Raw genomic sequence first — 54,526 nt, 5'->3', positions numbered from 1 at the left:
AACAGCGGGTCGTAGCCGAAACCGCCCGCGCCGCGCTCGGCGGTGAGGATCTGGCCGTGCCATTCGCCGTCGGCGATCAGCGGGCGCGGGTCCTCCGCGTGACGCACCAGGACCACGGTGGAGTAGAAGTAGGCTGCGCGCTGGGCGGGCTCGGTGAGGTGCGCGAGCTTTTCCAGCAGCAGGGCGTTGTTGCGTGCATCCGACTTGGGCTCGCCGGCAAAGCGCGCGGAGATCACGCCCGGTGCGCCGCCTAGCGCTTCCACGCACAGGCCGGAGTCGTCGGCGACCGCCGGCAGGCCGGTGGCCGCTGCCGCGTGACGGGCCTTGGCGAGTGCATTCTCGACGAAGGTGGGGTGGGGCTCCTCGGCTTCGCTGACGCCGAACACCGACTGCGGCACCACCTCGATCCCCAGCGGGGCGAGCAGGGCCTGCATTTCGGCGGCCTTCTTGACGTTGTTGCTGGCGAGGACGAGTCGCTTGCTCATGCTTCAGGCTCCATGAATGGCATTGCGTTGCAGTTCGAACAGGCGGCGGCCGCCGAGTTCGGCGAGGTCGAGCAGGGCGTTGAGTTCGGCGCGCGAGAAGGCTGCGCCTTCGGCGGTGCCCTGCACCTCGATCAGGCCACCGCCTTCGGTCATCACCACGTTCATGTCGGTGTCGCAGTCGGAGTCCTCGGCGTAATCGAGGTCGAGCACCGGGACGCCCAGGTGGATGCCCACCGAGACGGCGGCGACGAGCTCGCGCATCGGGTTGCGGGCGAGCTTGCCGGCGGCAACCAGGCCGACGAGCGCGTCATGCACGGCGACGCAGGCGCCGGTGATGGCGGCGGTGCGGGTGCCGCCGTCGGCCTGCAGCACGTCGCAGTCGATCACGACCTGGCGTTCGCCCAGGGCGGTGAGGTCGACCACGGCGCGCAGGCTGCGCCCGATCAGGCGCTGGATTTCCTGGGTGCGGCCACTTTGCTTGCCCTTGGCGGCTTCGCGCGCGCTGCGGGTATGGGTGGCGCGCGGCAACATGCCGTACTCGGCGGTGAGCCAGCCCTGGCCCTTGCCGCGCAGGAAGCCGGGAACGCTGTCGTCCACGCTGGCCGTGCACAGCACGCGGGTGTCGCCGAACTCGACCAGCACCGAACCTTCGGCGTGGCGGGTGAAGCCGCGGGTGAGGCGCACGGGGCGCAGTTCGGCAGGTTGGCGGTTGCTGGGTCGCATGGAGGTTCCTATCGCTTGTCGAGTTTCTTGATGGTGTCGTTGATCTCGCGGATCGCGCGTTCGATCTCGTCGTCGTTGTCCAGCTCGCCGGAGGCGTCCGCACCCATGCTCGAGGTGTCGAGACGGGTGGTGTTGTCGTCGAGCGCCATCGTCCGGGTGGAGATCGCGTCGGCCATCGTTGCCTGACTGGCGTTGTCGGCATGCCAGCACATGGCGACGATGGACAGGTTGTCGGCACTGCTGCCGGCAGCGAGTTCTGCCTGCTTGAGGAGCTGGGGCACGCAGCGGCTGAGTGGGCCGCCGGTGAGTCCGCTGACGAGCGCATCGTCGCCCGCCGGGCCCCACACGCCGTCGCTGCACAGGGCGATGATGTCGCCGTCGCGCAGCGGTGTCCGGGCGGAATGCTCGATCTGCGGCGCGTGGCTGCCTCCCAGGCAGGAGTAGAGTCGATTGCGAGCGGGGTGGCTGTCGGCCTCGGCGGGCGTGAGGATACCCTGATCGACCAGCAGTTGCGTGCGCGAATGGTCGCGCGTGCGCGTCACCACATGGCCGCGACGCAGCAGGTACAGGCGCGAGTCGCCGGCATGCGCCCAGTGCGCGGCGCCGTCCTGGATGACGCAGGCGACGATGGTCGTGCGCGGCGCCTCGGGCAGCGCGCGGTCGAGCGCATCGTCGAGGATGGCGTGATGGGCACCGGCGAGTGCGCGCGACAGGAACAGGCCAGGGTCGGGCAGGGCGGGGCGCGCCTCGCGCTGGAACGCCTGGACCACGTGGCGGGCGGCGATGTGCGCGGCCAGTTCGCCATGCAGGTGGCCGCCCATGCCGTCGGCGACGAGCATGAGCAGGGCATCGCGCGAATAGCAGTGCGCAATGCGGTCCTGGTTGTCGTTGCGCTTGCCGGTGCGGCTTTCCTGGTAGATCGTGAAACGCATGGGCAGTCTCTTCAGTTGCGTCCGATGAAGGACTTCAGCCTGCCGCCGAGGTCGGAGAACCAGCGTGCGGACGGTTGTGCCCCGGTGTCGCGATGGATCAGCGCCTTCTGCAGGCTGTACACGCTCTGCGGCCGGGCCAGCGGGTCGAGCTTGAGGCACCAGTCCACGAGTTCGAGCAATTGTGGCGCGTAGTGTTCGGCATGGGTCTTCGCGACCGGCTGCAGGGTGTCCTTGGTGCTGCGTTCATCGGCACGCGGCGGCGCCTTGCCGGTGACGCTGGCATACAGGCTGGCGCCGACGCTGTAGATGTCTGTCCATGGGCCGAGCTGATCGCGCTTGTCATACTGTTCCGGTGCGGCATAGCCTGGCGTGTACATCGGCTTGAGCACCGGTTGGCCCACCATCAAGGTCTGGCGTGCCGCGCCGAAATCGAGCAGCACGGGCGTGCCGTCGGCACGCAAGTAGATGTTGGCCGGCTTGATGTCGAGGTGGAGCAGCTTGTGGGCGTGCACTTCGCGCAGGCCGTTGAGCATGCGGGCGAACACCGCGCGGATGAACAGCTCCTTGAGCTCGCCGCGGTGGCGCTGGATGTAGTCGTGCAACGTGCGGCCGCGCTCGAATTGCATCACCATGTACACCGTGCCGTTGGCGCGGAAGAAGTTGAGCACGCGCACCACGTTGGGGTGCATCAGCTTGGCGAGCGCGCGGCCTTCCTCGAAGAAGCACTTCATGCCGTAGCGGAAAGCGGCGCGGTGCTCGTCCGGGACCTGCGGTTCGATCTCGCCCTCCTTGCGCAGCGCGAGCGAATTGGGCAGGTACTCCTTGATCGCCACCGGGATGCCGGCCTCGTCATGAGCGAGGTACACGATGGAGAAGCCGCCCAGCGACAATTGCCGCTCGATACGGTACTGGTCGAGCTGAAAGCCCTGTGGCAGCGCGAAGTTGGCTTGAGAGGGCATCTTCGTGGGCGCTAGAATCAGCTCTTTGCAGCTTCATTCCTGAGTGGGACCCGCAGTGTAATCGATCGCGCCGGGTTCCCGGAGACTCCACATGATCCACAGCATGACGGGTTTCGCGGTACAGACGCGAGACCTGGGCAGCGTTTGTCTGCACCTCGAACTGCGCAGCGTCAATTCGCGCTATCTCGACCTCGGCTTTCGTATCGTCGATGACCTGCGTGCGGCCGAACCCGCCATTCGCGAACGCCTGAGCGCCCGCCTGGGCCGTGGCAAGGTCGAATGCCGGCTCAACCTGCAGGCCGGCCATGGCGGTGCGCGCAGCCTGGCGCTCAACACCGCACTGCTCGATCAGCTCGCCGACGCCCAGGCCGGGCTGCGTGCGCGCTTTGCCGATGCCGCGCCGCTGTCGGTCAATGAGCTGCTGCGCTGGCCCGGCATGCTGGCTGACGACGGCCTCGGCTTCGACGAGATGCTGCCGGCGATCGTCGAGCTCACCAACGCCGCGCTCGACGAACTCGTCGCCACCCGCCGTCGTGAAGGCGACAAGCTTGCCGACATGATCCGCGAGCGCGTCGTGCGCATGCGCGAGCTGGTCACCATCGCCACCCCGCGCATGCCGGCCGTTGTTGCCGAATACCAGGAGCGCCTCACGACCAAGCTGCGCGACGCAGTGGCCAGCCTTGACGAGGACCGCATCCGCCAGGAGGTGGCGCTCTACGCGCAGCGCATCGACGTGGCCGAGGAGCTCACCCGGCTCGTCACCCACCTCGACGAGGTCGAGCGCATCCTCAAGGCCGGCGGGGCTGCGGGCAAGCGCCTGGATTTCCTGATGCAGGAGCTCAACCGAGAGGCCAACACCCTGGCCTCCAAGTCGCCCGCCACCGACATCACCGCCATCGCCATGGAGATGAAGGTGCTGATCGAGCAGATGCGCGAGCAAGTGCAGAACATCGAATAAGGAGCGCCTCGCATGCCCGGAACCCTCTTCATCGTCACCGCGCCATCGGGCGCGGGCAAGACCACCCTGGTGCGCGGCCTGCTGCAACGCGATGCACGCGTGCAGCTGTCGATCTCCTACACCACGCGCGACCCGCGCCCGGGCGAGCAGGATGGGCGCGAGTACCATTTCGTCGATGTGGCAACCTTCCGTGCCCTGCGCGATCGCGGCGAGTTTCTCGAGTGGGCCGAGGTGCATGGCAACTATTACGCTACTTCCAAGGTCTGGTTGAAGGAGCAGATCGAGGCTGGGCGCGACACCTTGCTCGAGATCGACTGGCAGGGGGCGCAGCAGGTGCGCAAGCACTTCCCGGATGCGGTCGGGGTCTTCATCCTGCCGCCGTCGATGGAGGCGCTCGAGGCGCGTCTCGTCGGTCGCGGCACCGACAGTCCCGACGTGATCAGCCGGCGCTTGCTGGGTGCGCGCGGGGAAATGCGCCATGTCGCCGAATTCGACTACGTTATAATCAACGACGAAATCGGTGCCGCGCTGGATGATCTCGTCGCCGTCGTGCGTGCAGCGCGCCTGCGCTGCGGCAATCAGCACCTGCGGCATCCCGAATATTTCGCCTTTCTCGAACAGGATTGAACATGGCCCGCATCACCGTCGAAGATTGCCTGAAACGCATCCCCAATCGCTTCCAGCTCACCCTGGCTGCGACCTATCGTGCCCGCCAGCTCACCATCGGCAGCACGCCCCAGATCGAACTCGAGCCGGGTGACAACGACAAGCCCACCGTGATCGCCCTGCGCGAAGTGGCGGCGGGCAAGGTCGGGCTCGAGATGCTCAACCGCGGCCAGGCCTGAGCCCGGGGCCAGGGGGTGAAGCATGCAAGCCAATCATGTAGGCGCGCCCCCTCAGCCCGCGCAATCCCCCGGCCCGATCTTTCGTCCGCCGGTGTCGAGCGTGCTGTCGCTCGACTTCCAGCAACTCAAGGCCAAGATCGAGACCTACCTCAAGCCCGAGGACGTCGGCCGGGTTGAGGCGGCTTACCATTTCTCGGCCGATGCCCATGCCGGGCAGTTCCGCGTCAGTGGCGAGCCCTATGTCAGCCACCCGGTTGCCGTCTGTTCGCTCGTCGCCGACTGGCATCTTGACGCCCAGGCGCTGATCGCCGCGCTCCTCCATGATGTGATGGAGGACACCCACATCACGAAGGCGGAGCTGACCGAGCGCTTCGGCAAGGTGTCCGCCGAGCTGGTCGATGGCCTGTCCAAGCTCGACAAGATCGAGTTCCGCTCGCAGGAAGAGGCGCAGGCCGAGAACTTCCGCAAGATGCTGCTGGCGATGGCGAGCGACTTGCGCGTCATCCTCATCAAGCTCGCCGACCGCCTGCACAACATGCGCACGCTGGACCACATGCGTCCGGCCAAGCGCCGCCGCATCGCCAACGAAACGCTCGAGATCTACGCGCCGATCGCCAACCGGCTCGGCCTCAACGACCTCTATCGCGAGCTGCAGGAACTGTCCTTCCGCAACAAGCATCCGCTGCGCTACGAGGTGCTTGCCAAGGCGATCCGCTCGGCGCGTGGCAACCGCCGCGAGGTCGTGGGCAAGATCCTCGCCAGTATCGAGGAGCGCTTGCCGCAGTGGGGCATCGGCGCAGAGGTGCAGGGGCGCGAGAAGCATCTCTACGGCATCTACCGCAAGATGGTGGAAAAGCACCTGTCCTTCTCGCAGGTGCTCGACATCTATGGCTTTCGCGTCATCGTGCGCGACGTACCGAGTTGTTACCTCGCGCTGGGCGCACTGCACTCGATGTACAAGCCGGTGCCGGGCAAGTTCAAGGACTATCTGGCGATTCCCAAGGCCAATGGCTACCAGAGCCTGCACACGACGCTGATCGGCCCTTTCGGCATGCCGGTCGAGGTGCAGATCCGCACCCGCGAGATGCACCACATCGCCGAGACCGGCGTGGCCTCCCACTGGCTGTACAAGGAGGACGAGCGCACGCTCTCCGAACTCCAGCAGAAGACGCACTCATGGCTGCAGTCCCTGCTCGAGCTCCAGTCCACCTCGGGCGAGGCCACCGAGTTCCTCGAGCACGTCAAGATCGACCTTTTCCCTGGTGAGGTCTACGTGTTCTCGCCCAAGGGCAAGATCTTCTCCATGCCCAAGGGCTCGACGCCGGTCGATTTCGCCTATGCGGTGCATACGGACGTTGGCAACCGCTGCGTGGCCTGCCGCATCAATGGCGACCTGATGCCCCTGCGCAGCGAGCTCAAGAACGGCGACCAGGTCGAGATCATCACCGCCGCGCATGCCAACCCCAACCCCGCCTGGTTGTCCTACGCCCGCACCGGCAAGGCGCGCTCGCAGATCCGCCACTTCCTCAAGAACGCCCAGCTCGACGAGTCGGTCGCACTCGGCGAGCGCCTGCTCAACCAGGCTTTGCGACCGCACGGGCTCACCCTGGGGCAGATCTCCACGTTTGCCTGGGACCGCTTCCTGCGTGACCGCGGTGTGCGCAGCAAGAAGGACATCTTCTCCGATCTCGGTCTGGGCAAGCGCTTGCCGATCATCGTGGCGCGGCGTCTGGCAGAGGCCCAGGACCTCGAATCCGGTCGCCCGGACGTGGTCAAGCCCAAGCCGGCAGGCGCCATCACCATCCGCGGCTCCGAGGGCGTTGCGGTCCAGTTGGCGCGGTGCTGCCACCCGATTCCGGGTGATCCGATCATCGGTACCTTGCGCAAGGGCCAGGGACTCGAAGTGCATACGCACGACTGCGCAGTGATGGGCAAGCTGCGTGGTGACCGCGGGCGCTGGGTCGATGTGGAGTGGGAGCACGTTGTCGATGATCGCCTGTTCGATGTCGGCATCCGCGTGCTCACGCGCAATGCTCGCGGCGTGCTTGCCCGTGTCGCCAATGCGATCGCCGAGGAAGACTGCAATATCCAGAGCGTCAGCATGGAAAGCGGGCAGGGCGACTACACCGCGCTCAATTTCACCGTCCAGGTGCGCGACCGCATGCACCTGGCGCGCGTCATGCGCGGGGTACGCAGGGTGCAGGAAGTGGTGCGCATTGGCCGGGCCAAGGGCGACGGGCGGGCGAGCTGAACGGCCGCCGCGCTGCTAGAATACCGGCCTTGTGTCTTTGCTTGCGCTGCGGCCATGGCCGCTGCAGGCGCGACTGACAACCCTCATTGCATCCAGCCGGGACCCGACATGGCAATGTACGAATCCGATCACACCAAGTTCATGCGCGAATGGCTTGCGCAGCATCCCGAGCAGGCGGCAGAACAGCAGAAGGGCCGCGCGCTGTGGTGGGACAAGCCGCAGGACGTCCGTGCGCAGGGCGCGCTCGAGCAGGCCAAGGTGCCGGTCAAGCCCTACTACTACGACAGCAACCACTGAGCCGTAACGCCCTGAACACCTTGCCGCAAGGGCGGCGCGAAGGCGGCGCGCGCGCATGAGCCTGCCGCGTCGCCTCGCCTTCATTGATGTCGAGAGCACCGGCGCCCATCCGGTGCGCGACCGCATCACCGAGATCGCCATCCTGCGGATCGAGGACGGGCAGGTCGTCGCAAGCTGGGAAAGCCTGGTCTGTCCCGGTCAGCCGATTCCGCCGCTGATCCGCGAGGTGACCGGCATCTCCGATGAGATGGTTGCCGACGCGCCGAGCTTCGAAGCGCTCGCGGACACGGTCGAAGCCCTGCTTGCCGACTGCGTCTTCGTCGCCCACAACGCCCGCTTCGACTTCGGTTTCATCAAGAGTGCCTTCGACCGCATCGGACGCCGTTTCGATGCGCCGGTGCTGTGTACGGTCAAGCTGTCGCGCGCGCTCTACCCCGAGCATCATCGGCACGGCCTCGATGCACTGATAGAGCGCCATCAACTTGTCTGTGACGCCCGTCACCGCGCCATGGGCGACGTGCAGGCGCTCTGGCAGTTCGTGTGCCAGGCCCGGGCCGCATTTGCTCCCGAGGTGCTCGAGCGCGCCGTCGAGCGTGCGATGAAGGCGGCGGCCCAGGCCCCCGGCCTGCCCGAGGGCCTGCTCGAGGCGGTGCCGGACGTGCCCGGGCTATACCTTTTTCACGATACCCCCGAGCCGCCCGCTGGTGCGCGCGACACTCGACCGCTATACGTCGGTCGCGCGCAAAGCCTGCGTGCGCGGGTACGTGAGCACTTTGCCGCGCAGGCCCGCAAGGGGCGCGACGCCGAGCTGGCAGCACGGGTGCGCCGGGTGGAGTGGGTCGAGACCGCGGGCGAGCTCGACACCTCACTGCAGGAGCTGGCGCTACTGCGCCGCTTTGGCCCACCCTACAACCGACCTCAGGAGCCGGCGGACACGGTCTTTGCCTTGCGCCTGCTGACGGGGCGCCGGCGGGCACCGATCTATGAACGCGTGCCCGTGGCTGGCACTGATCCGGCGCAATGGACGGGCCTGCATGGCGTGTTTCGCAACGCGCGCGAGGTGGACAACCTGCTGCGCGAACTGGCGATGCTGTATCGCCTGTGTCCGCGCCGGCTGGGGCTGGAGGGTGGGAGCGGTCCGTGCACGGCTTACCAAGGGCGCCGTTGTGCAGGCGTCTGCGCGCGACGTGAGTCGATTGACGAGCATGATGGGCGCCTCGCCGCTGCTCTGTCGGCTCTGGGCCCGAAGCCGTGGCCGTGGTCAGGCGCAGTGTTCGTGCGGGAAAGCAATGCGCACAGCGGGCGCGAGATGTTCCATCTTTTCGACCGCTGGTGCCACCTGGGCAGCGTGCCGGACGCGGCCTCGTTGGCGGCCATGGCGGCGAGCATCGCACGTGCGTTCGATGCCGATGTCGCGCGCATCCTCACACGCTGGCTCGCTGTGCCGGTTCATCTTGCCGGTGTGCAGCCGGTGGGCGGCCTGGGCGCAACAGGCGCCGAGTAAGGCCTGGTCGAGGGCCTGTGTGTGCAGTGCGCTCAGTGTGCTGCGCAGCTGCGCAGTTCCGAGACCCGGTTCAACACCATGCCACGCCGGCCGCGCGGCTGGATCATGCCGTCGCGGGTCAGTTGCGAAAGGATGCGCGACAGGGTTTCGGGCGTCAGGTTGAGCTGTGCCGCAATGGTCTGCTTGTCGATGTCGAGGCGGATCTCACAGTGCTCGGCATCGTCGGGCGCGAGGCGGGTGAGGTAGTGCGCGACGCGCTGCGTGCCGCTCATCTGCAACTGTACCTGCATGGTCGACATCAGGTCGTAGTTCGCCATCGCCAGGCGCATCGCCATCGACACCGAGAATGCGGTCGAACTCACCATGGCTTCGCGCAGGAGGGTGGTCGGAACCAGCAGCAGCTCGGTTGCCGTCATGGCCTGGGCGTTGACGATGTGCGGGCGGTTGAGCATTGCTGCATCCTCGCCGAAGAAACAGCCTGATTCCGCCAGGCTGACGATTTTCTCGCCGCCCGAGGGTGAGAGCACGAAGCACTTCACCCGACCGGAGAGGACGAGGTAGACACCGCGCGGGCAGTCATCCTGTTGCACGAGCAGTTCGCCGCGCGCCGCGTGGATGGGCCGCGCGCCGGCCTGGAGGCGGTTGCGCTCCGCGTCGTCGAGCATGTTGAAGGGGCTGAAGCGGCTCAGTAGGCTGCTGGTATCGACGACGGGGGGCTTGCTGCGGCTCATGCGGTTCTCCTGCGGACGCCGTGTCCGGCGCTAGACCTGTACACTAGACACTTGTGCACCGATTTACGCCCCGCCAGCGCTGGGCCGGACGCCCGCTGTGGCTTGGCGCATACCTCTAAAGAGGTATGCGCCAAGCGTGTAAGTGCATGATTTGAATAGGGTGGCAAGAATGAGTGCTTCCGAGTTGCCTGACCCTGGCGTTAAAGGGGTATGTCCACGTTTCCGACGTGGGATTGCTTGAGCGGAGGTTGAGGATGAACTTTCCCACCCTGCGTCCGCTGGCAAGGCGTTCGATCATGCTGCTGGTATCGGTGGCAATGCTCACCCTCACCCTGATCACCCTTGCCGGTATGAGCGCCTCGGTGCTGGTCGTCGAGAGTGCGCGCGGCAGTGCGAGCGCGATCAACGTTGCCGGCAGCCTGCGCCGCTACACCCATCGCCTTGCCAACCTGATCGCGGTCGACGCGCTCTCGGGGCGGTCCGAATCGCAGCGGGTCGAGGCGGCGGTGAGGGACTTCGAGACCCATCTCGAGCACCCTGCGCTGCTGCGCTTCGTCGAGCGTGCGCCCGGCGAGTTGTTTGCCGCCACGTACCGCGGCGTGCACGCATCCTGGCACTTGAGCCTCAAGCCGCGCATCGAGGCGCTTGGCGCCCAGTCGCCACCACCGCCCAATGAGCAGGTCGAGATCCTGCTGACCGAGGTCGACGCCTTTGTCGACCAGCTCAATACCCTGGTCGCCGTGCTCGAACACGATACCGAGAAGCGCATCCAGGACCTGCGTCTGATCCTGGCAGGGGCGATTGTGCTCACCGTGCTGGTGGTTGTGGTGGCGCTGTTGTTGCTCAAACGCGCGCTGCTGACGCCCTTGCGTGGGCTGCTCGATGCGGCGCGGCGTATCGCCGGCGGCGATTTCGGGGTGCGTGTGAGCTACACCGGCCAGGACGAACTCGGCCGCGTTGGTCTGGCTTTCAATCTGATGGCAGACGAGCTTGCCGGCCACTACCGCACGCTGGAGCAGCGGGTTGCCGACAAGACATCCGAACTTCAGCGCAGCAACCGCTCGCTGGAGCTGCTGTACCACGCCATTGCCCGCCTGTACCAGACGCCAACGGCCACCGAGGCGTATGAGGCGACCCTGCGCGACATCGATCGGGTGGCGGGCCTGGAGGGCAGCTTTGTCTGCATCGAGCCGCGTCACGGTGGGCCGGCGAGTGTGATCGCTTCCTCGATGGGGGGCTGTCCCGACCGCAACGAGCGTGGCGAGGATGCCTGTGGCGCCTGTCGGGCGGCATCCGATGGCGTTGGGCTGGCGCTTCATCACCCGGCCCTGTTGCGCTTTCCGCTGCGCGACCGTGAGCACCACTACGGCATGCTGCGCCTTTCGCTGCCCGATGGGGCCCGCCTCGAGGACTGGCAGCGTCAGCTGGTGGAGGCGCTGTCGCGCCACATCGGCATGGCGCTCGGCGCGAGCCGGCGCAGCGAGCAGGAGCGCTTACTGGCGCTGCAGGAGGAGCGTTCGGTGATTGCGCGCGAGCTTCACGACTCGCTTGCCCAGGCGCTGTCCTACATGAAGATCCAGGTCAGTCTCCTGCAGGGCGTGCTTGCCGATCCGCAGCGGCGTGCCGAAGCCGAGCCCATACTGGCCGATCTGCGTGAAGGCATCAACGCGGCCTACCGGCAGCTGCGCGAACTGCTCGTCTCGTTCCGGCTCGGCCTTGCGGGCGACCTGAAGACCCTGCTCGCGGATGCCGTGCGCGAGTACGGTGCACGCGGCGGTGTGGAGGTGCAGCTGGAGGTCGCGCTCGGGGAGTGTGCGCTGCGTCCCAACCAGGAAGTGCATGTGCTGCAGATCGCGCGCGAGGCCTTGTCGAACATGGTGCGTCACGCCCAGGCTCGCAGGGCCCGGGTCAGCCTGATCGGTACTGACGACGGGATGGTGGAGTTGACTGTCATGGATGACGGCGTCGGCCTCGGCATGCCGCCGGCCGATGCGCATAACCATCATGGCATGGCGATCATGCGCGAGCGTGCCAGCAGCCTTGGCGGCAGTATTGCGTTTGATGACCAAGCCGACGGCGGCACCTGTCTGCGGGTGCGCTTCCAGGCGGCCGCCAGCCTTGCCGAGCCTGTCGTTTCCCCCGCGCCCGCAGAGGCGCCAAGCCACGCCGGAGAGAGCCGCGCATGAATGAGCACCACCGCGTCCTGATCGTCGACGACCATCCTCTGTTCCGCAAGGGATTGGGCCAGCTGCTGCAGATGGTGCCCGGTTTCGTGCTTGCCGGTGAGGCTGCGGACGGGGAGGAGGGACTCGCGCTTTCCCGCCAGCTCAAGCCTGACCTGATCCTGCTCGATCTCAACATGCGTGGCATGAATGGCCTGGAAGTGCTGCGTGGCTTGCGTACCGCCCGTATCGAAAGCAAGGTCGTCATGATCACCGTTTCGGACGCCGGGGAGGATGTCGTCGCTGCGTTGCGCGCGGGCGTCGACGGCTATCTGCTCAAGGATATGGAGCCTGAGGCGATGATGGCAGCGCTGGCCGATGTCGCGGCTGGCAGGGTGGTCATTCCGCCTCAGCTCAATCACCTGCTTGCGGCTGCGCTGCGCAGCGAGACCCGCCCGCAATCGGTGGGGGCGGCAGGTCTGACAGAGCAGGAGACCCGTATCCTCGAGAAGATCGCCGCAGGTTTGTCCAACAAGCAGATCGGGCGCGAACTGGACATCACCGAAGGGACTGTCAAGGTCCATGTCAAACACGTCCTGCGCAAGCTCGACTTGCGTTCGCGGGTGGAAGCCGCGGTGTGGGCGGTGGAGCACATACGTAACTGAGAGACGCTCGCAACTTGACTGTAGTCAATGATCCATGCGGTCCAGGAGGTATCCAATGGAATCGATAAAAAGGTCAGGTCAGCGAAGTGGAATCAGTCACTCTCTCCCGCAGGGGTTTCCTGCGGGGCCGCATGCGCAAGGTTGCGCCCGCACAGCGCCCCCCGTGGGCGCTTGCAGAGGATGATTTCATCTCCCGCTGCACCCGCTGCGACGCGTGTGTCGAGGCCTGCCCGACGCTGATTCTCGTGCGTGGGGAGGGTGGCTTCCCGAGCGTCGATTTCAGCAAGGGCGAGTGCAGCTTCTGTACCGAGTGCGTCACGCGGTGCGAGCCCCGTGCGCTGTTGCGCACCGATGCGCATGAGTTGCCGTGGGCGCTCGCCGCGCGCATCGGCGATGCGTGTATCGCCGCCGCAGGGGTCGAGTGCCGGGTTTGCGGTGAGTCCTGCCCGGTCGGTGCAATCCGCTTTCGCCCGCAACTCGGCGGCGTGTCGCGTCCCCAGCTCGATGTACAGACTTGTACGGGCTGCGGCGCCTGCTTCGCCCCTTGCCCGACGCGCGCGATCGCCATCGAATCACGATTGGATACGCCCATGGAGAGCGAACAATGAACATAGCAAGCCTGGTCGTGCGGGCTTTTCCCGCCGATTTCCCCACGGTGATGGAAGCCTTGCGCAAGATCCCCGGCGTCGAGCTGCATGGCGCTTCGGAAGAAAAAGGCAGCATCGTCGTCACGATCGAGGACGGCGAGGGCTGGTCGGTCACCGACTCGATCCTTGCGGTGAATCTTGCCCCGAAGGTCCAGGGCCTGACGATCGCCTATGAATACACCGATGATGGTCTCGAATTAACGGAGGCATGAAATGAGCATGAATCGACGCGAATTCATCAAGAACAATGCGGTTGCGGCTGCCGCGGCTACGGCCGGTATCGGCATCCCCGTGGTCACGCAGGCGCAGGGCGTGGCGCCGGCAGGTACCAATGTGCGCTGGGACAAGGCTGCCTGCCGCTTCTGTGGCACCGGCTGCTCGGTGCTGGTGGGTGTGCAGAACGGGCGTGTGGTGGCCTCGCAGGGCGACCCCGACTCGCCGGTCAACCGTGGCCTGAACTGCATCAAGGGCTACTTCCTGTCCAAGATCATGTACGGCGAGGACCGCCTGACTCAGCCGCTGCTGCGCATGCGTGGCGGCAAGTACGACAAGAACGGCGAGTTCACCCCGATCAGCTGGGACCAAGCCTTCGACATCATGGCCGAGAAGTGGAAGGCCGCGCTCAAGGAGCACGGCCCGCGCTCGATCGGCATGTTCGGCTCCGGCCAGTGGACGATCTGGGAAGGCTATGCGGCTGCCAAGCTGCACAAGGCCGGTTTCCGCACCAACAACATCGACCCCAACGCCCGCCACTGCATGGCTTCGGCGGTGGCAGGCTTCATGCGCACCTTCGGCATGGACGAGCCGATGGGCTGCTATGACGACATCGAGAACGCCGACGCCTTCGTGCTTTGGGGTGCGAACATGGCCGAGATGCACCCCATCCTGTGGAGCCGCATCACCGACCGTCGTCTGACCCATCCGGGGTGTGAGGTGCACGTGCTGTCGACCTTCGAGCATCGCTCCTACGAGCTCGCCGACAACCCGATGATCTTCAAGCCGCAGACCGACCTGGCGATGCTGAACTACATCTGCCATCACATCATCTCGACCGGTGCGGTGAACAAGGACTTCGTCGCCAAGCACGTCAAGTTCAAGCGCGGTGAGACCGACATCGGCTACGGCCTGCGCGGCAACCATGCGCTCGAGGTGAATGCGACCAACAACGGCTATCCCGGCGCCGACGGCAAGCCCAAGGGCAACCCGGGCAAGGCCGAGGACATGACGTTTGAGGAGTTCGCCGCCTACGTCTCCGAGTACACGCTGGAGAAGACCTCCAAGCTCTCGGGTGTGCCCGAGGCCCACCTCAAGCGCATGGCTGAGGTCTATGCCGATCCGAATCGCAAGGTCACCTCGTTCTGGACCATGGGCTTCAACCAGCACACCCGCGGTACCTGGGTGAACAACATGATCTACAACGTCCACCTGCTGGTGGGCAAGATCTCGGAGCCGGGCAACAGCCCGTTCTCGCTCACCGGCCAGCCTTCCGCCTGCGGTACCGCGCGCGAGGTCGGCACCTTCGCCCATCGCCTGCCGGCGGACATGGTCGTTACCAATCCGAAGCACCGCGAGTACAGCGAGAAGATCTGGCAACTGCCTGAGGGCACCATCCCCGACTGGATTGGCCTGCACGCCGTGGCACAGAGTCGTGCGCTCAAGGATGGCACGCTCAAGTGCTACTGGACCACGACCACCAACAACATGCAGGCGGGGCCCAACGTCAATGACGAGATCTATCCGGGCTGGCGTAACCCGGAAGCCTTCGTTGTCGTCTCCGATGTCTATCCGACCGTGTCAGCGCTGTCGGCCGACCTGATCCTGCCGGCTGCGATGTGGGCAGAGAAGGAGGGCGCTTTCGGCAATGCCGAGCGTCGCAGCCAGTTCTGGCGCCAGCAGGTGAGCGCGCCTGGCCAGGCCAAGTCCGACCTGTGGCAGTACATCCAGTTTGCCAAGCGCTTCAAGGTTGAGGAGGTGTGGCCCGAGGAACTGCTGGCCAAAAAGCCCGAGTACCGCGGCAAGACGCTGTACGACATCCTGTATGCGAACTCTGAGGTCACCAAGTATCCGCTCGAGGACGTCGCCAAGGTCAATGAGCACGCCTGGGCGGGCTACATGAACGACGAGTCCAAGGAGCTTGGCTTCTACCTGCAGAAGGGGCTGTTCGAGGAATACGCGAAGTTTGGCCGCGGCAAGGCGCACGATCTGGCCGACTTCGATGACTACCACCGCTCCCGCGGTTTCCGCTGGCCGGTGGTCGAGGGCAAGGAAACCCTGTGGCGCTACCGCGAAGGCTATGACCCCTACGTCGAGGCAGGCGAGGGTTGGAGCTTCTACGGCTATCCGGACAAGAAGGCGATCGTGTTCGCGCTGCCCTACCAGGATCCGCCCGAGATGCCGGATGCCGAGTACGACATGTGGATGTGCACGGGCCGTGTGCTGGAGCACTGGCATACCGGTTCGATGACGCGCCGCGTGCCCGAGCTGCACCGCTCGGTGCCGGACGCGCAGGTCTTCATGCACCCGGACGATGCCCAGAAGCGCGGCCTGCAACGTGGTATGGCGGTGAAGATCGTCTCCAAGCGTGGTGAAGTGGTGGCGCGTCTCGAGACGCGTGGCCGCAACAAGCCGCCGGTCGGCCTCATCTTCATCCCCTTCTTTGACGAAGGGCGTCTGGTGAACAAGCTGATCTTGGACGCGACCTGCCCGATCTCGAAAGAGACCGACTTCAAGAAGTGCCCGGTCAAGGTGGTCAAGGCCTGATAAATGGAGGCGTGACTCCGGCTTGCGCACGACCGACCGGGGGGCGGCGTGCGCGGGCGGGGATCCACGAATGAAATGAGCAAGCAAACGGAAAACACCGAGCGCAAAGGGGCCACCGTCCCGTCCTCGCGCCGCCGGTTCCTCAAGGAATCGGCGGGCGTGGCAGGCGGTGCCGGCCTGCTCGCGCTCGGTGCCGGGATGTACGCGAAGCAGGCGTCGGCGTTGCCGGCCACTGCCATCCGTCCGCCCGGGGCACTCCCCGAGCCCGAGTTCCTGGCCGCCTGTGTGCGCTGTGGCCTGTGCGTGCGCGACTGCCCCTACGACACCCTGAAGCTGGCCGAACTGGGCGACGGTGTCGCCACCGGCACGCCCTACTTCGAAGCACGCAGGATCCCCTGCGAGATGTGCGAGGACATTCCCTGCGTGGTTGCCTGTCCGACTGGTGCGCTCGATCGTGCGCTCACCGACATCGAGCAGGCGCGCATGGGACTGGCCGTGCTCATCGACCAGGAGAACTGCCTCAACTTCCTCGGCCTGCGCTGCGATGTGTGCTATCGCGTGTGCCCGGTCATCGACAAGGCGATCACGCTCGAGCGCATGCACAACCCGCGCTCGGACCGTCACGCCATGTTGCTGCCCACGGTGCATTCGGATCACTGCACGGGTTGCGGGAAATGCGAGCAGGCCTGCGTGCTGCCGGGCGAGTCGGCGATCAAGGTGCTGCCGATCAAGCTCGCCCAAGGTTCGAAAGCCGACCATTACCTGCGCGGCTGGGAACAGAAGGAAGCGGCCGGGCAGTCGCTCATCGGCGACCAGATCGAGCTGCCTGTGCGAGGCCTGGAGGACAAGGCCTTTGGGGATACCCGCGTGCGTCCTGGTGAAGCGCCGACCCGTACACCCGAGTACGCACCGACGGCCCCCGGCGGACTGGATTCGGGGTGGAAGCCATGAGCACGCAGACGACTTCCGCGATGGCGGGCGGCAAACCCGAGCGCACGGTGCCGCCCACCAGTGTGCGTGGTGCGGCGATGCGTGGTGTCGTTGCGCGGCCAGGGCATGAAGCGATCGAGGCCAAGGGTTGGTTCAGTGCCCACAAGTGGTTGCTGCTGCGGCGCGCTTCCCAGTTCGGCATCCTTGCGCTGTTCCTGGTCGGGCCCTGGCTCGGCTGGTGGATCGTCAAGGGCAACCTGGCCTCAAGCCTGACCTTGGGCGTGCTGCCGCTCACCGATCCCTTCCTGATCGCGCAGCAGGTGGCGGCGGGGCAGTGGCCGTATCGCGAGGCCTTGCTCGGTGGTGGCATCGTGCTGGCCTTCTACCTGCTCCTCGGTGGGCGGCTGTTCTGCTCATGGGTATGCCCGGTGAACCTCGTCACCGATGCTGCGGCCTGGCTGCGGCGCCGGCTGGGGCTCAAGGGCGGCAAGGCGCCTGCGGCGAGCACACGCTACTGGTTGCTGGGGTTCGTGCTGGTGATCGCGGCGGCGACCGGTTCGCTGGCGTGGGAGTGGGTGAACCCGGTGTCGATGTTCCACCGTGGGCTGATCTTCGGCTTTGGCCTGGCCTGGGGCATCGTCGGCGGCATCTTCTTCTACGACCTGCTGATCGCGCCGCGCGGCTGGTGCGGTCACTTGTGCCCGCAAGGCGCCTTCTACGCGCTGCTCGGCCGTGCTTCGGTGCTCAAGGTGTCGGCCGCCAGGCGCAGCGCCTGCAACGACTGCATGGACTGCTTCGCCGTGTGCCCCGAGCCGCAGGTCATCCGTCCCGCGCTCAAGGCGGCCGGGCAGGACCACCCCCTGATTCTGGATGCCGACTGCACCACCTGCGGACGCTGTGTGGATGTATGCGGCAAGGACGTTTTCCGTATTACGACCCGATTCAACAGGAGCGAGTCATGAAAAAACAAACCCGCAATCTCGTGATCGCGCTCGTCGCCGCACTCGGCATCGGCGCTGCACTGCCCGATGCCGCCGAGGCCCAGAGCGTGCGCAGTATTCGTGGTGCCGACGTCGCCGATCCCGAACTGGCCGTGGGCAACTACAAGCTGATCCCCGACCAGGCCCCGCTGCCGCGTGACTATGTGCAGCAGCCACCGCTGGTGCCGCACAAGATCGATGGTTATGAGGTCACCATCAATTTCAACAAGTGCATGGACTGCCACTCCTGGACGCGTTATCGCGAGACCGGTGCGACCAAGGTCAGCATCACGCACTTCAAGGACCGCGAGGGCACCGAACTCTCCAACATCTCGCCGCGGCGCTATTTCTGCCTGCAGTGCCATGTGCCGCAGACCGATGCCCGCCCGCTGGTCGAGAACCAGTTCCAGCGCGCCCAGGGCCTGCGCTAAGGCCGACTGAACGGGGTATGAAATGACCGACAACAAGAAGAGTTTGATGCAGCGCATCCGCGGCGCAGGCTGGGGCGCGGTCGTGCTGCTGTTCGCGGCCGGTGTCGTATTCTGGGGCGGCTTCAACTGGGCCCTGGAGGCGACCAACACCGAGAAGTTCTGCATCTCCTGCCACGAAATGGAGGAGAACGTCTTCAAGGAGTACCGCAACACCATCCACTACCAGAACCGCACCGGTGTGCGCGCGACCTGCCCGGACTGCCACGTCCCCAAGGAGTGGGGGCCGAAGATGGTCCGCAAGGTCCAGGCCTCGCGTGAGCTGTACGGCAAGGTGATGGGCACGATCGACACGCCCGAGAAGTTCAACAAGGAGCGCCTCCGCCTCGCCGAGAACGAATGGCGCCGCATGAAGGCGAACGACTCGCGCGAGTGTCGCAACTGCCACAGCTTCGAGTACTTCGACTACTCGGCGCAGGGTCGCCGCTCCAACCAGATGCACCAGGCTGGCTTCGCCGAAGGCAAGACCTGCATCGACTGCCACAAGGGCATCGCTCACTCGCTGCCGCCGGTCGCGCAGGATATCGGCGCCGAGCGTGGCGGTGTGACGCCGGAGACCATGCACCCGACGCCGCCCGCCGCCCAGCAGTAAGCCCTGGCGTGAAGGGCAGAGCGGGGGCTTAGGCGCCCGCTCCACATATCCGCCCCCTGCGGCGCTGATCAGGATCGGTGGCGCAGGGGGTTTGCCATTGCCTTTCGGCGCAGCTCGGGATGGCGTCGCCTGCCATCCCTGTGGTTCAATCCGTCCCCATGCTCGAAGCCCAAGATCTCGCCTGCCTGAAGGGCGATCGCCTGTTGTTCCGCGACCTCGCCTTTCGCCTGCAGGCGGGCGAAATGCTGCGTATCGCCGGCCCCAACGGGGTAGGAAAGACCAGCCTGCTGCGCCTGGTCACCGGCCTTGCCTTGCCAGAAGCCGGGGAGGTGCGCTGGCGCGGCCACTGTATCCGCCGCGAGCGCGAAGCCTTCCATGGCGAACTGCTCTATCTAGGCCATGCGCCGGCCCTCAACGACTTGCTCAGTCCACTCGAGAACCTCCGCTTTGCCTGTGCCGCGGGAGGCGACCATGTCGCCGAGGATGACTGCGTACAGGCGCTTGTGCGCATCGGTCTCGAGAACCAGCTCGATCTGCCCGCACGGGTCTTGTCGCAAGGCCAGCGCCGGCGTGTGGGGCTTGCCCGCCTGTTCCTGTCGGCGCGGCGGCCGTTGTGGGTACTGGACGAACCCTTCACCGCACTCGACGTCCACGCGGTGGCCGATCTGGCCGCAACCCTGTCCGCACACTGTGCGGACGGTGGCTGCGTGATGATGACCACCCACCAGGATGCACCTTTTGCCCGCCCACCCGCGGTGCTCGATGTCGGAGCCTTTGCATGCTGAGCACCTTCCTCGCCGTGCTGCGCCGCGACCTGTTGCTGGCGTGGCGCGGGCGCGCCGACGTACTGGTGACGCTGGCCTTCTTCGTCATCGTCGTCTGTCTGTTCCCGTTCGGTGTCGGTGCCGAGCCCAACCAGCTGCGCGCGATCGCACCCGGCGTGTTGTGGGTGGCCGCCTTGCTCGCGTGCCTGTTGTCCTTGCACCGGCTGTTTGCACAGGACTATGCGGACGGAACCCTGGAGCAACTCCTCCTGTCTAGAGAGCCTGCTGCTGTATGGGTGATGGCCAAGGTGCTGGCTTTCTGGCTCAGCACCGGCCTGCCGGTGATTGCGGTTGCGCCTGCGATGGCCTTGCTGCTTGACCTGGAGCAAGGTGGACTTTCGGTGTTGGTACTAAGTTTGACGCTGGGCACGCCGATCCTGACCTTGCTGGGCGCTGTAGGCGCCGCCCTGACGCTTGGCCTGAGAGGCGGCGGGATGTTGCTGGCGCTGCTTGTACTGCCGCTGTTCGTGCCGGTGCTGATCTTCGGTGCGGGGGCGGTCGAGGCCGAGGTGTCGGGTAGTGGTGCCCTGGCTCACCTGCTGCTGCTTGGTGGCGGGCTGGCCGGCGCGGTGGCGCTTGCCCCCTGGGCGTGCGCCGCGGCGCTCAGGATTTCGACCGAATGATGATGTGGCCGCGCATTTGCGTGTGTGGCCTTGAGACGAGACAACGACCGATCTTCGCATGACGACCTCCGAACGCAGTCGCAGCGTGCTCCGCTTCGCATCCCCGCAGTACTTCTATCCGCTCGCTGGCAAGCTTGCCCCCTGGTTCGCAGCCCTGGCGGTCGTGCTCACCCTTGTCGGCCTCTGGCTGGGCTTCTTTGTGGCACCCACCGATGCAACCCAGGGCGAGGTCTATCGGGTGATCTTCATCCACGTGCCTGCGGCCTGGATGTCGATGTTCATCTACCTGGTGATGGCCTTCTGGTCTGCGGTCGGCCTGGTCATGAACACGCGCCTGTCCTTCGTGATGAGCCAGGCGCTGGCGCCCACTGGCGCGATCTTCTGTTTCCTGGCGCTGTGGACCGGCGCGCTGTGGGGCAAGCCGACCTGGGGTGCCTACTGGGTGTGGGACGCACGCCTGACCTCGCAGTTGCTGCTGCTCTTCCTTTATTTCGGCTTCATCGCGCTCACGCGCGCGATCGAGGACCCGCGCCGCGCCGACCGTGCCGGCGCCATCATCGCACTGGTGGGCGCGGTGAACGTACCCATCATCTATTTCTCGGTGAATTGGTGGAACACCCTGCATCAGGGCGCTTCGGTGAGCCTTACCAAGGCGCCGTCGATGGCGGCGACGATGCTCGCCGGCATGCTGGTGATGGCGATCGCGGCGTGGATGTACACCATCGCCGTGGTGCTGTGGCGGGTGCGCCCGATGATCCTCGAGCGCGAGCGCCACACCGAATGGGTGGGCACGGTGCTTGAGAAGGAATTGCAGGCCGTTGCAGCGAACAAGGGAGGACGTGCCTGATGCAATGGGAAAGCTGGTCCGCGTTCTGGGACATGGGCGGTGCAGCCATCTTCGTCTGGGGCAGCTACGCCGTCACCTTCGGATTGCTCGCGCTGGAACTCGTGCTCGTGTTCCAGCGTCGGAGAGACACGACGCGCCGACTGCTGCGCTGGCGGCGGGCGGTCGGCAAGGAAGTTGGCAAGCATGATGGCGGCGAGTTCGAGCCCGCCTTGGAGTCTGAAAGATGAAAGCCCGTAGCAAGCGTCTGATGTTGGTTGGCGGCGGTGTCGCCCTGTTGGTGGCGGCGGTCGCCCTCGTGTTGAGCGCCTTCCAGCAGAACCTGGTGTTTTTCCACACGCCGTCCGAGGTTGCCGAAGGCAAGGCGCCCCTGGGCAAGACCTTCCGCATCGGCGGCATGGTCGAGGATGGCTCGATCGCGAGAGAGGCCGATGGCCTCACCGTGCGTTTCGCCATCACCGATACCGCCAAGGTCATTCCGGTGACCTACCGTGGCACGCTGCCCGACCTCTTCAAGGAGGGCAAGGGCGCAGTGGTGCAGGGGCGGCTCGAGGACGACGGCATTTTCCGTGCGACGGAGGTACTCGCCAAGCACGACGAGAACTACATGCCGCCCGAGGCCGCACACGCGGTCGAACAGGCGCAGAAAGCCGCCCAAACCGTGAGCCAGTGACGCCATGATTCCCGAACTCGGACATTTCGCGCTCATCCTCGCGCTGGTGCTGTCGCTGGTGCAGGGCATCGTGCCGCTGGTCGGTGCCAGCCGCAACAGCATGGCGCTGATGGCAGTCGGCCGGCCTGCCGCACAGGGTCAGTTCTTCTTCATCCTGTTCAGCTACGTATGCCTGACCTGGGCTTTCGTCACCAGTGATTTCTCGGTGCAGCTGGCCGCGTCGAACTCGCACAGCGCCACGCCGCTGATGTACAAGATCACCGGCGTATGGGGCAACCACGAAGGTTCCTTGCTGCTGTGGGCGATGTCGCTGTCGTTGTGGACGGTGGCGGTGACGGTGTTCTCGCGCCACCTGCCCGAGGCCTTCATGGCCCGCGTGCTCGGCGTGCTGGGTTGGGTCAGCGTCGGCTTCATCTCCTTCACGCTCGTTACCTCCAACCCGTTCGACCGCCTGCTGCCGGCGGTGGCCGAGGGCCGTGACCTGAACCCGCTGCTGCAGGACCCGGGGATGATCATCCACCCGCCACTGCTCTACATGGGTTATGTCGGTTTCTCGGTGGCATTTGCGTTCGCCATTGCCGCGCTGCTCTCCGGCCGGCTCGACGCTGCCTGGGCGCGCTGGTCGCGGCCATGGACCACGGTGGCCTGGGTGTTCCTGACTGCGGGTATCGCGGTCGGTTCGGGCTGGGCGTACTACGAACTCGGCTGGGGCGGCTGGTGGTTCTGGGATCCGGTCGAGAACGCCTCCTTCATGCCGTGGTTGCTCGGCACCGCGCTGATCCACTCGCTCGCGGTCACCGAGAAGCGTGGTGCGTTCCGTAGCTGGACGGTGCTGCTGGCGATCGCGGCGTTCTCGATGTCGCTGCTCGGCACCTTCCTCGTGCGTTCGGGCGTCATCACCAGTGTGCACGCATTTGCGACCGACCCGAAGCGTGGCCTCTACATCCTTGCCCTGCTCGTGCTGGTGATTGGTTTTTCCTTGCTCTTGTTCGCGATGCGCGCCAACAAGCTGATGGGGGGCGGCAGCTTCGCGCTGGTATCGCGCGAGACCTCGCTGCTAGGCAACAACGTGCTGCTGACCGTCGCGTCGGTGTCAGTGCTGCTCGGCACGCTCTATCCGCTGTTCCTCGACGCGCTCAACCTGGGCAAGATCTCGGTGGGGCCGCCGTACTTCGAGGCGGTGTTCGTACCGCTGATGACGCCGGTGGTGGTGCTGATGATGTTCGGTCCCTTCCTGCGCTGGAAGGACGATGACTTCGTTGCGGCGGCACGCAAGGTTGCGCCTGCCTTCGTTGCCAGCATCCTGATCGGTATCGGTGCGGCGATGGCGGTGGATCACCTGACCTGGCGCACTGCGCTGGGCCTGTTCCTTGCCGCCTGGGTGGTGCTGGCCAGCATCCAGTTGCTTCATGGCCGCCTCAAGGAGCGCGCCGGAGCATCGGCCGGTTCGCGTCTGCGCTCGATCACCGCATCCTGGTGGGGCATGTGGCTCGCTCACCTTGGGGTCGGCGTGTTCATCATCGGCGTTACCATGGTCGGCAGTCTCGAGAAGCAACTCGACGTCAAGATGCAGGAAGGCCAGCGCGCCGAGCTTGCGGGTTATACCTTCACCTTCCGCGGCGCAATCGATGCAGATGGGCCCAACTACGACGCTGCGCGCGGCATCATCGACGTTACCCGCAACGGCCGTGCCATTGCGACCCTGACCCCAGAGAAGCGCTTGTACTGGACTCAGGGCATGCCAATGACAGAGGCTTCGATTGATATCGGCCCGTTCCGCGACGTGTATGTATCGCTCGGCGAGCAACTGCAGGATGGGGCGTGGATCGTCAGCCTGTACTACAAGCCCTTCATCAGCTGGATCTGGCTGGGTTGCACGTTGATGGGCCTTGGCGGACTGTTTGCCGCGGCCGACCGCCGTTATCGCCGCCTTGCCGAGCGCGATGCCAAGGTCGGCGCAGGGCGCAGCGTTGCCGGCGCAGCCTGAGTGGAGACCGGACAAGCCTCATGAAAGCAAAGTTTCTCGTTCCGCTGCTGCTGTTCTTCGCTCTTGCCGCGTTCCTCGGCTTCGGCCTCACCCTCAACCCGCGCGAGGTACCCTCGCCGCTGATCGGCAAGCCAGCGCCCGAATTCACGCTTGCCCGCCTCGATCAGCCCGAGCAGCGCTTCGCACTCGAGGAAATGCGCGGCGAGGTGTGGTTGCTCAACGTGTGGGCGTCGTGGTGTGTCGCCTGTCGCGAGGAGCACCCCGTTCTGGTGCGCATGGCGCAGCAGAAGCTGGTGCCCATCGTTGGCCTCAACTACAAGGAGGTACGTGGTGACGGGGCGCTCAACGTACGCGGTATGGCACTCGACACCGAAACCGACCTTGCAATCCAGCGCGCCCGGCGCTGGCTGACCGACCATGGCGACCCCTACGTGCTGTCCGTGCTCGACATTGATGGCCGCGTTGGCATCGACTTTGGCGTCTATGGCGTACCCGAGACCTTCCTGATCGATCGCGAGGGCAAGATCCGCTACAAGCACATCGGCCCGATCACGCCCGAGGTGCTCAAGCAGGTGTTGCTACCGAAGATCGAGGAGGTCCGCCGTGCCGGCTGATCACTACAAGGAATTTGCGCTCCGGACGCTGCGCCTGGCTGCCTGCGCGCTCATGTTCGCGGGCGGGCAGGCAGCCTGGGCTGCGGGCCAGACGGCGTCCGACCCCGGCTTGGCGCCGACGGTGGCGGCAGACCTCGCGCTCGAGGCTGACGTCATGGAGCTGTCGCACAAGCTGCGCTGCCTGGTGTGCCAGAACCAGTCGATTGCGGAATCCAATGCGCCGCTGGCGGTCGATCTACGCGACCAGGTGCGCGAACAGCTCGCGGCCGGCAACAGCAAGCAGGACGTCATCGACTATGTCGTCGCCCGCTATGGCGACTTCGTCCTTTACCAGCCGCCATTCCGTGCCTCGACTGCCGTGCTGTGGGTGGGGCCGGCACTGCTCCTGTTCGGGGGCGCCGGCTGGCTGGCCTGGCGGCTGCGCCGCAGGCAGGAAGAAGTGGCGGCCGATCATGGCCTGAGCGCCGCCGAGCGCGAACGTGCGCGCGCCCTGCTCGCGGGAGCGGACGAGGCAGCACCGAAATCTGAATCACCGGAGTCCCGTTCGTGACCGCCTTTATCCTTCTTGCCGGCCTGTTGCTGGCCGGTGCCCTGCTATTGATCGTTCCGCCGCTGTTGGGCGCAGGTGCGCGCCAGCGGCGCGAGCAGGCGCGTCAGAGCACGATGGCGCTGACCGTGCTGCGCGAGCAGCTGGCCGAGCTCGATGCAGACCTCGCGTCTGGCCAGATCGACGCCGAAAGCCATGCTCGCAGTCGCGAGGAGCTCGAGCGCCGCGCGCTCGAAGAGGGCGAGGCGGCTGCCGAAGCGGCTGAGCTTGCCGACGCGCGCCCGAGCCGCGGCTGGGCGGTGGCGATGGCAGTGAGCATCCCGGCCGTGGCCATCGCCTCCTATCTGGCGATCGGAGAGCCGGAGGCGCTCGATCCCGCAAACCTCACCACGCAGCAAGGTTTCACCCGCGAACAGGTCAACGACATGGTAGGCCAGCTCGTGGCCCGTCTCGAGCAGGAGCCCGACAACGTCGAGGGCTGGACCATGCTCGCCCGCACCTACATGGTGCTCGAGGATTACCCGAAGGCGGTCGCTGCGTTCGCGCGTCTGGGGGCGCTGGTACCCGACGATCCCGATGTCCTGGCCGACTGGGCAGATGCCACTGCGGTGGTGAGCGGAACGGTGCAGGGCGAGGCCGAGGCGCTGGCGCAGCGTGCGCTGGCGGTGGCGCCCCAGCATGTCAAGGCGCTCGCCATTGCAGGCACCGGCGCATACCAGCGCAAGGACTTCGCGACCGCAGCCGGGCACTGGGAACGCATCCTTGCGCAGATTCCCGCGACCAACGACATGGCGAAGGGTTTGCGCGACAGCATCAACGACGCGCGCGCCAAGGCCGGGCTCGAACCGCTGGCTGCGCTCGAGGGGGCAGCGCCGGCGGCGGCCGCCCCGGTACTGACGATCAGCGGCCGTCTCAGCCTGTCTGCCGAGCTTGCGGACAAGGTGCAGCCGGCAGACGTCGTGTTCGTGTTCGTGCGTGCCGAAGCCGGCGGTCCGCCGTTCGCGGCGCTGCGTTTCACTGCCGCAGAACTGCCGCTCGACTTTGATTTCGATGGCGCGACACTGATGATGGGCGACATGCCCATCCCCGAGCGTGTCGTCGTCGCGGCCCGGGTTGCAAAGGGCGGTGACGCGACGGCGCGCAGCGGCGACCTCGAGGGCGCGAGCCCGGTTGTTTCGCCCGACAGCGAGGGCCTCAGCGTCGTGATTGACCGCGTGCGGGAGTGACGGTCGCCGCTCAGCCGATGTATTCCAAACGCACCCGCTTCACGTTGCACAGCAGTTCGTAAGCAATCGTGCCCGCAGCCGCGGCAACGCGGTTGACCGGCACCTCGGTGCCCCACAGCTCGACCCGGGTGCCAATGTTCGCAGTCGGCAGGGCGCTGAGGTCCACCGTGAGCATGTCCATCGAGACCCGCCCGATGATGCGACTGGGCTTTCCGCCCACGCTCACCGGTGTGCCGTCCGGCACTGTGCGCGGATAGCCGTCGGCGTAGCCCATCGCCACCAGTCCGACACGCGTGGGTGTCTGCGCGACGAAGCGGCCACCGTAGCCGAGCGCTTCGCCGACAGCGATCTCGCGTACCGCCATCACCGCGCTTTCGAGCGTCATCACCGGCTTGAGGCCGTTGTCTGGCGCCGGCATCGGGTCGGCCCCATAGAGCAGGATGCCGGGGCGCGCCCAGTCGCGCCGGGCGTCTGGCCAGCCCAGGATGGCGCTCGAGTTGGCAAGACTGCGCGCGCCGGGCAGGTTGGCCGTCGCCTCCTGGAAGCATTCGATCTGATCCGCGGTGGTGATCACCTGTGGTTCGTCCGCGCGCGCGAAGTGCGTCATCAAGGTGATGTCGGCAACCTGCCTGCAGGCTTTCAGTCTTGCCCACGCGGTGCCGACTTCCGCTGGCGCGAAGCCGGCCCGGTTCATGCCCGTATTCACCTTCAGCCAGACGTGGATGGGGGCCGCCATCGGCGTCGCTTCGAGCATCCGTACCTGATCCTCATGGTGGACGACGATCCACAGCCCTTCGCGCACGACCTCGGCAAGCTCAGCCGCCTCGAACACGCCTTCGAGCAGGAGCAGCGGTTGACGAATACCGGCGGCGCGCAGCACCAACGCTTCCTCGAGGAAGGCAACCGCGAAGCCGTCGGCCTCAGCGGCCAGCGCCAGTGCGCAGTGCACGGCGCCATGGCCGTAGGCGTTGGCCTTGACTACCGCCAACGCGCGCGCGCCGTGGCGCTCGCGGGCGAGGCGGTAGTTGTGACGCAGGGCGGCGAGGTCAATCTGGGCGCGGGCAGGGCGCATGGTAGGCATCCGTGGTGCAATGTACAGGCTCGATGGTGCAGTCAACGCATTGGGGCCGCAATAGCGCGGCCCCAATGGCATGACTCCACGACTGATGAGCAGGGGATTCAGGCGGGTGACAGGGTGTAGCCCGCGGTGCTGCCGCCCGCCTTGCGACCGTAGCGGGCGAGGCCGAGGTCGTCATGGCGGATCGCCGGCTGGTGGCCGCAGACGAGATCGGCGACAAGTGCGCCGGCACCGCAGGACATGGTCCAGCCCAGCGTGCCGTGACCGGTGTTGAGGAAAAGCTCGGGGTAGGAGGTGGCGCCGATGATCGGCGTCGAGTCGGGCGTCATCGGCCGCAGCCCGGTCCAGAATTCTGCCTTGGGCAGGTCGCCGCTGCCGGGGAAGAGGTCGCCGACGACCATCTCCAGGGTTTCGCGTCGGCGTGGGTTCAGGCGCAGGTCGAAGCCGCCGAGCTCGGCCATGCCTCCAACTCGGATGCGGTCGTCGAAGCGGGTCACGGCCACCTTGTAGGTCTCGTCGAGCACCGTCGACACCGGCGCGGCGGCGGCATCGACCAGCGGTACCGTAAGCGAGTAGCCCTTGACCGGGTACACCGGCAGTTCGAGCCCCAGGCTGGCTGCCATCTGCCGGGAGTAGCTACCGAAGGCCAGCACGTAGCGGTCGGCGCGCAGGATCTCGTCGCCCTCTGCTCCCGCGACACGCACGCCGTCGATGTGGCCGCCACGCTTGAGCAGTTCACGCACATCGATGCCGAAGCGGAACTCCACACCTGCTGCGCGTGCCATGTCGGCGAGCCGGGTGGTGAACAGGTGGCAGTCGCCGGTCTCGTCGTTGGGTAGGCGCAGGCCCCCGGCGAGCGGGGTGGCCCGGCTGGCCAGTGCGGGCTCTGCGCTGCCAAGCGCGTCGCCGGCCAGCAGTTCATAAGGTACGCCGCACTCGTCGAGTACGGCCGTGTCGCGCGCAGCTGCGTCTAGTTGGGCCTGAGTGCGGAACAGCTGCAGCGTGCCGCGGCTGCGCTCTTCGTAGTGCAGGCCCGTATCGGCACGCAGGGTGCGCAGGCAGTCGCGGCTGTATTCGGAGACGCGCATCATGCGTTCCTTGTTCACCGCATAGCGCGCGCTGGTGCAGTTGGCGAGCATGCTCGCCATCCAGCGCAGCTGGAACAGGCTGCCGTCGGCACGGATCGCGAGTGGGGCGTGGCGCTGGAACAGCCACTTCACGGCCTTGAGGGGAATGCCGGGTGCAGCCCAGGGCGTTGAATATCCAGGCGAGACCTGGCCGGCATTGGCGTAGCTGGTCTCGAGCGCGGCACCAGGCTGGCGGTCGATGACCGTTACCCGGGCGCCGCGTTGCGCGAGGTACCAAGCGGTGGTGGTGCCGATCACGCCGCTTCCGAGTACGATCACGTTCATCCTGGTGTCTCCTGTCTTGTGGCTGTTGAATGTCTGCAGTTTAGTCAGCAAAATGCAGTGAAAATCACCTAACTAAAGCCCGCTTGTAGTGAGATCAACTTTGTTGCCCCGTGCCAGGGCATTTCAGGAGTGAAATGCGCGATCTCGACCGCATAGACCGCCGGATCATCGATCTGCTGCAGAAGGACGGCCGCCTGTCGATGACCGAGCTTGCCCAGCGTGTGGGGCTGTCGGCGACCCCGTGCACCGAGCGTGTGCGCCGTCTCGAACGCGAGGGCGTCATCACTGGTTACCACGCCCGCGTCGCCCCGCGGGCGCTTGGCCGGCCCTTGCTGGTGTTCGTCGAACTCAAGCTCGCGGCCAAGTCGAACGACACCTTCGACCGCGTGAAGAAGGAACTCGCGTTTGTCCCCGAGGTGATGGAGTGTCACCTTGTGTCGGGTGACTTCGATTACCTGATCAAGGCGCGTATCGCCGAGATGAGCGACTACCGGCGCCTGCTCGGCAACATCCTGCTCAAGCTGCCGTCGGCAACCGAATCGCGCAGCTACGTGGTGATGGAGGAGGTCAAGGAAAGTCTCTACCTGCCGCCCGAGCCTTGATCCAGGCCCCGGTCTGCACGTGACAGGGCGATCAGCAGCGGGATGACCCCCGCGGCGGCGGCGAGGTGCTTGAGTGCATGTCCAGCGATAAGCTGCCCGGAGAGCGTCCAGATGCTGGTGTCGGCGGCCTCGAAAACCTTGGCCAGCCCGTATGCCACCAGAAGCCATCCCCATGGCAAAGCGCAGGCCCCGGGCCGCACACTGTGGCGCAGCCAGATCAGTAGGACCATGAAGCCGCCGAACTGCGTCAGAACGTATAGCCGCAGGTCGTCCTTCAGTACCCATAGGGCCAGCGCCGACGCGCCCAGCAACAGCCAGCCACCGAGCCAGCGCCGAGCCGCTCGGTCGCCGAGGCGCTCGCCGGCAAGGGCGCCGAGTGCGCCGGCAAACGCGATGCACATGGCGAGGCGATCCCAGAACAGGCTGGCATTGCTGGGGTCGAGGTGGTACCAGGCGCTACCCGCCCCAGTCAGGACCAGGCCGACGAAGAACACCCTCAGCGCCATGCGCTGCGAGGGCGGCGCGTGCGCTCCCCGCACCAGGCCTGCAAGGCCCGCCGCACAGAAGGTGAGGCTGCTCAGGACATCGGCAGCGTTGGGAATGAGCAGGGGGCCGATTGCAAGCGCGCGCGTGTCGGCGAACTGGTGATACAGCGGCGACTGTGGGATGGGCGCGACGAGCGCGAGTGCGAGGGCGCTTACGCCGAGCACGGCCAGCGCTGTTGCTTGGGCATGCCATGTCTTCGGTCGGCGTGGACTCATCACTTGCCTCCGCTGTTGCCTCCGGGTGTGATCCAAAAAGGCCGACTCGCATGAGCCGGCCTGAGCGTCTGAATCCGTATTAAGCGGGTGTAGAGCGACATGCCAAGTACGGCCAGCCCCCGACCCAGCCGGTGGCTCCTGCGCCCGATCGCCGAACGGTGGCGCTTCAAGCTTAATCCAGCAATCCCAGAATGGCTGCCTTTACCGCGGTGGCGGTCTTGTTGGCGCAGTTGAGTTTGGCCATGGTGTTGGCGGTGTGAAAATTCACGGTGCGTTCGGAAATGCCCATGAGAATCGAAATCTCCCCGGCAGTCTTGCCCTCGGCGGTCCATCGCAAGACCTCGACCTCACGGGTCGTCAGTTCGCCGAGATCTTGCGCGTGGTGTTCGCGGGCCAACTGATGACACAGGTACTCATGGCCCGCAAGGGCGAGAAAGCTCAAGCGCGCCCCATTCGCGAATAGCTCGGCCGAACTCAGACACTCAGCGCCGCGAACGAAAGACACCAGGCTCTGCCGGCCGCGACAGTCCGTGGCCGATTGAGACCAACCGTTGGCAATGCCGAACTGCCTGGCTTCTTCCCAGAACGTGTCGCTGGCCTGTGAGTAGTGTTCGGACCAGACGAAGGGCAGTTGCGATGCCATTCCACGCATGACCACGGGATCGTTATTGATGTATCCACGCTCGGCGTAAAGGGTTTGCCATTGTTCCGGGTAGTTGTTGAGCAGAACGATGCGGGGATTGCTCAGTGGATAGCGGAAGCGCACACCGTAGGCCAGGTGGTCGAAGCCAAGTGCCTTGCTCTCAAGCTCGATCACCGAGAACACTTCGGTTGCACTGTGCGCGGCGTTCAGTCGGGTCAGGAGGTCTTCGCGCCAGATGTTCATCCGACGCCCCCTGGCCGGGTATCGGGATTTCTGAACCTGTCAACGTTGACATGCCGAGAAACACACCGGCGCGCTAATGTCTCGCAACAATGAAGCGCTTCAAACCAATGACAACGCGTGAGCAAATGAGAACAGAACAGCCAATGACGTCCGTCGTTCGGGTATCGGACGATGGACTCGTCCGTTTGCCGGAGCAGGCCTTGAGCACTGTCCGGTTGCGTCACTTCGTCTCGGGTCTGGAAGTACCGGAGGCGGCCCCCATTCCGGGGTGTGGTGACGTGACTGAGGTGACCGGGTTCACCGAATGGATCGCGGGGCGTCGTCCTTACATCCGTCTGGGTTGGGATTGGGTGCTTGATGTCTTGCACGGTCATACCTTCCTAAAGCGCACGGGCGAGCCACGATCGAACGTCATGCTGGTCGACGGGCACATGCGGGATCTGGGCATGGCTGCCTCCCTGCGGCGACTGACAGCCATTGTCGATGGCCTGGCCTGGACCAAGACGGTGTGGCCTTCCATCGTTCAGCGCTACGGCGGCCTCGGCTGACCCGGGCGCCAGAAAAATACATCATCCAAAATGGCACACGAACAACCGCAAATTCGCCTGTACAAGCGGATTCCGCTTGAAAAAAAAGCTCAAGCGATATCCATTGAGAATATCAATTTTGACGTCAATCGAAAAGCAAATGTCATGACTGGTTTGCTTCCGGCCAGAGGAGCATCATCTTGAGCAATTCGGTTGCCCGGCTGCATCAAGCCATGTCGACCGGCACGACGAGCGCGGCGGCCACGGTGGACGGGTGTCTGACGCGTATCGATCTCTCCAACGGCATCATCAACGCCGTGGTGACCCTGGATGCGGCGTCTGCGCGCCGGCAGGCCGAGGCCTGTGACCGTGAGTCTGTCCATGACCCTGCGAAGCTGCCGTTGCGGGGCGTGCCCATCACTGTCAAGGATGCGTTTGCCACGGCTGGCATGCGCACGACCGCTAGCCACCCGCCGCTGGCCGACTACGTGCCTGACACCGACGCGACCGTGGTTGCGCGTTTGCGCCAGGCGGGTGCAATCATTCTGGGAAAGACGAACCTGTCCCGACTGGCTGGCGACCCTCAATGCATCAGTCCGGTATTCGGGGCGACACGCAACCCATGGCGTCACGATGTCACCCCGGGCGGCAGTTCCGGCGGTGCCGCCGCCGCGGTGGCCATGGGGTTCTCGTACATGGACCCGGGCAGCGACCTGGGCGGCTCCATCCGCATCCCGGCGGCCTACTGTGGCGTCTATGGACTCAAGGCCACGGAGAACCGTATTCCGAGAACCGGTCACATTCCGCATCTGCCCGGGCAGCCGCGCAGTGTCCGACACATGCTCAGTTTCGGCGTGCTGACCCGGTCGATCGAGGATCTGGCGCTTGGTTTGTCGGTCATGGCGGGGCCGGACCGTATCGATACCGAGGTGCCGCCGGTCGCCGGAGTGGCCGGCCGTGCCCGCACTGACCGGCTGCGCGTCGCTTGGTGGGATGACTTCGCCGGCCTGCCCCTGTGCGATCGTACACGTGCCGGCCTGGATCGGACCATCGGGCGGCTCACCGATGCGGGCGTAGAGGTTGTACGGTGTTTTCCCGACGCCTTCGATCCTGAGCGTGCCCTATACGCTTATGGTGTGCTCGCCGGCGCCGAGATCGGTCTGGCCTTCAAGCCCTGGGAGCGTCATCTGATCGCGATGGCCGGTCGCCTGATTCCCAAGCGCCAGCCTCTCACCCGAGCCTTCACGCAAGGTTTGCGGTTCGACTGGCGTCGCTACAACGCCGCGCTCAACATCCGGGATCAGCTGATCAGTGCCATGGAGAACTTCCTCGATGACCACGATGTGCTGATTTGCCCCACGGCACCGCGGACCGCTTATCCGGCGTTCGCGCTCAAGCCGCTGGGCAAGCCGCCGACACTGGTGGTCGGTGACCGGGCCCTCCCTTTTCTGGAGGCCACCGTCAGTATGGTGGGGCTGTTTTCACTGACCGGTCATCCCGTGGTTTCGCTGCCGGCCGGCCCGGTCGATGGCCTGCCAGTCGGTCTGCAGTGTGTCGGGCGGCGCTGGGGGGATGAAGCGCTGATCGAGGCATGTGCACAAATCGATCGTATCGTCGATGGCTACGCGACGCCGCGGGCTGCAGCCAGCTGACGGCGACTGGTACGAGGGACTGCCGGTACGAGAACGATTCCTTCTTCAGTACATCCGAATGGCATTCGTCTTGGCTGCATGAGCCATGAAAGCAAAACGCCAACCCCGGAGGATTGGCGCAAGTGCTTGAATTCAGGTGGAGCGGGTGAAGGGAACATCACGCCGCACTCAACCCGTTGATTGATAAAGGGTTTCTTCCGTGAGCGCCACGGAATTAGACCAGATTATGTACCAGCCCCACCTGCCCGGCAACCCGGGATCGTCTGCCAACGCCCAGCAACGTCCATGCACAGCCACCAGGGTCCTGTCCAGATGCGCCTATAGGCCGAGACTGTGTTTCGCTGCGCCGAAGTTTGGGGCGTACTCCACACCAACGTCCTCTAGATCGGCAGCGATTTCATCTTGAAGACGTCGGGTGTTCGGCGCGAAATACTCCTTCGTATTCGACGAGGCGAACACGATCGGCGCCACCAGCCCTGCGGAGCGAAGCTGGCCAGCCGCCTCGATATAGGCTTCGACGATCACGCAATCCTTCATTGATTCTTTACCCAGTCGGGCGGGAGCACGAGGTTCGTTGACTCGCTTGAACGCACGGCTGGCGACCCCATCGTTGTGCGGCACCACGCTGGCAACGTCCCGCCACCTGTTCAGCACTGTCCTGGCCCGCGCGACGTGTCCCTCAAGGTGGTCCAGCGGCAGCATTCCCTGGGCACCGTAGGCCAAGGCCACTTCATGGATACGTTGAGCTTGTGCCCGGAACCTTGCCAAAGCGTTTCGAGCCTCTACCTCGACGCCAGCGACATGAGCAGCAAGCTCGATGGTCACCTGTTCTGCCATCAGAACAACCAGATCGGAGCCGGCCTCGGCTGCCGCAAGCAAGGCAAGCCCGGCGTTGGCATCGTGTGCTACCGCTGTTTCGCGCGTGATGTCACGGATGACGTCAAGGACGGTGCATGTATCCACGCACAACACTGGCGCGTTTAAAGCAACCAAGTCGTCAATGACTGAAGTATTCAGGCTCATGTATGCGACTGGTCATACTGTTCAAGCAGTCCGAGTGCGAATTCATAGTCGATGGCCAAGTCCTGCGCCCGCCCTGCGGACCAGGCCTCCACCTCGACAAGCCACCGTGCCAATTGGTCACTATCCAGTCGTTTCGATGCACGGTGCGCGGCAATCAGGAACGCGTACCAGCGCTCCTTGTCCATGGGATGGGCCGCACCTGTGGACTTATTGGCGAGCCGCGAAAAGCGCCGCAGGGCTGCTGCCGCTTCGGCATCCAGCCAATCATCAAGAGTCTGGTTGGCAGAGGTCAGTTCGACGCCGAAACCGCCGGCCCGGGACGCCGGTTCCGCGACTTGGGCGACGAAGTCGCGAAGAATCGCGTTGTACTTGTCAATACCAAGCTCACCGACGTTTCGCGGCACGATATTGGAAACCTTGTAGCCATCAGGCTCTTGCCACAGCACCAGAGCCGATTCATCGACGTCGTCGAATGCAGATCGCACAAGCACGATCACATCGTCGTCGCCCATGTGTTGCTTGAGATCTTCTTCCCGCTCAGCGTCGTGACGCCAAGAGCCACCCACCTGCGCGAGGATGCCACTTCGCATTGTGGTTGCTGTCTTGCCCCTGAGGTGAAGATGCTGGAAGACCGTGATCGGCTTTTCTGTCATTTCGGTTGCCCGCAATAGAACTGTTGATGTTCTGAAACTTGTCGGCGAATCGATGGCATTCGCCTGTCATTCCTTTTTGATCTGAACGAAGACCCGTGCCGTCTGGCTCGATGCCTCATCGTTGCACGTCGAGGCGGCGTCGCCGCGTCAGGTGCTACCCGAACCGCGTCTGCTGAAAGACCATCGGCCTCTGACATGCGGGTGATGCCCAGACTTGAAAGCACGTAGACCGAATGCGTCTTTCGCCGCGATGGCATCTGTAGCAAAACCTCACCACCAAGCCTCCCCGTCATGGGAGAGAAACATCTTGAAGCATACCGCCACGCAGAGGCTCGGTGTTGGTGGACAAGGTGCCACATCGGCTGGTGGCTGGGGTGAGCATTGCAGCCATTCGCCGTCACCACAACCTTTCCACAAGCCAAGTCGCCCCCGCTCCGCGCCGCGAAGGTGTGGGATGGCGTCGACCAGACCACGAGAAAAGCCGATGTCCTGAACCCGTTCACCATGGAGTAGCCCATGAGAAAGTCATCTTCGTCCGGCGCCCAAGCCAAGGTCTTCTATCGTCCGATCGAGGCGGCCATCCAGTGGGCGGGACTGTCACGCTTCGAGCGCCGTATCCTTGATGTTGCTGAGGGGATGAACCGGCTGCCGGAGCACGCTGCGCTGGCGCGCTGGCCACAGCTTCGCCTGAACGCGGAACGGATCTACGACGCACTGGTGCATCTCGACCTTCCCTACGGCAAGGATGGCCTCACGAGCAACGATCCCGCCTTGCTCGATGATCCTGGCCTCACGATCCGCCACGTCGATCTGAAGGCTTGGATGATCCGTTTCTATCCCGACCAGCGACCGGCATTCCTGTTCGATGCCTTCGAGCGTCACCTGCATCCGGCCGTCAGTGTCGATGCCGTGCAGGCACTGGTCATGGATCGCGAGGCGTTGAAGCTCCAGCTAGCCGACAAGGTGCAAGCCTGGGACGCGCTCTATGAGCAGTTCCAGACGCTCAGCCAGGAGCACCAGGCGCGCACGGAGCGCGAGAAGCGGTCCGGGATGCCTGGCGCCCGCAGTGAATCCACCTACCTGAACATCGTTGGCGGTCTTCTGACCCTGCTGTTGGGCAAGTCACCCAATGGCGTTCCCTATTCGTCTTTCGAGACGCTGGAATCGGTCATCAATGCGCTGGTTGCCCATTACGGCGACAAATCCGGAATCAGCGAGCGAACGCTGTGGGCGAAGTTTTCGGCAGCCAAGCGTCATCTCTCCACCCAGGACCGCTGACTGCAAGTGCAGACGGCGTGTCTGCACTTGCGGTGACTGCGCGGGAACCGCGCTATTGAATACGGGGCACTTCCATCACCGCCGCTACACAGCGCCAAGGAGTGTCCCTCGTGACTGTCCAGACTATCGCCACCGCGACGCCGAATGAACACCGCATCCTGCGCCGCGCGGAAGTCGAGGCCAAGACCGGCTTCAAACGCGCCCACATCTACAACCTGATCAAGGAGGGCAAGTTTCCCAAGCCCCTGCGCCTCGGGGTACGCGCCATCGGATGGGATTCGGTGGAGATCGATCAGTGGATCACCGATCGACTCAGGGAGCGGGCGTGAGCCCGCGCCCCCCGGAATCCCTTCCACGAGGAGTCGCACCATGCAGGTGGTATCCATCATTTCGACCAAGGGTGGCGTCGGCAAGACGACCACCGCAGCGAACCTGGGCGGCTTCATCGCCGATGCGGGACTGCGCGTGCTGCTGCTGGACCTGGACGTACAGCCCACCTTGTCGAGCTACTTCACGCTCGGCACGCATGCGCCTGCCGGCATCTACGAGATGCTGGCCTTCAATGAGCAGCGTATCGAGCAATTGGCTTCGCAGACCGCTGTGGCAGGTCTCGACCTAGTGGTGTCGAACGACCATCGCGGCGAACTGAACACACTGCTGCTGCACGCACCCGACGGTCGGCTGCGCCTGCGTCACCTGCTCCCCGCGCTGGCGTCGCACTACGATCTGCTGCTGATCGATACCCAGGGAGCGCGCAGTGTGCTGCTGGAGATGGCGGTACTGGCCTCCAGTCTGGCGCTATCACCGGTGACGCCGGAGATCCTAGCGGCGCGTGAGCTGAGGCGCGGCACACTGCAACTGATCGAGGACATCGCTCCGTATCGGCACCTCGGCATCGAGCCGCCACCGCTGCGCTTGCTCATCAACCGTGTGCATCCGGTTTCGTCGAACGCCCGACTGATCCAGCAGGCCCTGCGACAAGTGTTCCAGGCGCACGCTGGCATACAGGTCCTGAACACCGACGTCCCGGCCATTGAAGCCTACCCACGTGCCGCAACACGGGGGCTGCCAGTGCATCGCGTCGAGTACCGGCAACCAGTGGGCCGTACTGCGCCTGCGGCGTTAGAGACGATGCGTGCGCTGGCTGGCGAGCTGTTCCCGGCATGGCGGGAGCGCTTTGCGTGCGTTACCGGCAGAGGCCGCGCAGGGGGAGCCAGTCATGGCGAACGCGCATGAACTGGCCCGCGGCCATGCGCGGCTGCGCGCGCTGATCGAGTTCGCGCTGGGCGAAGGTTGGCACGTGAAACGCACGCGCGGCGGGCACCTGATGTTCATCAAGCCCGGCTGCGCCGCGATCTATACCAGCTCGACTGCGAGCGATCACCGCGCTAGTCGAAACGCACGCGCGCAGCTTCGCCGCGCCGATCGACAGGCACTGACGGCATCTCGGGAGAGCAGCGATGGCTGATCCGACGCCGCAGGACATGGCCACCAAGCTGCTGGCCAAGGGCTTCGAACGCAACGGTCCTTCGGCCGCGGCGTTGACCGACCCCATCGCCGACACACCGATGGTGGTGACGCTGGACGAGCTGCGCCCCTATGAACATGACCCACGCGTGACGCGCAACCCGGCCTACGAGGAAATCAAGACCTCGATCCGCGAGCGCGGGCTCGACGCACCGCCCGCGATCACGCGCCGGCCGGGCGAGGCGCACTACATCATCAGGAACGGTGGCAATACGCGGCTGGCGATCCTGCGCGAATTGTGGAGCGAAACCAAGGAAGAACGCTTCTTCCGCATCGCGTGCCTGTTCCGCCCGTGGCCGGCGCGCGGCGAAATCGTGGCGCTGACCGGGCATCTGGCCGAGAACGAGTTGCGTGGCGGACTGACCTTCATCGAGCGGGCCTTGGGCATCGAGAAGGCGCGCGAGTTCTACGAGCAGGAAAGCGGCCAGTCGCTGTCGCAGAGCGAACTCGCGCGACGGCTGACGGCCGACGGCTATCCCGTTCCCCAGTCGCATATCAGCCGTATGGCCGATGCGGTGCGCTACCTGCTGCCGGCGATACCGACGCTGTTGTACGGCGGATTGGGCCGGCATCAGGTGGACCGGCTCGCGGTGCTGCGCAAGGCGTGCGAGCGCACCTGGGAGCGGCGTGCGCTGGGCCGCACCGTGGCCGTGGACTTCGCGACCTTGTTTCAGGACGTGCTGACGCAGTTCGACACACAGCCGGACGACTTCTCGCCGCAGCGGGTGCAGGACGAATTGGTGGGTCAGATGGCCGAGCTGCTGGAGGCGGACTACGACACGCTGGCGCTGGAGATCGACGACAGCGAAAGCCGCCAGCGTGCGCTGACCAGCGAACCGGCGGCGCCTGTCGTGCCTGCTGCTCCTTCCGCACCGGTTTCCGCACCTCAGCAGCCACCCGTGTCGTCCGTACCGCGCGACACCACGCCGGTCTCGCCTGCGGCGTCAGTAGCGCCACCGCCAGCATCGCCCGAAGCGCCGCAGGACCAGCACGGACAACGCGACGAGCGCCTGCAAGGGCACATCGTGACACCGGCGCCGACCACCGAGCGCCTGCAGTCCATCCAACGGATGGTCGCCGACCAGCTCGGCGACAAGCTGCCCGACTTCGAGGCTGATGCGCTGCGTGCGATCCCGGTGCAGGCCGGCGGACTCTATCCCATCTCGGACGTCTGGTACATCGAGCCGGGGCTGGACGTGCCGGATCGCCTGCGTGTGCACATCGCGCAGTTCGCTCGCGAGATCGCCGAGGAAGCGGCGGTGGCCGACCACATCGAAGCCAGCGATGGCGGCATCGGCTTCGTCTGCGTGACGCCGGCCGTGGGCCAGGCGAACGTGCTGCCGGCTTTTGCTCGGGCGGTGCTGACCCTGCTGCACGCGCTGAGCGTCGCACCGGCATCCGCGACCGGGCTGGATCGCGCGCGGCTGGCCGATGACCTTGGGCCGCTGCTGCATGGTCACGGCGGCTTGGCCACACGCCTGAGCGATGCCGGGCTGGTGAAGCTGTTCCGTCTGATGCGCCTGGCGCGCCGGCTGTTGGATCTGGAAGCCGGCGACCCGGGCCACGTGTCTTGAGCGCTCAGGAGGCTCCCATGTCGGCACCGCATCCGCTCAATCAGGCAGTCATTGCCCAGGCGCTGCACGATCTTCACAACGGCCAGCTGCGTCGCTGCAAGGCGATGGGCTTCGGCGAGGAGGAACTGGATGCGCTGAAGCGCCCCGAGCTCGTGAGCATGCTCGTGAATGCCACTGTGTCGTGGTGTTCGGTGTCGGTGAACCGGGAAGTGTTGAAGCGGCTGCTGAGCCAGGTGCATGACGTGGAGCGGGAGATCGCGACGGTGGACCGCATGCTGCGCCTGGGGGCGAGCACGGAGATGGTCAGCAAGTTCTACGGCCTCACGCATCAGGAAGTGGCGCTGCGCCGCGACATCCTCGGGTTGCCAAAGCGCAAGGGCCGGCATCCGGTACTCGACGAGGCGCAGGACGTGGCCCTGTGGGAGCGCTGGAAGGTCGGCGTCGCCGAGCGCCATGTCGCCCTGACCGACGATATGGCGATGCTGGCGCTGACCATGGACCTGGCCGAGGCGCTCAGCCTGCCGATGTCGGTGGTGTGGGCGGCGATACGAAACTGGATCGACCAGGGACTGGTGTAGGCCATGACCAAGGGCGACGTACCACGGCGCGAAGGCCCCGTTGCGCTGTCGGCCTTGTTCGACGAAGCGCTACGGCACCTTGAGCCCAAGGAAACGGGGCAGGGCGCGGCGCCGCGCCAAGATGGTTTTCTGTACAGCGGCCACCGGCACGAGAGCGTTCCGCGCGCGCTGTTCCTCGACCGTCGCCTGACACCGCTGGAGCGCAATGCCTGGCAGGTGTTCCTCCTTCAGCTCAACGACGATGGCGTGACCGCCTTTCCAACCTACGATCAGCTCTGCCCCTATCTGGCGTCCATGCCCTGCGCGGCGCAGGCCTCGCACGAGACCGTGGCGCGCGCCCTGACGCTGCTGCGGCTGACGCGTTGGCTCAGCCTGGTACGGCGGCGACGCGATCCGAGGACCGGCCGCATCCAGGGCAATCTCTACGTGCTGCACGACGAACCGCTGTCGCCCTTCGAGGCGATGCAACTCGATGCCGACTACCTCGGCCTGGTGAGTCAGGCGCTGACCCATGCCGCCAAGGCGGTACAGATCGTGGGCATGAACACACTCAAGGAGATTGCCGAGGACCCGCTGCTCTGCGGCCGTATGTTGCCGACCCGCCTGCAGGTACTGGCACAGCGCATGGCGCGGCATGGCTGGACGACCCCAGGTTATCCACAGGAGGGGGCGGACCACGAATCCGAAGAAGGCCAGGCAGCCCTGCTTCGGAATGGCGCGCGCCCGTCTTTGGAATCCGAAGCAGGGCCGAAACCCGCATCGGACGGCTCACTTCGGATTCCGAAGGAGGACCGTACAGTACGTATTGATCGTATGAATGAAGTACGTACCGTACCGCGTGTGAGGGCAATGCAGAACCTCCGGCTGCCCGAGCGCTTCCTGCGCCTGAAGGGCGAGCAGCAGGCCGGCGCACTGGTGGCCCTGCAGCAGGTGGACGAAACCCAGCGCCAGGCGGTGCTCGACGAGTGGGCGGCGCGCTGTGGCGGCAGCACGGTGCGCAATCCCGCGGGCTACCTGTTCGGCATCATCCAGAAGGCGCTGCGAGGGGAGTTCAAGGCGTGGGCGGGGACCGACGCAGCAGCGCCGCCCGCGCCGCGAGCCGCGGGGCCGGCGCCATCGTCGTCGCCTTCGGGTTCCCGTCCGGCCGACCCCGAGGTGGCGCGCGCCTACCTCGCACGGCTGCGCTCAGCCTTGCGCGACGCCTGAGCTATCCCCAGGGGATAGACGGAACAGGTCGCCTTCCGGCTGGGGGAGCAGACCGCTTGGAACTGTGCTCAAACTGTGCGTATAATGTGCTCGTGATTCCTTGCCTTTGGGAGCAACGTCATGGCCTCTACCGCTTTCGCGGATGTGCTCGAATCGGTGCGTGAAGCCGGCACGTCCCGCTTTTCCGCCACGAACGTCGCCGATGCCCTGGGCCTGCAGTACCAGGATCTGGCCACGCTGGCTGGGGTGCACCGCAACACCCTGCGCACCCACCCCGAGTCACCGCGACTCCAGGCCGCGCTGCGTGACCTGATGCGGGTGCTGTCGGCCGCCACGGCGGTGCAGCCGGATACCGCGCGTGCGTTCTTCATGGTCAAGAACGAACCCATTCCGACGTTCCACCACAAGACCCTGCTGCAGTTGGTGCAGGAAGGACGCACCGACGATGCGATCGACTACCTGGAGTCGATCAGTGCAGGGTTCACCGGATGATCCTCCTCGACCTGCCGCCCGGCACCACGCTGTTTCGTGCGCACACGCCGCAGTGGGCCAGCCGGCCCACCAGCGGCGCCGGTGCGGCGGCCAAGGGCGGTCGCTTCAACCGGGAGGGCGTCGAGGCGCTGTATCTGTCGCTGGAGGAAGTGACCGCGTTACGCGAGTACCAGCAGACCTCGCCCTTCCTGCCGCCCTGCACGATGTGCTCGTACACCGCGAACTTGCGCGGACTGGTCGATCTGCGGCAGCTCCACCGCGGCGAGCCCTGGGACGAGCTGTGGCACGACTAGCGCGAGGACTGGCGTCACCTGAAATTCGACCTTCACATCGAGCCGCCCACCTGGGTGCTGGGAGACATGGTGCTGGCCCAGGGCCACACCGGCATCCTGTTCCCCAGCCAGGCGAACGACGGCGGCACCAATGTCATGGTGTTCGTGGATAGGCTCAGGGATGGCAATTCGGTCGAGGTCAATGATCCCGACGGGCGACTGCCCCGCGACCAATCCAGTTGGAGGCGCTGACTCCACGGCGCGGATTCGCACTCCACCCTTCGGCCTGCCGCCGAGCTATCCCCAGGGGATAGCCGGCACACACAGCCTTCCGTGCGGAACAAACCGGGCGCGCATGGGCTGCGGTTTGTTGACTGACAGCCTTCCGGCCGATGCCGATGCTGGCGACTCGCCCCTTCACCGCGAGTCGCTCCAATGGCCAACGAACGCACAGAACCCCTGCAACTGAATCTCGGATCGCTGCGCAGCGCGATGTCGCTGACGCTGCACACGCACCACGCTTCGCGCATCTGGCACGGCCGCGCGCCGACCGAGGGGCGCCCCGGCATCATCGGTCTCAACGGCTTCATCGGCGCCATGAACAAGATGAAGCGCGGCGCCGAGCAGGACGACCCGTACTCGGATTGGTGGATGTTGCGGATCGAGGACAAGCTCGCCGACACCAAGACCCGCCTGCAGACCCTGCGCGAACAGGTCGACCAGGCCCTGGCCGACGTGCCACCGGCGCTGTCGCTGGGCGAGAACATGAATGTGCAGCCGGTGAAGCTGCCGCTGTTCGTGAATGCACAGCTCGGCTTCATGGCGGTGTACCTGCTGGCCGACTACGACGACCTGGCGCGCAAACTCATCCTGGCGCACCACACGGCGCTGATCGACCGCAGCACCTTGGAGCGCTGGCTCAATGATGGCGCGCACGCGCTGCGCAGCCTGTTCTCGCTCGCCCAGCAGTACCGCTACTCGGGCACGACGCGCGACGACTTCGCGGCGAAGAACGCCGCGGCGCGAGCGGCGCTGGAGAAGTTCGGCGAGCTGCCGCAAGACGTGCTGGAAGGCACGCGCCGCTCGCGCTTCGCGCCACCGATCGCGCGGCGGACGACCAAGCCCGGCACGCCGCCTGCTGCGCCCGCCATTGAGCCCGATGCGCCGGCTCACACGGATGGCGCAGCCAATCCAGCGACGGGTAATGAGGGTGCTGACGCATGACGGCATCGCCCCCCATCAGTCACTCCACGCGCTTCGTGACGCTGGAACAGGCGGACTTCCAGCGGCTGGAACACGCAGGCTACCTAAAAGGCCTTTTACAGCCTTTTAAGGGTAAGGGGAGTCTGGAGACCTGGGCCAGCCAGTGCGCAGCGCTGCGCGACGACGTGATTGGCCTGGCGCAGCGGCGTGTGCTGCCCCAGGCACGCGCCTACCCCTTCAGCCTGCTCGACGTGCAACTGGCCCAGCAGGCCACTGGCGCAGGGACGACCTTCCTGCGCTGGCGCAACCTCGACCGTTCCTCCATGGGCGTGGCGTTGTGGGAGGCCCTGCTGGCCAACCCCGCGACGCCGGCCTCGCTGATCGACGAGCTGTACGCGATCGAACTGCAGCGCATCGTGCTGAACATGCAGATCAGCCTGACCCACAGCATCGCTCGCCAAGCCCTGGAATGCGCCAGCAAGGCCGCCCAGGCCGAAGCGGCTTACCTGCGGCGTGTCCACGGGCATACCGCGGCCGTTCCACCCACCACCAAGGAGTCACCATGAGCACGCACTTCGTCGGCGAGGGCAACATCGGTTCTGCGCCGGACTACCGCGAGTTTCCGAACGGCAACGACGAGCCGCGCCGGCTGCTTCGCCTGAACGTCTACTTCGACAACCCGATCCCGAAGAAGGACGGCGAGTACGAAGATCGCGGCGGCTTCTGGGCGCCCGTGGAGCTGTGGCACCGCGACGCCGAGCACTGGAAGACGCTGTACCAGAAAGGTATGCGGGTGCTGGTCGAGGGCCGCACCGTGCGCGACGAATGGGAGGACGCCGACGAGAACGAGCGCGTCACGTTCAAGGTCGAGGCGCGGCGCGTGGGCATCCTGCCGTACCGCATCGAGTCGGTGGCGCTCAGCACCAAGCCGGCCGGCGGACAGTAATTCGCCCATCGCCGTTCCCCCGAGGGCGGCTGTAGCAACCGTCATACGCCCGCGATGCACCAGCGAGCTATCCCCAGGGGATAGCTCCAAGGTCGTCCACGGAGTTCCAGCCGCCCTCCCGAAACGACGCTCTTGCTGTGCCAGCTCCCGCGGTCCATGCGCACCGCTGCGGCAACGGACCGCCAGCCGATCACAAAGCGGTGTCTGCACCAATCGGCTTCCTTGCTGCCGGCATCCCCTGGCCCCGCCAAGCTGACGCCCATCCGATGAACCGCACATTTCCAAGGAGGCTTCATGCGCGTGTTCCTGTGCGAGAAGCCGTCCCAGGGCAAGGACATCGCCCGTGTGCTGGGCGCCGGCCAACGCGGCAACGGCTGCTACAGCGGCGCAGGTGTCGTCGTGACCTGGTGCATCGGTCATCTGGTGGAGGCGGTTCCGCCCGAAGGCTACGGCGAGCAATACAAGCGCTGGGCCATCGAGCAACTGCCCATTCTTCCCGAGCGTTGGCGTGTCGAGCCCAAGGCGGCGACCGCAGCGCAATTCAAGGTCGTGCAGCAGCTCGTCGCCAAGGCGGGCGAGCTGGTGATTGCGACCGACGCCGACCGCGAGGGCGAGATGATCGCCCGCGAGATCATCGACCTGTGCGGCTACCGCGGGCCGATTCAGCGCCTGTGGCTGTCGGCGCTCAACGATGCGTCGATCCGCAAGGCACTGGGTGCGCTCAAGCCGTCCGCCGAGACGCTGCCGCTGTATTTCTCCGCACTCGCCCGATCGCGCGCCGACTGGCTGATCGGGATGAACCTGAGCCGCTTGTTCACACTGCTGGGGCGCCAGGCCGGCTATACCGGCGTGCTGTCGGTGGGGCGCGTGCAGACGCCGACGCTGAAGTTGGTCGTGGACCGCGATCGCGAGATCGCGAGCTTCGTCTCCGTGCCGTATTGGGCCGCGGACGTGCTGCTATCCCATGCCGGCCAGTCCTTCATCGCGAACTGGATGCCGCCCGAAGGCAGCACGGATGCAGCGGGTCGCTGCCTTCAGCAGCCGGTGGCGCAGCAGGCTGCGGATCGCATTCGCGCGGCACGCGATGCGCAGGTCGTGTCGGTGGACACCGAGCGCGTGCGCGAGGCACCGCCGCTGCCGTTCGACCTGGGCACCTTGCAGGAAGTGTGTTCGCGTCAGCTCGGCCTCGATGTGCAGGAGACGCTGGACATCGCGCAGGCGCTGTACGAGACGCACAAGGCGACGACCTATCCGCGCAGCGACTCGGGCTATCTGCCCGAAAGCATGCTCGCCGAAGTGCCGGCGGTGCTCGATGCACTGCTCGCCACCGATCCCAGCCTGCGGCCCTTGATCGACCGCCTCGACCGCAACCAGCGTTCGCGCGCCTGGAACGACGGCAAGGTGACGGCGCACCACGGCATCATCCCGACGCTGGAACCCGCCAACCTGTCGGCCATGAGCGACAAGGAGCTGGCCGTCTACCGGCTGATCCGCGCCCATTACCTCGCGCAGTTCCTCCCGTACCATGAGTTCGACCGCACGGTGGCGCAGCTCGCTTCCGGCGGGCAGTCGCTGGTGGCGGTGGGCAAGCAGATCGCCGTGACCGGCTGGCGCCAGGTACTGGGGACACCGGAGCCGGACGCTGCCGATGGCGAGGAAGCGCAGCGCAGCCAGGTGCTGCCGCCGCTGGCGAGCGGATCGCGCTGCGGGGTCGAGCAGGTCGAGCTGAAGGCCTTGAAAACGCTGCCGCCGAAGCCCTACACCCAGGGCGAACTGGTCAAGGCGATGAAGGGCGTGGCCAAGCTGGTGGACGACCCGCGTCTGAAGCAGAAGCTGAAGGAGACGACGGGCATCGGCACCGAGGCCACGCGCGCCAGCACGATCAAGGGCCTGCTCGATCGCGGCTACCTGCTGAAGAAGGGCCGCGCCATCCGCGCGTCGGATGCGGCCTTCACGCTCATCGACGCCGTGCCGGCGGCCATCGCCGATCCCGGCATGACCGCCATCTGGGAGCAGGCGCTCGACATGATCGAGGCCGGCCAGATGACGCTGGACACCTTCATCGCCAAGCAATCCGCGTGGGTGGCCCAGCTCGTGCAGCAGCATCGGGGCGCGACGCTTTCCATCGCGCTGCCGCCGTCGCCGCCCTGCCCGCAGTGCGGCGCGCCGATGCGCCAGCGTACCGGCAAGAGCGGCGCGTTCTGGTCATGCAGCCGCTACCCGGACTGCAAGGGCACGCTGCCGGTCGAGTCCTCGGCAAGCAAGCGCGGAGCGCCACGCAAGCGGCGCGCAGTACCCAAGGCGTCCTGACGCCTACGCATCCCTCTGCCACGCCGGCCGCTTTCCTGGCGGCGGGGCAAACGTCCCGCGTGGGCGGGACTCCCCAGCGCGCGTCTCCTTCTGCAACGGTGTGCGCGCCCTGTCTCCCCACCCCAGGGCGACGGGGCGAGAAGGTCATTGCTCCACGAGTCGAGCTTGCCGCCATTCCACTGATCGGTGTCCTTTCCGTCCATCACGAGGGGCCTCCTGACGCCTTGCTGTCGCGCGAGTCGTCAGGAGGCCCCTTGGGGTCGACGGTACTCAGTGCCGGTGCCCGCCGGCGAAACATCGGGCTCCCTTTGTGTGTGGATACACGCCAGAGGTTTCCGGCCCCAGCCACGAAACGGGCCGGGTGCGATTGCTGACGCAGCGAACGGCTTTGACGACGGCCCGCGCTGACGTAGCCCACAGGTGGTTTTCCTTCCTCCAGCCGAAGGCCCGCGTGGCCTTCGGCGCCCTGGTCTTTGCCTTGTCCCGTAACGCCGGCCATTGCCCTAAAGCGGGCCGTCCGCGATTCGGTTTTCCCTGCGACGGCAGCCATGCTTCGCGCCCATCCTCACGCCATGCGTTGCTGACAGTCGTCAGCGGCATGCCCTGGCAGTCCCGGTCTTCAAGACTGCAACGCGGTTCGCCGCGTTGACCGATCCAGTCCGCTTCGCATCGCCCACCGCGGACGCTCGCCGGCCTGGCGACGATGCACTTTTCTCAGCCACCCGAGGGGAACCCCATCCCCTGCGGGACGCGTGCTCCCCGACCCACCAAGGAGCACGGCATGTCTGAACCTTCCGCATCTTCCTCTGCAACCGCAGTACGCAGTGGTGCGCTGGCGCTGGCCTGGACCGGCAAGCGTCTGCCGCTACAGGTGCTGCGCAGCGCGGCCGGCCACTACATCGGCACGCAAGACGACGAAGGCCCGGTATCGCGGGAGTCCGTCGAGTATTTCCCGACCCACCTCGCAGCACGGCGCGCCCTGGATACCCATGCCTGGACGCAGCGCGCTCACCCCTGATTTCCCACCCTTCAAGGAGTCCTCTCATGAATCTGTCTTTGCCCGAAGACGTGCTCGATCAGATGGAACTGGAACAGGCGCACTTCGACGCTGCACCGCAGGCCTTCTTCGAGGCCTGGAAGCGCGGCGCGCAGATCGCCGGCTACGAGTGGTTCGGCGACGGCACACGCGAAGGTCTGCAGCGTGCCACCACCAAGTGGGACCTGCGGCCCAACATGCTGATGCTCAACGACGCCCTGGGCGTACTGAGCAGCGGTCAACGCATGTTCCTGTCCGCGATGGTGAGCTTCTACAACGCCCGCGAGGGCGGCGCGATGCTCAAGCGTTGCGGCTTCGAGGGGCTGTCCGACTTGGGCGGTCTCGATCTGGAACGGCGCCAGGTCATCGCCGACCTCACGCTGCACTACAACGGCTGGTGAGCCGCGCCTGGCAACCCACCGTCCTTTCATCCCACCCCACGAGAGACATGCGTCCCCGTTCGGGGCCATGTCCCTCCTTCTTTTCGCAGGAGCGGCCATGTCCCGAATCAGCATCTTCCACTGACCTGCACCGCCCGCCACCAGGGCGGTCCGACGCCGCGGCCGGTTGACCGGCTGCCACTTCATCCACTCGCTGGGGTTCAATCCCCGGCAGGGGATTGCCTCGGCCATCCTCTGCTGGAGGAATCCCATGTCCCATTCCAACAATCCCTTCGTCCGCGGCTACGATGGCCTGTTCGTGCAGCGACTGCTGGCGATTTCCTACGACGACGACTGCCCGCTGAGCTATCTGCCGCTGCACGTCTCGCAGTCGCACCTGCCGGACAGCCAGGTCGAGCGCCATGCCTGCGTCTTCTGCGACGACTTCGCGCTGATCACCGAGGGCCAGAACGTGCCGCCCGAGCTGGACGCGCAGTGCCCCAGCCACGGCATCGCCCGACACCTCGTCTACGCCGTCATGGCCGAAGAAGCCGGCCAACCGCTGCACGTCGGCGATACCTACTCCGAGGAAGCCGCACGCGAGGTGGTGCGGCGCCTGCGCTTCGAGACCGGCTTCTACAGCCGTGCCTGGGAAATCAGTTCGGCGCACATCACCGAGGAGGCCGGCCGCTTCCTCGCCGAACTGGCGGACATCGCCACGCCGAGCGGCTTTCTGTTCGTCGCCTTCCGCATTCCCTACAGCCCGGCGGTCGGCGTGAAGCTGATCGCCACCCCCTGGACGGATGCGAACCTGCAGCATGTCGAGGGCATCACCGCCGAAGAACTGCGGCAGGAGCACCGGGCCAAGGGCATGCCGGAGTCCCTCGTGGAAGTGTTGCACCTGGCTGCGCTCGCCGACGTTCGCATGTTGGTGTTCGATGCCGACGCGCCCGTGCTGGACGGACTGACGCTCTACGACGACGAGTAACCCCCTCTTGAGCCCCGTGCGGGGCTCTTCTTTTCCGCGGAACGCGGTGCCGGCGCGTTGCCGATTTCAGGCGGACGGCCGCCGCCATGTGCCGCACGCTGGCCGCATGTTCGCTGGCGTTGCCGGCAGCATGCCCAGGCAGTCGAGACCTTCGAGACTGCGGCACGGTTCGCCGTGCTGGTCGTTTCTTTCGCCGGACGCATGCCGAGTCCATCCACCTCACCCTCAAGGGACATACCTCCCTTGTGGGCGGGAGTCCCTTGGTTGCCACAAGGAGTCTCCCCATGGATACCCAAGCCATCCGCGCACAGATGCCGACGCTCGTCGTCGGTCATGTGCCTTCCAACGTCCGTTCGTTCAAGTTCAACATCTTCGACGGCCAGCCCAAGGTTTCGACGCTGGGCTTTCACATCGACCCGAAGCCTTTCGAGGGCAAGGTCATCGCCACCACCGACGAGGCCATCGTCGTCAAGACGGGGCGCGCCGAGTTCGCCGTGCTCGACCGGACGCTCGTGACCGAAGTGCCCGACGAGGGCGCCAAGGTACAGGTCGAACCCTACGCCAGACGCCGCTTCGACGGCCTGCGTGCCGACACGCCCGAGGAAGACACCGCATTCACCGCCGACGGCAAGCCGTACACGGTGCAGCGGTTCGTGCTCGGTTCCGCACCGGCGAAGTTGCCGATCCCCGATCCCCGCTGCCCCGAGCTACGGGAGCTGATCCAGCAGATGGAACAGCTGCCCGCGCCCGACGGCTTCCGGCGCATCACCCACCTGCTGGTGGATGCCGGCGCACGGGACTTCACCTGGGTCGATCCGCTGCCCAAGGACATCATCGCGACGCCACCGGCCATCAGTTTCACGGTGGCCACCGAGAAATTCCAGGGACGCGTCACCGTGCTGTACGAGCGCGGGCTCGATGTGTACGCGGTGGAGTTGCACCGCGATGGTGAGTTGGTCGACCGGGTCGATGAAGTGTTCTTCGACGCCCTCGGCGAGACGCTGGAACGGCTGATCGACGACGGGAGCTGGCGGCGCATTCGCGTGCAATGCCTGTCAGATCGCAAGCGTGTCCAGCACTGACCGAGATGCGGCCTCCCGTCCTCGCGACGGAAGCCCGTCATTCTTTTCCATGGAGATCACATCCATCGAAGGCGTCTTCGCACGCATCCCGCACAGCGCAGACGACCTCGAAGTGTCCGCCACCGCGACACCCCTGTCTTTGCAGGCCACGGCCCCTGCGCCGAACGGCAACTGACCATCGCATCTTTCCAGCCCCCACTCTGGGGGCTTCCCTTTTCTGCGCTGCGGCCGTTGCCGCGTGCATGCGCTGCCGCAGATTTCGATGGCACAAGAGACCAATGGGCGCGGCGCCAGAATGTGCGATTTCGTTCCCGGTGAGTTCATTCGCGACGGGGCGGGGCGCAGTGCCGATGTTCGGCGCGACGGCGTGCAGCGAGAGCGATGGGAGGGCGCCTCGAATAACCCGGGGCTTTCAGTGAATCCCGCCGAATACAGATGATCGCGACCGAACTCTGGTCAATTTCTTCGGCAAGTCACCGTCGTTACCGGCGGTGTTGCCCTGTTTCTGCCTCGAATCGCCCCGGGCAGCGGCGATTCGGTCCATTTCGGGCGTCACGAAGCCTTGATGCCGGCCTCCTGGAAATAGACCAGCCGCTTGAGGTTGTTGCAGGCGGCTATCGTCGTCATCGCAAAGTTCGCGCGTGCCTGGCTAATGGTGCGGATCAGCTTGACACCCATCTGTGCGATGGTCGCAAATGGGTGCCCGACTCGGGCGCGCGTCCTGGCGATGCGCCCGTTGCGCCGCTGCTGGCAGTCGGACAGGGGCTTGTTGCGCGTGCCCTTCCTCCAAATCTGGTTGCAAAAGCCATTCTCTTTCAGCCAGGCTTCACGCCCCTCGGACGGATAGCCCCGGTCGGCATAGACATCCCGGCTCGCATTGACCGTGTCGAAGACCTTGTCGAAGTGCTGGCTGTCGTGCATGCGGGCCGTGTCGGTCACGATCTCGCGGATGAACTTGTGCCGCCTGTCGACGTTGATCGAGAGCTTGTAGCCGAAGTAGCTCTTCCCGTGCTTCTTGGCCCAGGTCGTGTCAATTCCTTCTGCCGGCGCTTGGCGGGTTTCCAGTCTGCTGGCAGCGCGCCTTGGTCGAGCAGCGCTTTCTGGCCGCGGCTGTTGTGCTGCTTCGGCTTCACAGTTGCCCCCAGATTTCGCTCCTTTTCCGAAGGTGCCTTCAGCGCGCGCGGGTTTTCAGGGGACGAACGCAAAAGTGCTTTGGTTTCACGATTGTAGGTACTGTTCCGAGAGATATGCAAAAGCCCGGGCGCGCTTTGGATCGTCACACGCCCCCTGCGAGTGCCGAGAAGTGAGTGCGCGTCAGAAATTGACCGTGTTAGGATGCGCGACCATGCGCCGGCTTCTTGTCCTCTTCGTCACGCTGATTTCCCTGCTTTGCCAGTCGATGGCGATGGCGCGCGTTGACTCGGGCGATAGTTCGCCGTCGGATCCCGAGCACAGCTCGCTGCACTGGCAGGCGACAGGTCACCATCACCACCACGACGGCTCGTTCCACCTGGATCAGTCGGAGGAGTCCTTGCAGCACGTCGCCGGCGACCACGTTGGCGGTCACCTCGAGTTGCCGAATTCGATCTCGCACGCGTTCCCGCCGGCAGGCACGGTCCTGCCGCTCGCCTGGCACGATGCAGCCGTTCCCGACCCCTTCCTGGGCGGCCTGCTCAGGCCGCCTCGTCTGCGCTCCTGAAACCCTGCGTGGCAGGTGTCCGCCCACGGACCCTACCCCCTGAACCAGCCAGCTCGCTCCGTCCCGCTCTCCATCGCTGCGGGAGCGTTCGCGTGCTTGGCTGACTCCTACGCAACTTTCAGGATCATCGTGAGACCATCTTTTTGGCTATCTGCCTGCGTCATCGCCGGCGGCATGGTCGGTGGGCCGTGCTGGGCCCAGCCGAGATCTTCCGTGCACGACCGCCCCTTGGCGGTCACATCCCCCGAACCTTCCTTCGCGGCCGAGCGCGTGCCGCTGCGTGTCGCACTGGATGCGGCCTGGCAGCGCGCCGTCGTGGCCCGGGAAGCCGAGGGTCAGCTGCGTCGCACCGACGCCGAGCGCCTCGCATCCCAGTCCATGTGGGCAGCCCCTCCGTCGCTCACCTTGAGCCATCGCGACGATCGCCTGCAAAGCAATGATGGCGTCCGCGAGACCGAACTGGGCGTCACCTTGCCACTGTGGCTCCCCGGCCAGCGTGATGCGCACCAGGGCGTGACCGCTGCGGCCTCGGCGCAGGCGGCATCAGCCGAGCAGGCGGCGCGACTGCAACTGGCTGGCGAGTTGCGCGAGCAGGCTTGGGCATGGAGCAGCCTGGCGGCCGAGGTCGCGCAGGCTGAGGGCCAGGTCCAGTCCCTGCAGCGGCTCGCGGACGACGTCGGGCGCCGGGTGCGCGCCGGCGAACTGGCCCGCGCCGATGCGCTGGCCGCACAGGCCGAGCACCTGGCGGCCGGGACCGCCCTGAGCGATGCGCGGCAGCGCCTGGAGCTTGCTCGCGCACGCTGGATGCAGCTGACCGGCCTCACGGCGGCGCCGGACCTTGTCGCCGATGCCGTGCCCGCGCCGACGGCCGAACCTGTGCTGTCTTCGCACCCGGAACTCCAGTCTGCGACTCAGGTCACCGAGCTGGCGCTACGGCGGGTCGAACTGATGCGCCACTCGCGCCGCGACGCGCCGGAGCTGACGGTCGGCGTCCGCCAGGACCACGGCGGGCCCGGTGCGGCTTCCGAAGGCAGCGTCGTGGTCGGCCTGCGCCTGCCCTTTGGCGGCGACGCACGTAATCGACCGCTCGAATCTGCTGCACTGGCCGAGTTGGATGTCGCACAAACGCGCTTGCAGCGGCTGCGCGAGCGCCTGGAAAGCGACGTGGCCCTGGCGCGCGAGGCCGTCCGCACCGCAGAGGTACAGCGCGAGGCCGGGACCGCCCGTGCCCGTCTGTTGCGCGAACGTGCCGAGTTGATCGGCAAATCCTTCGATGTCGGCGAAACGCCGCTGCCGGACCTGCTGCGTGCGCTGGCCGCCGCTGCCGAGGCCGATGCTGCGCTCGCCCGCCATACCGCCGCGCTGGGCCTGGCCCGCGCCCGTCTCCAACAAGCTCTAGGATTGCTCCCATGAACCCATCCATCCTCAACCTGCGCCGCCGGCTGCTGGCCGTGCTGACCCTGGCGGCCGTGTTGCCCATGACCAGCCAGGCAGCCCCCGGGGCGCACGGTCCCAACGGCGAACATCTCGACCAACAGCCAGTCGTTACTGGCAGCGTGGCCGTGCCACGTCTCGAGGCAAAGTCGGACAGCTATGAGCTGGTCGCCAGTCTCGAGGCTGGCCAACTCGTCATCCTGGTCGATCGCTACGAAACCAACGAGCCTGTGCTCGGTGCGCGACTTGAGGTCGAGTCCGGCCCACACAAGGCATTGGCAGCCTTCCGCCCGGACAGTGGCGACTACACTGCGACCGATGCGTCACTGCTCGAGGCGCTCGCCTCACCGGGCGAGCATGCCCTCGTCTTCACGCTGGCCACCGACAATGATGCCGATCTGCTGGACGGCACGCTGGTCACCGGGCCGCTCTCTGGCGCTGCCCGTGCGGGAGGCCGCCAGGACGTCGACGACCACGGCCATGCGCACGATCATGAGCTCGAGCGCGCAGCCCTGATCGGCGGTGGCGTTCTCGTGCTGGGGGCGCTTGCGGCTGCAGCCTGGCGGTGCCGGCGGACCACGAGCCTCGCCACGGAGGTGAAGTGATGAGCGCCATCGCCCCCTATTACCGGCTGCGAGCCGCCTGGCTCGCGGTGGCTGCCTTGCCGGTCTGGATCCTGCTTACGCCGACCGTCCACGCGGCGCCGGGCGCGCATGGACCCAACGGCGAACACCTGGACGCGCCCGCTACCGCGGTCAGCCCGTCCGGGCTGGCACGCTGGCCCGACGGAAGCGTCAATGTGCCGAAAGCCGCGCAACGCCGCATGGCGATCCGCACGCTGCTGGCAGCGGAGTCCGAGGCTGCAGCCACGGTCGAGCTGCCTGGATGGGTGATCGCTGATCCCAACGCCAGCGGCCGTGTGCAGACCGTGCATGGAGGCCGCATTGAGCCCGGCCCCAGGGGGCTGCCGCTCGTCGGGCAGCGGGTGACGCAGGGCGAGTTGCTGGCCCATGTCCGCCATCACGCTGACCCCTATGCTCAGGCGGGCCAGAAGGCCCAGTTGGCCGAACTGCGCGCGCAGCGCCAGATCGCCGAGCAGCGCGCCCAGCGCCTCGACAGCCTCGAAGGGACGGTGCCACGCAAGGACATCGACGCCGCGCGCATCGAAGCCCGCATGCTCGCCGAGCGCGAGCGCAGCATCGGCGCCAGCCTGGAGGCGCGCGAGTCACTGGTCGCGTCGGTCTCCGGCGTGATCGCTCGCGCCGACGTTACAGCCGGCCAGGTCGTCGCACCGAACGACGTGCTGTTCGATGTGGTCGACCCGTCACGCATGCTGGTCGAGGCCGTCACCGCCGATTCGGCGCTAGCCGCCAGCGTCGGTGCGGCGTCGCTGCAGGATGTGCCCGAGGCGCGCTTGCAGTTCGTCGGCGGCGCACAGGTGCTGCGCGACGGTGTGCTGCCGCTGATCTTTAACGTGGCACCGGGTGCGCCACTCCCGCTCGCGATCGGCCAGCCGGTGACCGTGATCGCGCAGTCGAACCAGCGCGTCAAGGGCATCGTGCTGCCGGCCCAGGCCGTGGTGCGCAACGCGACCAACGAGCCGATCGTCTGGATCAAGTCGGGGGCCGAGCGCTTCATCGCGCAGCCCGTCCGGTACCAGCCGCTGGATGCGAGCACAGT

General features: G+C 65.9%; 60 protein-coding genes and 2 pseudogenes (2 of these 62 only partly in view). 50 read left to right on the top strand and 12 right to left on the bottom strand.

Going from position 1 to position 54,526, the window contains the following annotated elements:
• The 4 genes in view from rdgB to LQF09_RS19375 are tightly spaced (at most 11 nt apart) and all read right to left on the bottom strand, a layout consistent with a single transcriptional unit that may run on beyond the window.
• A protein-coding gene (gene rdgB / locus LQF09_RS19390) for an RdgB/HAM1 family non-canonical purine NTP pyrophosphatase (RefSeq protein ID WP_270068791.1) crosses the window boundary here: on the bottom strand, window positions 1-485 show its 5' portion. It extends 121 nt beyond the left edge of the window; 485 of the gene's 606 nt are visible here — the first part of the coding sequence; its start codon is at window positions 483-485; its stop codon lies beyond the left edge, outside the window.
• A 3-nt stretch (window positions 486-488) separates the two neighbouring features.
• On the bottom strand, window positions 489-1,208 hold the full coding sequence (rph, locus tag LQF09_RS19385) for a ribonuclease PH (RefSeq protein WP_270068790.1): 720 nt from the start codon (window positions 1,206-1,208) through the stop codon (window positions 489-491).
• An 8-nt stretch (window positions 1,209-1,216) separates the two neighbouring features.
• Window positions 1,217-2,140: a PP2C family protein-serine/threonine phosphatase gene (locus LQF09_RS19380; RefSeq protein ID WP_270068789.1), complete on the bottom strand. Its 924-nt coding sequence runs from the start codon at window positions 2,138-2,140 to the stop codon at window positions 1,217-1,219.
• An 11-nt stretch (window positions 2,141-2,151) separates the two neighbouring features.
• On the bottom strand, window positions 2,152-3,099 hold the full coding sequence (locus LQF09_RS19375) for a serine/threonine-protein kinase (RefSeq protein WP_270068788.1): 948 nt from the start codon (window positions 3,097-3,099) through the stop codon (window positions 2,152-2,154).
• A 91-nt stretch (window positions 3,100-3,190) separates the two neighbouring features.
• Here LQF09_RS19375 and LQF09_RS19370 point away from each other — a divergent pair, with 91 nt between their 5' ends.
• From LQF09_RS19370 to LQF09_RS19345, 6 genes are all read left to right on the top strand, one after another.
• On the top strand, window positions 3,191-4,057 hold the full coding sequence (locus LQF09_RS19370) for a YicC/YloC family endoribonuclease (protein WP_002926087.1): 867 nt from the start codon (window positions 3,191-3,193) through the stop codon (window positions 4,055-4,057).
• A gap of 12 nt (window positions 4,058-4,069) precedes the next feature.
• On the top strand, window positions 4,070-4,684 hold the full coding sequence (gene gmk / locus LQF09_RS19365; RefSeq protein ID WP_002926084.1) for a guanylate kinase: 615 nt from the start codon (window positions 4,070-4,072) through the stop codon (window positions 4,682-4,684).
• A 2-nt stretch (window positions 4,685-4,686) separates the two neighbouring features.
• On the top strand, window positions 4,687-4,902 hold the full coding sequence (gene rpoZ, locus LQF09_RS19360; protein WP_002926082.1) for a DNA-directed RNA polymerase subunit omega: 216 nt from the start codon (window positions 4,687-4,689) through the stop codon (window positions 4,900-4,902).
• Between the two features lie 22 nt (window positions 4,903-4,924).
• Window positions 4,925-7,153 (top strand): RelA/SpoT family protein, encoded by a 2,229-nt coding sequence (locus LQF09_RS19355; RefSeq protein WP_002926080.1) that lies wholly within the window; start codon window positions 4,925-4,927, stop codon window positions 7,151-7,153.
• A 108-nt stretch (window positions 7,154-7,261) separates the two neighbouring features.
• Window positions 7,262-7,450, top strand: a complete 189-nt coding sequence (locus LQF09_RS19350) for a DUF3460 family protein (protein ID WP_002926078.1) — start codon at window positions 7,262-7,264, stop codon at window positions 7,448-7,450.
• Window positions 7,451-7,505: 55 nt separating this feature from the next.
• The gene (locus LQF09_RS19345) at window positions 7,506-8,954 is read left to right on the top strand and encodes an exonuclease domain-containing protein (protein ID WP_270068787.1); all 1,449 of its coding nucleotides are present in this window, start codon (window positions 7,506-7,508) and stop codon (window positions 8,952-8,954) included.
• Between the two features lie 32 nt (window positions 8,955-8,986).
• Here LQF09_RS19345 and LQF09_RS19340 read toward each other — a convergent pair whose 3' ends face one another.
• The gene (locus LQF09_RS19340; RefSeq protein WP_270068786.1) at window positions 8,987-9,685 is read right to left on the bottom strand and encodes a Crp/Fnr family transcriptional regulator; all 699 of its coding nucleotides are present in this window, start codon (window positions 9,683-9,685) and stop codon (window positions 8,987-8,989) included.
• Between the two features lie 254 nt (window positions 9,686-9,939).
• Here LQF09_RS19340 and LQF09_RS19335 point away from each other — a divergent pair, with 254 nt between their 5' ends.
• The 18 genes from LQF09_RS19335 (at window position 9,940) to ccmI (ending at window position 26,247) form a co-directional block, all read left to right on the top strand.
• Window positions 9,940-11,871, top strand: a complete 1,932-nt coding sequence (locus LQF09_RS19335; RefSeq protein ID WP_270068785.1) for a histidine kinase — start codon at window positions 9,940-9,942, stop codon at window positions 11,869-11,871.
• Entirely contained in the window at window positions 11,868-12,512 is a 645-nt protein-coding gene (gene narL / locus LQF09_RS19330; protein ID WP_002926072.1) for a two-component system response regulator NarL, read from the top strand. The genes LQF09_RS19335 and narL overlap by 4 nt, the downstream gene beginning before the upstream one ends.
• 131 nt (window positions 12,513-12,643) lie before the next feature.
• Window positions 12,644-13,120, top strand: coding sequence for a ferredoxin-type protein NapF (gene napF, locus LQF09_RS19325; RefSeq protein ID WP_002926071.1), 477 nt, complete (start codon window positions 12,644-12,646; stop codon window positions 13,118-13,120).
• Complete coding sequence (locus LQF09_RS19320; RefSeq protein WP_002926070.1) at window positions 13,117-13,371, top strand: chaperone NapD; 255 nt, start codon at window positions 13,117-13,119, stop codon at window positions 13,369-13,371. Before napF ends, LQF09_RS19320 begins: the two co-directional genes overlap by 4 nt.
• Window position 13,372: 1 nt before the next feature.
• The gene (napA, locus tag LQF09_RS19315; RefSeq protein ID WP_270068784.1) at window positions 13,373-15,919 is read left to right on the top strand and encodes a nitrate reductase catalytic subunit NapA; all 2,547 of its coding nucleotides are present in this window, start codon (window positions 13,373-13,375) and stop codon (window positions 15,917-15,919) included.
• 75 nt (window positions 15,920-15,994) lie between these two features.
• A complete protein-coding gene (gene napG, locus LQF09_RS19310; protein ID WP_002926067.1) occupies window positions 15,995-16,870 on the top strand; it encodes a ferredoxin-type protein NapG in 876 nt (291 codons plus the stop codon).
• Window positions 16,867-17,811 (top strand): quinol dehydrogenase ferredoxin subunit NapH, encoded by a 945-nt coding sequence (gene napH / locus LQF09_RS19305; protein WP_270068783.1) that lies wholly within the window; start codon window positions 16,867-16,869, stop codon window positions 17,809-17,811. The genes napG and napH overlap by 4 nt, the downstream gene beginning before the upstream one ends.
• Window positions 17,808-18,260 (top strand): nitrate reductase cytochrome c-type subunit, encoded by a 453-nt coding sequence (locus LQF09_RS19300; protein ID WP_002926061.1) that lies wholly within the window; start codon window positions 17,808-17,810, stop codon window positions 18,258-18,260. Before napH ends, LQF09_RS19300 begins: the two co-directional genes overlap by 4 nt.
• A 22-nt stretch (window positions 18,261-18,282) precedes the next feature.
• Complete coding sequence (locus LQF09_RS19295) at window positions 18,283-18,909, top strand: NapC/NirT family cytochrome c (protein WP_002926059.1); 627 nt, start codon at window positions 18,283-18,285, stop codon at window positions 18,907-18,909.
• A 158-nt stretch (window positions 18,910-19,067) separates the two neighbouring features.
• Window positions 19,068-19,694 carry a cytochrome c biogenesis heme-transporting ATPase CcmA gene (gene ccmA / locus LQF09_RS19290; protein WP_002926056.1) on the top strand — a complete coding sequence of 209 codons (627 nt, stop codon included), beginning with the start codon at window positions 19,068-19,070 and terminating at the stop codon, window positions 19,692-19,694.
• Entirely contained in the window at window positions 19,688-20,356 is a 669-nt protein-coding gene (ccmB, locus tag LQF09_RS19285; RefSeq protein ID WP_002926054.1) for a heme exporter protein CcmB, read from the top strand. The genes ccmA and ccmB overlap by 7 nt, the downstream gene beginning before the upstream one ends.
• Window positions 20,357-20,414: 58 nt before the next feature.
• Window positions 20,415-21,203 carry a heme ABC transporter permease CcmC gene (ccmC, locus tag LQF09_RS19280; protein WP_270068782.1) on the top strand — a complete coding sequence of 263 codons (789 nt, stop codon included), beginning with the start codon at window positions 20,415-20,417 and terminating at the stop codon, window positions 21,201-21,203.
• Window positions 21,203-21,430 carry a heme exporter protein CcmD gene (gene ccmD / locus LQF09_RS19275; RefSeq protein WP_002926051.1) on the top strand — a complete coding sequence of 76 codons (228 nt, stop codon included), beginning with the start codon at window positions 21,203-21,205 and terminating at the stop codon, window positions 21,428-21,430. The genes ccmC and ccmD overlap by 1 nt, the downstream gene beginning before the upstream one ends.
• On the top strand, window positions 21,427-21,873 hold the full coding sequence (gene ccmE / locus LQF09_RS19270) for a cytochrome c maturation protein CcmE (protein ID WP_002926049.1): 447 nt from the start codon (window positions 21,427-21,429) through the stop codon (window positions 21,871-21,873). The genes ccmD and ccmE overlap by 4 nt, the downstream gene beginning before the upstream one ends.
• 4 nt (window positions 21,874-21,877) lie before the next feature.
• A complete protein-coding gene (locus LQF09_RS19265) occupies window positions 21,878-23,860 on the top strand; it encodes a heme lyase CcmF/NrfE family subunit (RefSeq protein WP_270068781.1) in 1,983 nt (660 codons plus the stop codon).
• Window positions 23,861-23,880: 20 nt separating this feature from the next.
• The gene (locus LQF09_RS19260) at window positions 23,881-24,474 is read left to right on the top strand and encodes a DsbE family thiol:disulfide interchange protein (RefSeq protein ID WP_002926045.1); all 594 of its coding nucleotides are present in this window, start codon (window positions 23,881-23,883) and stop codon (window positions 24,472-24,474) included.
• The gene (locus LQF09_RS19255) at window positions 24,464-25,024 is read left to right on the top strand and encodes a cytochrome c-type biogenesis protein (RefSeq protein ID WP_270068780.1); all 561 of its coding nucleotides are present in this window, start codon (window positions 24,464-24,466) and stop codon (window positions 25,022-25,024) included. The genes LQF09_RS19260 and LQF09_RS19255 overlap by 11 nt, the downstream gene beginning before the upstream one ends.
• Complete coding sequence (ccmI, locus tag LQF09_RS19250; RefSeq protein WP_270068779.1) at window positions 25,021-26,247, top strand: c-type cytochrome biogenesis protein CcmI; 1,227 nt, start codon at window positions 25,021-25,023, stop codon at window positions 26,245-26,247. Before LQF09_RS19255 ends, ccmI begins: the two co-directional genes overlap by 4 nt.
• Window positions 26,248-26,257: 10 nt before the next feature.
• On the opposite strand, the gene alr is transcribed toward ccmI, so the two are convergent.
• Window positions 26,258-27,319, bottom strand: coding sequence for an alanine racemase (alr, locus tag LQF09_RS19245; protein ID WP_270068778.1), 1,062 nt, complete (start codon window positions 27,317-27,319; stop codon window positions 26,258-26,260).
• A gap of 107 nt (window positions 27,320-27,426) precedes the next feature.
• Entirely contained in the window at window positions 27,427-28,737 is a 1,311-nt protein-coding gene (locus LQF09_RS19240) for a D-amino acid dehydrogenase (protein WP_270068777.1), read from the bottom strand.
• Window positions 28,738-28,871: 134 nt separating this feature from the next.
• On the opposite strand from LQF09_RS19240, the gene LQF09_RS19235 reads away from it, so the two are divergent.
• Complete coding sequence (locus tag LQF09_RS19235; RefSeq protein WP_270068776.1) at window positions 28,872-29,339, top strand: winged helix-turn-helix transcriptional regulator; 468 nt, start codon at window positions 28,872-28,874, stop codon at window positions 29,337-29,339.
• On the opposite strand, the gene LQF09_RS19230 is transcribed toward LQF09_RS19235, so the two are convergent.
• On the bottom strand, window positions 29,318-30,100 hold the full coding sequence (locus tag LQF09_RS19230; protein WP_270068775.1) for a hypothetical protein: 783 nt from the start codon (window positions 30,098-30,100) through the stop codon (window positions 29,318-29,320). The genes LQF09_RS19235 and LQF09_RS19230 overlap by 22 nt on opposite strands.
• A gap of 172 nt (window positions 30,101-30,272) precedes the next feature.
• On the bottom strand, window positions 30,273-30,986 hold the full coding sequence (locus LQF09_RS19225; RefSeq protein ID WP_270068774.1) for an autoinducer binding domain-containing protein: 714 nt from the start codon (window positions 30,984-30,986) through the stop codon (window positions 30,273-30,275).
• An 89-nt stretch (window positions 30,987-31,075) separates the two neighbouring features.
• On the opposite strand from LQF09_RS19225, the gene LQF09_RS19220 reads away from it, so the two are divergent.
• The 3 genes from LQF09_RS19220 to LQF09_RS19210 are packed head-to-tail and all read left to right on the top strand — an operon-like array spanning window position 31,076 to window position 33,165.
• On the top strand, window positions 31,076-31,534 hold the full coding sequence (locus tag LQF09_RS19220; protein WP_270068773.1) for a DUF4902 domain-containing protein: 459 nt from the start codon (window positions 31,076-31,078) through the stop codon (window positions 31,532-31,534).
• A 30-nt stretch (window positions 31,535-31,564) separates the two neighbouring features.
• Window positions 31,565-31,717, top strand: coding sequence for a hypothetical protein (locus LQF09_RS19215; protein ID WP_270068772.1), 153 nt, complete (start codon window positions 31,565-31,567; stop codon window positions 31,715-31,717).
• Complete coding sequence (locus tag LQF09_RS19210) at window positions 31,714-33,165, top strand: amidase (protein ID WP_270068771.1); 1,452 nt, start codon at window positions 31,714-31,716, stop codon at window positions 33,163-33,165. The genes LQF09_RS19215 and LQF09_RS19210 overlap by 4 nt, the downstream gene beginning before the upstream one ends.
• Window positions 33,166-33,483: 318 nt before the next feature.
• Here LQF09_RS19210 and LQF09_RS19205 read toward each other — a convergent pair whose 3' ends face one another.
• Together LQF09_RS19205 and LQF09_RS19200 are read right to left on the bottom strand one after the other, a co-directional pair.
• Entirely contained in the window at window positions 33,484-34,188 is a 705-nt protein-coding gene (locus LQF09_RS19205) for a hypothetical protein (protein WP_270068770.1), read from the bottom strand.
• Window positions 34,185-34,841: a hypothetical protein gene (locus tag LQF09_RS19200; RefSeq protein WP_270068769.1), complete on the bottom strand. Its 657-nt coding sequence runs from the start codon at window positions 34,839-34,841 to the stop codon at window positions 34,185-34,187. Before LQF09_RS19200 ends, LQF09_RS19205 begins: the two co-directional genes overlap by 4 nt.
• Window positions 34,842-35,357: 516 nt before the next feature.
• On the opposite strand from LQF09_RS19200, the gene LQF09_RS19195 reads away from it, so the two are divergent.
• The 18 genes and pseudogenes from LQF09_RS19195 (at window position 35,358) to LQF09_RS19110 (ending at window position 49,888) form a co-directional block, all read left to right on the top strand.
• On the top strand, window positions 35,358-36,119 hold the full coding sequence (locus tag LQF09_RS19195) for an ATP-binding protein (protein WP_270068768.1): 762 nt from the start codon (window positions 35,358-35,360) through the stop codon (window positions 36,117-36,119).
• A 110-nt stretch (window positions 36,120-36,229) separates the two neighbouring features.
• Window positions 36,230-36,448 (top strand): AlpA family transcriptional regulator, encoded by a 219-nt coding sequence (locus tag LQF09_RS19190; RefSeq protein ID WP_025513238.1) that lies wholly within the window; start codon window positions 36,230-36,232, stop codon window positions 36,446-36,448.
• Window positions 36,449-36,488: 40 nt separating this feature from the next.
• Window positions 36,489-37,355, top strand: coding sequence for a ParA family protein (locus tag LQF09_RS19185; protein ID WP_095377261.1), 867 nt, complete (start codon window positions 36,489-36,491; stop codon window positions 37,353-37,355).
• Complete coding sequence (locus LQF09_RS19180) at window positions 37,339-37,587, top strand: type II toxin-antitoxin system HicA family toxin (RefSeq protein ID WP_146537953.1); 249 nt, start codon at window positions 37,339-37,341, stop codon at window positions 37,585-37,587. The genes LQF09_RS19185 and LQF09_RS19180 overlap by 17 nt, the downstream gene beginning before the upstream one ends.
• On the top strand, window positions 37,580-39,220 hold the full coding sequence (locus LQF09_RS19175) for a ParB family protein (protein WP_270068767.1): 1,641 nt from the start codon (window positions 37,580-37,582) through the stop codon (window positions 39,218-39,220). The genes LQF09_RS19180 and LQF09_RS19175 overlap by 8 nt, the downstream gene beginning before the upstream one ends.
• A 17-nt stretch (window positions 39,221-39,237) precedes the next feature.
• Window positions 39,238-39,798, top strand: a complete 561-nt coding sequence (locus tag LQF09_RS19170; protein WP_270068766.1) for a DUF2857 domain-containing protein — start codon at window positions 39,238-39,240, stop codon at window positions 39,796-39,798.
• A gap of 3 nt (window positions 39,799-39,801) precedes the next feature.
• Window positions 39,802-41,004, top strand: a complete 1,203-nt coding sequence (locus LQF09_RS19165; RefSeq protein ID WP_270068765.1) for an STY4528 family pathogenicity island replication protein — start codon at window positions 39,802-39,804, stop codon at window positions 41,002-41,004.
• Window positions 41,005-41,124: 120 nt separating this feature from the next.
• The gene (locus LQF09_RS19160; protein ID WP_270068764.1) at window positions 41,125-41,496 is read left to right on the top strand and encodes a DNA-binding protein; all 372 of its coding nucleotides are present in this window, start codon (window positions 41,125-41,127) and stop codon (window positions 41,494-41,496) included.
• Window positions 41,493-42,020 (top strand): annotated as a pseudogene (locus tag LQF09_RS19155) (RES family NAD+ phosphorylase). Before LQF09_RS19160 ends, LQF09_RS19155 begins: the two are co-directional and overlap by 4 nt.
• 183 nt (window positions 42,021-42,203) lie before the next feature.
• Entirely contained in the window at window positions 42,204-42,992 is a 789-nt protein-coding gene (locus LQF09_RS19150; protein ID WP_033980479.1) for a PFL_4669 family integrating conjugative element protein, read from the top strand.
• Complete coding sequence (locus LQF09_RS19145; RefSeq protein WP_009521552.1) at window positions 42,989-43,537, top strand: DUF3158 family protein; 549 nt, start codon at window positions 42,989-42,991, stop codon at window positions 43,535-43,537. Before LQF09_RS19150 ends, LQF09_RS19145 begins: the two co-directional genes overlap by 4 nt.
• Entirely contained in the window at window positions 43,534-43,917 is a 384-nt protein-coding gene (locus LQF09_RS19140) for a single-stranded DNA-binding protein (protein WP_003141056.1), read from the top strand. The genes LQF09_RS19145 and LQF09_RS19140 overlap by 4 nt, the downstream gene beginning before the upstream one ends.
• 294 nt (window positions 43,918-44,211) lie before the next feature.
• The gene (locus tag LQF09_RS19135) at window positions 44,212-46,227 is read left to right on the top strand and encodes a DNA topoisomerase III (RefSeq protein WP_270068763.1); all 2,016 of its coding nucleotides are present in this window, start codon (window positions 44,212-44,214) and stop codon (window positions 46,225-46,227) included.
• Between the two features lie 781 nt (window positions 46,228-47,008).
• Window positions 47,009-47,245 (top strand): hypothetical protein, encoded by a 237-nt coding sequence (locus LQF09_RS19130; protein ID WP_270068762.1) that lies wholly within the window; start codon window positions 47,009-47,011, stop codon window positions 47,243-47,245.
• A gap of 26 nt (window positions 47,246-47,271) precedes the next feature.
• Window positions 47,272-47,664, top strand: a complete 393-nt coding sequence (locus tag LQF09_RS19125; RefSeq protein ID WP_270068761.1) for a hypothetical protein — start codon at window positions 47,272-47,274, stop codon at window positions 47,662-47,664.
• Window positions 47,665-47,914: 250 nt separating this feature from the next.
• Window positions 47,915-48,631 carry a DUF5983 family protein gene (locus tag LQF09_RS19120; protein ID WP_270068760.1) on the top strand — a complete coding sequence of 239 codons (717 nt, stop codon included), beginning with the start codon at window positions 47,915-47,917 and terminating at the stop codon, window positions 48,629-48,631.
• Window positions 48,632-48,915: 284 nt separating this feature from the next.
• Window positions 48,916-49,713, top strand: a complete 798-nt coding sequence (locus tag LQF09_RS19115; protein WP_270068759.1) for a GTPase — start codon at window positions 48,916-48,918, stop codon at window positions 49,711-49,713.
• Window positions 49,714-49,762: 49 nt separating this feature from the next.
• Window positions 49,763-49,888, top strand: a complete 126-nt coding sequence (locus LQF09_RS19110; RefSeq protein ID WP_270068758.1) for a hypothetical protein — start codon at window positions 49,763-49,765, stop codon at window positions 49,886-49,888.
• Window positions 49,889-50,265: 377 nt separating this feature from the next.
• Here LQF09_RS19110 and LQF09_RS19105 read toward each other — a convergent pair.
• A pseudogene (locus tag LQF09_RS19105) lies at window positions 50,266-50,840 on the bottom strand (transposase); the annotation flags it as partial.
• Between the two features lie 218 nt (window positions 50,841-51,058).
• Between LQF09_RS19105 and LQF09_RS19100 the strand changes: the two are divergent.
• The 4 genes from LQF09_RS19100 to LQF09_RS19085 all read left to right on the top strand — a co-directional run.
• The gene (locus LQF09_RS19100) at window positions 51,059-51,412 is read left to right on the top strand and encodes a hypothetical protein (protein WP_270068757.1); all 354 of its coding nucleotides are present in this window, start codon (window positions 51,059-51,061) and stop codon (window positions 51,410-51,412) included.
• Window positions 51,413-51,640: 228 nt separating this feature from the next.
• On the top strand, window positions 51,641-52,825 hold the full coding sequence (locus tag LQF09_RS19095; RefSeq protein WP_270068756.1) for a TolC family protein: 1,185 nt from the start codon (window positions 51,641-51,643) through the stop codon (window positions 52,823-52,825).
• On the top strand, window positions 52,822-53,451 hold the full coding sequence (locus LQF09_RS19090; RefSeq protein WP_270068755.1) for a hypothetical protein: 630 nt from the start codon (window positions 52,822-52,824) through the stop codon (window positions 53,449-53,451). The genes LQF09_RS19095 and LQF09_RS19090 overlap by 4 nt, the downstream gene beginning before the upstream one ends.
• On the top strand, window positions 53,451-54,526 hold the 5' portion of the coding sequence (locus LQF09_RS19085; RefSeq protein ID WP_270068754.1) for an efflux RND transporter periplasmic adaptor subunit. Its footprint extends 76 nt past the window's final position; 1,076 of the gene's 1,152 nt are visible here — the first part of the coding sequence; its start codon is at window positions 53,451-53,453; its stop codon lies off the right edge, out of view. Before LQF09_RS19090 ends, LQF09_RS19085 begins: the two co-directional genes overlap by 1 nt.

The sequence above is a fragment of the Thauera sp. WB-2 genome, assembly GCF_027594845.1.
Taxonomy (GTDB): domain Bacteria; phylum Pseudomonadota; class Gammaproteobacteria; order Burkholderiales; family Rhodocyclaceae; genus Thauera; species Thauera mechernichensis.
The sequence above is the reverse complement of the archived record's forward strand: the minus strand, read 5'-3'. Positions and strand labels throughout refer to the sequence as shown.

Coding starts and splice junctions, on each gene's coding strand:
- LQF09_RS19265 (WP_270068781.1), top strand. CDS start 21,878: ATGATTCCCGAACTCGGACATTTCGCGCTCATCCTCGCGCTGGTGCTG.
- rpoZ (WP_002926082.1), top strand. CDS start 4,687: ATGGCCCGCATCACCGTCGAAGATTGCCTGAAACGCATCCCCAATCGC.
- napG (WP_002926067.1), top strand. CDS start 15,995: ATGAGCAAGCAAACGGAAAACACCGAGCGCAAAGGGGCCACCGTCCCG.
- LQF09_RS19240 (WP_270068777.1), bottom strand. CDS start 28,737: ATGAACGTGATCGTACTCGGAAGCGGCGTGATCGGCACCACCACCGCT.
- LQF09_RS19375 (WP_270068788.1), bottom strand. CDS start 3,099: ATGCCCTCTCAAGCCAACTTCGCGCTGCCACAGGGCTTTCAGCTCGAC.
- LQF09_RS19295 (WP_002926059.1), top strand. CDS start 18,283: ATGACCGACAACAAGAAGAGTTTGATGCAGCGCATCCGCGGCGCAGGC.
- LQF09_RS19165 (WP_270068765.1), top strand. CDS start 39,802: ATGACCAAGGGCGACGTACCACGGCGCGAAGGCCCCGTTGCGCTGTCG.
- LQF09_RS19350 (WP_002926078.1), top strand. CDS start 7,262: ATGGCAATGTACGAATCCGATCACACCAAGTTCATGCGCGAATGGCTT.
- LQF09_RS19125 (WP_270068761.1), top strand. CDS start 47,272: ATGAATCTGTCTTTGCCCGAAGACGTGCTCGATCAGATGGAACTGGAA.
- gmk (WP_002926084.1), top strand. CDS start 4,070: ATGCCCGGAACCCTCTTCATCGTCACCGCGCCATCGGGCGCGGGCAAG.
- LQF09_RS19230 (WP_270068775.1), bottom strand. CDS start 30,100: ATGAGTCCACGCCGACCGAAGACATGGCATGCCCAAGCAACAGCGCTG.
- LQF09_RS19220 (WP_270068773.1), top strand. CDS start 31,076: ATGAAGCGCTTCAAACCAATGACAACGCGTGAGCAAATGAGAACAGAA.
- LQF09_RS19150 (WP_033980479.1), top strand. CDS start 42,204: ATGGCCAACGAACGCACAGAACCCCTGCAACTGAATCTCGGATCGCTG.
- LQF09_RS19115 (WP_270068759.1), top strand. CDS start 48,916: ATGGATACCCAAGCCATCCGCGCACAGATGCCGACGCTCGTCGTCGGT.
- LQF09_RS19120 (WP_270068760.1), top strand. CDS start 47,915: ATGTCCCATTCCAACAATCCCTTCGTCCGCGGCTACGATGGCCTGTTC.
- LQF09_RS19160 (WP_270068764.1), top strand. CDS start 41,125: ATGGCCTCTACCGCTTTCGCGGATGTGCTCGAATCGGTGCGTGAAGCC.
- LQF09_RS19140 (WP_003141056.1), top strand. CDS start 43,534: ATGAGCACGCACTTCGTCGGCGAGGGCAACATCGGTTCTGCGCCGGAC.
- rph (WP_270068790.1), bottom strand. CDS start 1,208: ATGCGACCCAGCAACCGCCAACCTGCCGAACTGCGCCCCGTGCGCCTC.
- LQF09_RS19180 (WP_146537953.1), top strand. CDS start 37,339: ATGGCGAACGCGCATGAACTGGCCCGCGGCCATGCGCGGCTGCGCGCG.
- LQF09_RS19320 (WP_002926070.1), top strand. CDS start 13,117: ATGAACATAGCAAGCCTGGTCGTGCGGGCTTTTCCCGCCGATTTCCCC.
- LQF09_RS19260 (WP_002926045.1), top strand. CDS start 23,881: ATGAAAGCAAAGTTTCTCGTTCCGCTGCTGCTGTTCTTCGCTCTTGCC.
- alr (WP_270068778.1), bottom strand. CDS start 27,319: ATGCGCCCTGCCCGCGCCCAGATTGACCTCGCCGCCCTGCGTCACAAC.
- LQF09_RS19195 (WP_270068768.1), top strand. CDS start 35,358: ATGAGAAAGTCATCTTCGTCCGGCGCCCAAGCCAAGGTCTTCTATCGT.
- LQF09_RS19335 (WP_270068785.1), top strand. CDS start 9,940: ATGAACTTTCCCACCCTGCGTCCGCTGGCAAGGCGTTCGATCATGCTG.
- ccmB (WP_002926054.1), top strand. CDS start 19,688: ATGCTGAGCACCTTCCTCGCCGTGCTGCGCCGCGACCTGTTGCTGGCG.
- napH (WP_270068783.1), top strand. CDS start 16,867: ATGAGCACGCAGACGACTTCCGCGATGGCGGGCGGCAAACCCGAGCGC.
- narL (WP_002926072.1), top strand. CDS start 11,868: ATGAATGAGCACCACCGCGTCCTGATCGTCGACGACCATCCTCTGTTC.
- ccmA (WP_002926056.1), top strand. CDS start 19,068: ATGCTCGAAGCCCAAGATCTCGCCTGCCTGAAGGGCGATCGCCTGTTG.
- LQF09_RS19170 (WP_270068766.1), top strand. CDS start 39,238: ATGTCGGCACCGCATCCGCTCAATCAGGCAGTCATTGCCCAGGCGCTG.
- ccmC (WP_270068782.1), top strand. CDS start 20,415: ATGACGACCTCCGAACGCAGTCGCAGCGTGCTCCGCTTCGCATCCCCG.
- ccmD (WP_002926051.1), top strand. CDS start 21,203: ATGCAATGGGAAAGCTGGTCCGCGTTCTGGGACATGGGCGGTGCAGCC.
- LQF09_RS19175 (WP_270068767.1), top strand. CDS start 37,580: ATGGCTGATCCGACGCCGCAGGACATGGCCACCAAGCTGCTGGCCAAG.
- LQF09_RS19225 (WP_270068774.1), bottom strand. CDS start 30,986: ATGAACATCTGGCGCGAAGACCTCCTGACCCGACTGAACGCCGCGCAC.
- LQF09_RS19205 (WP_270068770.1), bottom strand. CDS start 34,188: ATGAGCCTGAATACTTCAGTCATTGACGACTTGGTTGCTTTAAACGCG.
- LQF09_RS19355 (WP_002926080.1), top strand. CDS start 4,925: ATGCAAGCCAATCATGTAGGCGCGCCCCCTCAGCCCGCGCAATCCCCC.
- LQF09_RS19380 (WP_270068789.1), bottom strand. CDS start 2,140: ATGCGTTTCACGATCTACCAGGAAAGCCGCACCGGCAAGCGCAACGAC.
- LQF09_RS19370 (WP_002926087.1), top strand. CDS start 3,191: ATGATCCACAGCATGACGGGTTTCGCGGTACAGACGCGAGACCTGGGC.
- napA (WP_270068784.1), top strand. CDS start 13,373: ATGAGCATGAATCGACGCGAATTCATCAAGAACAATGCGGTTGCGGCT.
- LQF09_RS19300 (WP_002926061.1), top strand. CDS start 17,808: ATGAAAAAACAAACCCGCAATCTCGTGATCGCGCTCGTCGCCGCACTC.
- LQF09_RS19215 (WP_270068772.1), top strand. CDS start 31,565: ATGGCACACGAACAACCGCAAATTCGCCTGTACAAGCGGATTCCGCTT.
- LQF09_RS19090 (WP_270068755.1), top strand. CDS start 52,822: ATGAACCCATCCATCCTCAACCTGCGCCGCCGGCTGCTGGCCGTGCTG.
- LQF09_RS19340 (WP_270068786.1), bottom strand. CDS start 9,685: ATGAGCCGCAGCAAGCCCCCCGTCGTCGATACCAGCAGCCTACTGAGC.
- LQF09_RS19235 (WP_270068776.1), top strand. CDS start 28,872: ATGCGCGATCTCGACCGCATAGACCGCCGGATCATCGATCTGCTGCAG.
- LQF09_RS19110 (WP_270068758.1), top strand. CDS start 49,763: ATGGAGATCACATCCATCGAAGGCGTCTTCGCACGCATCCCGCACAGC.
- napF (WP_002926071.1), top strand. CDS start 12,644: ATGCGCAAGGTTGCGCCCGCACAGCGCCCCCCGTGGGCGCTTGCAGAG.
- LQF09_RS19130 (WP_270068762.1), top strand. CDS start 47,009: ATGTCTGAACCTTCCGCATCTTCCTCTGCAACCGCAGTACGCAGTGGT.
- LQF09_RS19100 (WP_270068757.1), top strand. CDS start 51,059: ATGCGCCGGCTTCTTGTCCTCTTCGTCACGCTGATTTCCCTGCTTTGC.
- LQF09_RS19135 (WP_270068763.1), top strand. CDS start 44,212: ATGCGCGTGTTCCTGTGCGAGAAGCCGTCCCAGGGCAAGGACATCGCC.
- LQF09_RS19200 (WP_270068769.1), bottom strand. CDS start 34,841: ATGACAGAAAAGCCGATCACGGTCTTCCAGCATCTTCACCTCAGGGGC.
- LQF09_RS19185 (WP_095377261.1), top strand. CDS start 36,489: ATGCAGGTGGTATCCATCATTTCGACCAAGGGTGGCGTCGGCAAGACG.
- ccmE (WP_002926049.1), top strand. CDS start 21,427: ATGAAAGCCCGTAGCAAGCGTCTGATGTTGGTTGGCGGCGGTGTCGCC.
- LQF09_RS19145 (WP_009521552.1), top strand. CDS start 42,989: ATGACGGCATCGCCCCCCATCAGTCACTCCACGCGCTTCGTGACGCTG.
- LQF09_RS19345 (WP_270068787.1), top strand. CDS start 7,506: ATGAGCCTGCCGCGTCGCCTCGCCTTCATTGATGTCGAGAGCACCGGC.